Annotated in this window: 54 protein-coding genes, 1 tRNA gene and 2 pseudogenes (2 of these 57 cut by a window edge); 51 read left to right on the forward strand and 6 right to left on the reverse strand. The window is 39.9% G+C overall.

From position 1 onward, the window contains the following. From DWY37_RS10765 to DWY37_RS10855, 18 genes and pseudogenes are all read left to right on the forward strand, one after another. Window positions 1-292: the final stretch of a HEPN domain-containing protein gene (locus DWY37_RS10765; RefSeq protein WP_118544508.1), read on the forward strand. The gene continues 1,118 nt to the left of window position 1, outside the view; 292 of the gene's 1,410 nt are visible here — the last part of the coding sequence; the start codon falls outside the window, past its left edge; its stop codon occupies window positions 290-292. Between the two features lie 294 nt (window positions 293-586). Continuing rightward, window positions 587-1,609 carry a hypothetical protein gene (locus DWY37_RS10770; protein WP_242986217.1) on the forward strand — a complete coding sequence of 341 codons (1,023 nt, stop codon included), beginning with the start codon at window positions 587-589 and terminating at the stop codon, window positions 1,607-1,609. A 94-nt stretch (window positions 1,610-1,703) separates the two neighbouring features. Next, window positions 1,704-1,922: pseudogene (locus DWY37_RS16410) on the forward strand (23S rRNA (uracil-5-)-methyltransferase RumA); the annotation flags it as partial. A gap of 52 nt (window positions 1,923-1,974) precedes the next feature. Then, on the forward strand, window positions 1,975-2,664 hold the full coding sequence (locus DWY37_RS10780; RefSeq protein WP_008120506.1) for a response regulator transcription factor: 690 nt from the start codon (window positions 1,975-1,977) through the stop codon (window positions 2,662-2,664). Continuing rightward, complete coding sequence (locus DWY37_RS10785) at window positions 2,640-3,905, forward strand: sensor histidine kinase (protein WP_118541770.1); 1,266 nt, start codon at window positions 2,640-2,642, stop codon at window positions 3,903-3,905. The genes DWY37_RS10780 and DWY37_RS10785 overlap by 25 nt, the downstream gene beginning before the upstream one ends. A gap of 176 nt (window positions 3,906-4,081) precedes the next feature. After that, complete coding sequence (locus DWY37_RS10790) at window positions 4,082-4,756, forward strand: ABC transporter ATP-binding protein (protein WP_015520995.1); 675 nt, start codon at window positions 4,082-4,084, stop codon at window positions 4,754-4,756. After that, window positions 4,753-7,197: an ABC transporter permease gene (locus DWY37_RS10795; RefSeq protein ID WP_118541772.1), complete on the forward strand. Its 2,445-nt coding sequence runs from the start codon at window positions 4,753-4,755 to the stop codon at window positions 7,195-7,197. The genes DWY37_RS10790 and DWY37_RS10795 overlap by 4 nt, the downstream gene beginning before the upstream one ends. Window positions 7,198-7,688: 491 nt before the next feature. After that, window positions 7,689-8,189: a replication initiator protein A gene (locus DWY37_RS10805; RefSeq protein WP_118057129.1), complete on the forward strand. Its 501-nt coding sequence runs from the start codon at window positions 7,689-7,691 to the stop codon at window positions 8,187-8,189. Between the two features lie 124 nt (window positions 8,190-8,313). Then, window positions 8,314-9,609, forward strand: a complete 1,296-nt coding sequence (locus DWY37_RS10810) for a ComEC/Rec2 family competence protein (RefSeq protein WP_118541774.1) — start codon at window positions 8,314-8,316, stop codon at window positions 9,607-9,609. A 588-nt stretch (window positions 9,610-10,197) separates the two neighbouring features. Then, window positions 10,198-11,268 (forward strand): carbamoyl phosphate synthase small subunit, encoded by a 1,071-nt coding sequence (locus tag DWY37_RS10815; RefSeq protein ID WP_022243003.1) that lies wholly within the window; start codon window positions 10,198-10,200, stop codon window positions 11,266-11,268. Further along, the gene (carB, locus tag DWY37_RS10820) at window positions 11,268-14,474 is read left to right on the forward strand and encodes a carbamoyl-phosphate synthase large subunit (RefSeq protein WP_118541776.1); all 3,207 of its coding nucleotides are present in this window, start codon (window positions 11,268-11,270) and stop codon (window positions 14,472-14,474) included. The genes DWY37_RS10815 and carB overlap by 1 nt, the downstream gene beginning before the upstream one ends. 347 nt (window positions 14,475-14,821) lie before the next feature. Continuing rightward, window positions 14,822-15,298 carry a hypothetical protein gene (locus DWY37_RS10825; protein ID WP_118544507.1) on the forward strand — a complete coding sequence of 159 codons (477 nt, stop codon included), beginning with the start codon at window positions 14,822-14,824 and terminating at the stop codon, window positions 15,296-15,298. Between the two features lie 2 nt (window positions 15,299-15,300). Further along, window positions 15,301-15,513, forward strand: a complete 213-nt coding sequence (locus DWY37_RS10830; RefSeq protein ID WP_022243000.1) for a hypothetical protein — start codon at window positions 15,301-15,303, stop codon at window positions 15,511-15,513. Window positions 15,514-15,653: 140 nt separating this feature from the next. Further along, the gene (locus DWY37_RS10835) at window positions 15,654-16,361 is read left to right on the forward strand and encodes a PoNi-like cognate immunity protein (protein ID WP_118544506.1); all 708 of its coding nucleotides are present in this window, start codon (window positions 15,654-15,656) and stop codon (window positions 16,359-16,361) included. 31 nt (window positions 16,362-16,392) lie between these two features. After that, entirely contained in the window at window positions 16,393-16,728 is a 336-nt protein-coding gene (locus tag DWY37_RS10840; protein ID WP_118544505.1) for a hypothetical protein, read from the forward strand. A 30-nt stretch (window positions 16,729-16,758) separates the two neighbouring features. After that, the gene (locus DWY37_RS10845; protein WP_118544504.1) at window positions 16,759-17,235 is read left to right on the forward strand and encodes a hypothetical protein; all 477 of its coding nucleotides are present in this window, start codon (window positions 16,759-16,761) and stop codon (window positions 17,233-17,235) included. 38 nt (window positions 17,236-17,273) lie between these two features. Further along, window positions 17,274-17,945 carry a PoNi-like cognate immunity protein gene (locus DWY37_RS10850; RefSeq protein ID WP_158575684.1) on the forward strand — a complete coding sequence of 224 codons (672 nt, stop codon included), beginning with the start codon at window positions 17,274-17,276 and terminating at the stop codon, window positions 17,943-17,945. Between the two features lie 21 nt (window positions 17,946-17,966). Further along, a complete protein-coding gene (locus DWY37_RS10855) occupies window positions 17,967-18,290 on the forward strand; it encodes a hypothetical protein (protein WP_117841798.1) in 324 nt (107 codons plus the stop codon). Between the two features lie 87 nt (window positions 18,291-18,377). On the opposite strand, the gene DWY37_RS10860 is transcribed toward DWY37_RS10855, so the two are convergent. Then, a complete protein-coding gene (locus DWY37_RS10860; RefSeq protein ID WP_117947692.1) occupies window positions 18,378-19,595 on the reverse strand; it encodes an HD-GYP domain-containing protein in 1,218 nt (405 codons plus the stop codon). A 191-nt stretch (window positions 19,596-19,786) separates the two neighbouring features. Here DWY37_RS10860 and DWY37_RS10865 point away from each other — a divergent pair, with 191 nt between their 5' ends. From DWY37_RS10865 to DWY37_RS10895, 7 genes are all read left to right on the forward strand, one after another. Continuing rightward, complete coding sequence (locus tag DWY37_RS10865; protein WP_118542362.1) at window positions 19,787-21,037, forward strand: cell wall hydrolase; 1,251 nt, start codon at window positions 19,787-19,789, stop codon at window positions 21,035-21,037. Between the two features lie 176 nt (window positions 21,038-21,213). Beyond that, window positions 21,214-22,398: an acetyl-CoA C-acetyltransferase gene (locus DWY37_RS10870; protein ID WP_117841801.1), complete on the forward strand. Its 1,185-nt coding sequence runs from the start codon at window positions 21,214-21,216 to the stop codon at window positions 22,396-22,398. A 132-nt stretch (window positions 22,399-22,530) separates the two neighbouring features. After that, complete coding sequence (locus tag DWY37_RS10875; RefSeq protein ID WP_022244335.1) at window positions 22,531-23,403, forward strand: 3-hydroxyacyl-CoA dehydrogenase family protein; 873 nt, start codon at window positions 22,531-22,533, stop codon at window positions 23,401-23,403. Between the two features lie 27 nt (window positions 23,404-23,430). Then, a complete protein-coding gene (locus DWY37_RS10880; protein ID WP_022244336.1) occupies window positions 23,431-24,585 on the forward strand; it encodes an acyl-CoA dehydrogenase in 1,155 nt (384 codons plus the stop codon). Window positions 24,586-24,666: 81 nt separating this feature from the next. Continuing rightward, window positions 24,667-25,449, forward strand: a complete 783-nt coding sequence (locus tag DWY37_RS10885) for an electron transfer flavoprotein subunit beta/FixA family protein (RefSeq protein WP_022244337.1) — start codon at window positions 24,667-24,669, stop codon at window positions 25,447-25,449. Window positions 25,450-25,476: 27 nt separating this feature from the next. After that, window positions 25,477-26,520 (forward strand): electron transfer flavoprotein subunit alpha/FixB family protein, encoded by a 1,044-nt coding sequence (locus DWY37_RS10890; RefSeq protein WP_117699200.1) that lies wholly within the window; start codon window positions 25,477-25,479, stop codon window positions 26,518-26,520. Window positions 26,521-26,811: 291 nt separating this feature from the next. Further along, window positions 26,812-27,408: an ECF transporter S component gene (locus DWY37_RS10895; RefSeq protein WP_118057245.1), complete on the forward strand. Its 597-nt coding sequence runs from the start codon at window positions 26,812-26,814 to the stop codon at window positions 27,406-27,408. A gap of 98 nt (window positions 27,409-27,506) precedes the next feature. Here the strand turns inward: DWY37_RS10895 and DWY37_RS10900 are convergent, their stop codons facing one another. After that, window positions 27,507-28,232: a GntR family transcriptional regulator gene (locus DWY37_RS10900; RefSeq protein ID WP_117699199.1), complete on the reverse strand. Its 726-nt coding sequence runs from the start codon at window positions 28,230-28,232 to the stop codon at window positions 27,507-27,509. A 245-nt stretch (window positions 28,233-28,477) separates the two neighbouring features. On the opposite strand from DWY37_RS10900, the gene DWY37_RS10905 reads away from it, so the two are divergent. The 12 genes from DWY37_RS10905 (at window position 28,478) to DWY37_RS10955 (ending at window position 41,257) form a co-directional block, all read left to right on the forward strand. Continuing rightward, complete coding sequence (locus tag DWY37_RS10905) at window positions 28,478-30,034, forward strand: amidohydrolase (RefSeq protein ID WP_117698961.1); 1,557 nt, start codon at window positions 28,478-28,480, stop codon at window positions 30,032-30,034. 13 nt (window positions 30,035-30,047) lie between these two features. Further along, window positions 30,048-31,292 (forward strand): MFS transporter, encoded by a 1,245-nt coding sequence (locus tag DWY37_RS10910; RefSeq protein ID WP_158561532.1) that lies wholly within the window; start codon window positions 30,048-30,050, stop codon window positions 31,290-31,292. A gap of 18 nt (window positions 31,293-31,310) precedes the next feature. Then, complete coding sequence (locus DWY37_RS10915) at window positions 31,311-32,294, forward strand: SIS domain-containing protein (RefSeq protein WP_227700321.1); 984 nt, start codon at window positions 31,311-31,313, stop codon at window positions 32,292-32,294. 17 nt (window positions 32,295-32,311) lie between these two features. Further along, the gene (locus DWY37_RS10920) at window positions 32,312-33,187 is read left to right on the forward strand and encodes a PfkB family carbohydrate kinase (RefSeq protein WP_117698959.1); all 876 of its coding nucleotides are present in this window, start codon (window positions 32,312-32,314) and stop codon (window positions 33,185-33,187) included. Window positions 33,188-33,251: 64 nt separating this feature from the next. After that, window positions 33,252-33,407 (forward strand): hypothetical protein, encoded by a 156-nt coding sequence (locus DWY37_RS15840; protein ID WP_156454679.1) that lies wholly within the window; start codon window positions 33,252-33,254, stop codon window positions 33,405-33,407. Beyond that, window positions 33,404-34,048: a stage V sporulation protein AA gene (locus tag DWY37_RS10925; RefSeq protein ID WP_117698958.1), complete on the forward strand. Its 645-nt coding sequence runs from the start codon at window positions 33,404-33,406 to the stop codon at window positions 34,046-34,048. The genes DWY37_RS15840 and DWY37_RS10925 overlap by 4 nt, the downstream gene beginning before the upstream one ends. Further along, entirely contained in the window at window positions 34,038-34,466 is a 429-nt protein-coding gene (locus DWY37_RS10930) for a stage V sporulation protein AB (protein WP_118177149.1), read from the forward strand. The genes DWY37_RS10925 and DWY37_RS10930 overlap by 11 nt, the downstream gene beginning before the upstream one ends. 138 nt (window positions 34,467-34,604) lie before the next feature. Beyond that, complete coding sequence (locus DWY37_RS10935) at window positions 34,605-34,922, forward strand: DUF3837 domain-containing protein (protein WP_117698956.1); 318 nt, start codon at window positions 34,605-34,607, stop codon at window positions 34,920-34,922. Between the two features lie 11 nt (window positions 34,923-34,933). Beyond that, entirely contained in the window at window positions 34,934-36,892 is a 1,959-nt protein-coding gene (locus DWY37_RS10940; protein WP_117698955.1) for a GGDEF domain-containing protein, read from the forward strand. A gap of 132 nt (window positions 36,893-37,024) precedes the next feature. Next, window positions 37,025-39,244: a methyl-accepting chemotaxis protein gene (locus DWY37_RS10945; RefSeq protein WP_118541619.1), complete on the forward strand. Its 2,220-nt coding sequence runs from the start codon at window positions 37,025-37,027 to the stop codon at window positions 39,242-39,244. A 315-nt stretch (window positions 39,245-39,559) separates the two neighbouring features. Next, complete coding sequence (locus DWY37_RS10950; protein ID WP_117841808.1) at window positions 39,560-40,621, forward strand: iron-containing alcohol dehydrogenase family protein; 1,062 nt, start codon at window positions 39,560-39,562, stop codon at window positions 40,619-40,621. Window positions 40,622-40,732: 111 nt separating this feature from the next. Continuing rightward, window positions 40,733-41,257 carry a SpoVA/SpoVAEb family sporulation membrane protein gene (locus tag DWY37_RS10955; RefSeq protein ID WP_117841809.1) on the forward strand — a complete coding sequence of 175 codons (525 nt, stop codon included), beginning with the start codon at window positions 40,733-40,735 and terminating at the stop codon, window positions 41,255-41,257. 352 nt (window positions 41,258-41,609) lie between these two features. Here the strand turns inward: DWY37_RS10955 and DWY37_RS10960 are convergent, their stop codons facing one another. Beyond that, window positions 41,610-42,503 (reverse strand): hypothetical protein, encoded by an 894-nt coding sequence (locus tag DWY37_RS10960; RefSeq protein ID WP_022244353.1) that lies wholly within the window; start codon window positions 42,501-42,503, stop codon window positions 41,610-41,612. Window positions 42,504-42,571: 68 nt separating this feature from the next. Between DWY37_RS10960 and spoVAD the strand changes: the two genes are divergently transcribed. The 3 genes from spoVAD to DWY37_RS10975 all read left to right on the forward strand — a co-directional run bounded on the left by spoVAD (window position 42,572) and on the right by DWY37_RS10975 (window position 44,472). After that, window positions 42,572-43,585 (forward strand): stage V sporulation protein AD, encoded by a 1,014-nt coding sequence (gene spoVAD, locus DWY37_RS10965; RefSeq protein ID WP_118541621.1) that lies wholly within the window; start codon window positions 42,572-42,574, stop codon window positions 43,583-43,585. 70 nt (window positions 43,586-43,655) lie between these two features. Then, window positions 43,656-44,012 carry a stage V sporulation protein AE gene (gene spoVAE / locus DWY37_RS10970; protein WP_117698951.1) on the forward strand — a complete coding sequence of 119 codons (357 nt, stop codon included), beginning with the start codon at window positions 43,656-43,658 and terminating at the stop codon, window positions 44,010-44,012. A gap of 79 nt (window positions 44,013-44,091) precedes the next feature. Then, on the forward strand, window positions 44,092-44,472 hold the full coding sequence (locus DWY37_RS10975) for a hypothetical protein (RefSeq protein WP_197420834.1): 381 nt from the start codon (window positions 44,092-44,094) through the stop codon (window positions 44,470-44,472). A gap of 125 nt (window positions 44,473-44,597) precedes the next feature. Here DWY37_RS10975 and guaB read toward each other — a convergent pair whose 3' ends face one another. Further along, entirely contained in the window at window positions 44,598-46,055 is a 1,458-nt protein-coding gene (gene guaB / locus DWY37_RS10980) for an IMP dehydrogenase (protein WP_117947682.1), read from the reverse strand. Window positions 46,056-46,257: 202 nt separating this feature from the next. Here guaB and hisA point away from each other — a divergent pair, with 202 nt between their 5' ends. The 5 genes and pseudogenes from hisA to DWY37_RS11005 all read left to right on the forward strand — a co-directional run. Beyond that, window positions 46,258-47,037 (forward strand): phosphoribosylformimino-5-aminoimidazole carboxamide ribotide isomerase, encoded by a 780-nt coding sequence (gene hisA, locus DWY37_RS10985; protein WP_022244358.1) that lies wholly within the window; start codon window positions 46,258-46,260, stop codon window positions 47,035-47,037. Window positions 47,038-47,056: 19 nt separating this feature from the next. After that, window positions 47,057-48,385 (forward strand): type I glutamate--ammonia ligase, encoded by a 1,329-nt coding sequence (gene glnA / locus DWY37_RS10990; RefSeq protein WP_118541623.1) that lies wholly within the window; start codon window positions 47,057-47,059, stop codon window positions 48,383-48,385. 33 nt (window positions 48,386-48,418) lie between these two features. Continuing rightward, on the forward strand, window positions 48,419-48,967 hold the full coding sequence (locus DWY37_RS10995) for an ANTAR domain-containing response regulator (protein ID WP_117698948.1): 549 nt from the start codon (window positions 48,419-48,421) through the stop codon (window positions 48,965-48,967). A 56-nt stretch (window positions 48,968-49,023) separates the two neighbouring features. Next, complete coding sequence (locus DWY37_RS11000) at window positions 49,024-50,238, forward strand: LL-diaminopimelate aminotransferase (protein WP_118541625.1); 1,215 nt, start codon at window positions 49,024-49,026, stop codon at window positions 50,236-50,238. A gap of 475 nt (window positions 50,239-50,713) precedes the next feature. Next, window positions 50,714-51,120, forward strand: a pseudogene (locus tag DWY37_RS11005) (GH36-type glycosyl hydrolase domain-containing protein); the annotation flags it as partial. A 313-nt stretch (window positions 51,121-51,433) separates the two neighbouring features. Here DWY37_RS11005 and DWY37_RS11010 read toward each other — a convergent pair. Then, window positions 51,434-51,506: transfer RNA gene (locus DWY37_RS11010), tRNA-Gly, on the reverse strand. Between the two features lie 111 nt (window positions 51,507-51,617). Between DWY37_RS11010 and DWY37_RS11015 the strand changes: the two genes are divergently transcribed. From DWY37_RS11015 to DWY37_RS11025, 3 genes are read left to right on the forward strand one after another with little or no spacing between them, the layout of a single operon-like run. After that, window positions 51,618-52,067: a hypothetical protein gene (locus DWY37_RS11015; protein WP_117947679.1), complete on the forward strand. Its 450-nt coding sequence runs from the start codon at window positions 51,618-51,620 to the stop codon at window positions 52,065-52,067. A gap of 56 nt (window positions 52,068-52,123) precedes the next feature. Beyond that, window positions 52,124-52,717, forward strand: coding sequence for a M48 family metallopeptidase (locus tag DWY37_RS11020; protein ID WP_117699161.1), 594 nt, complete (start codon window positions 52,124-52,126; stop codon window positions 52,715-52,717). Beyond that, window positions 52,701-53,030, forward strand: a complete 330-nt coding sequence (locus tag DWY37_RS11025) for a hypothetical protein (protein WP_158552128.1) — start codon at window positions 52,701-52,703, stop codon at window positions 53,028-53,030. The genes DWY37_RS11020 and DWY37_RS11025 overlap by 17 nt, the downstream gene beginning before the upstream one ends. A gap of 126 nt (window positions 53,031-53,156) precedes the next feature. On the opposite strand, the gene DWY37_RS11030 is transcribed toward DWY37_RS11025, so the two are convergent. After that, window positions 53,157-53,531 (reverse strand): DUF3783 domain-containing protein, encoded by a 375-nt coding sequence (locus DWY37_RS11030; protein WP_158552127.1) that lies wholly within the window; start codon window positions 53,529-53,531, stop codon window positions 53,157-53,159. 172 nt (window positions 53,532-53,703) lie between these two features. Here DWY37_RS11030 and DWY37_RS11035 point away from each other — a divergent pair, with 172 nt between their 5' ends. From DWY37_RS11035 to hemZ, 3 genes are all read left to right on the forward strand, one after another. Next, window positions 53,704-56,019 (forward strand): RelA/SpoT family protein, encoded by a 2,316-nt coding sequence (locus tag DWY37_RS11035; protein WP_117699158.1) that lies wholly within the window; start codon window positions 53,704-53,706, stop codon window positions 56,017-56,019. Window positions 56,020-56,094: 75 nt separating this feature from the next. Continuing rightward, complete coding sequence (locus DWY37_RS11040; protein WP_117699157.1) at window positions 56,095-56,727, forward strand: MBL fold metallo-hydrolase; 633 nt, start codon at window positions 56,095-56,097, stop codon at window positions 56,725-56,727. Window positions 56,728-56,736: 9 nt separating this feature from the next. Next, a protein-coding gene (hemZ, locus tag DWY37_RS11045) for a coproporphyrinogen dehydrogenase HemZ (RefSeq protein WP_117699156.1) crosses the window boundary here: on the forward strand, window positions 56,737-57,671 show its 5' portion. It continues 559 nt past the right edge of the window; 935 of the gene's 1,494 nt are visible here — the first part of the coding sequence; it begins with the start codon at window positions 56,737-56,739; its stop codon lies off the right edge, out of view.

Here is a 57,671-nt window from a genome sequence, read left to right on the forward strand (position 1 = left end):
TATAGTGGCTGGAAACACCGAGTATGTATATAAAGAATCGAATGCAGACAAATATTTTAGTGCAATCGTAAAAACAAGAAATTACTATTCACATTATAAGCCTGATCGTGATGGAGTGCTGACATTTGGACAAATGTGTAATAGTATAGATGTGTTAAAATGTTTGATTATAATGATTTTGTTTAGTCATATGGGAATGGACATCGATACTGCGAAGCAGATAATGATACACGATGATAAATTGTGGATGTATACTTCTTGTATGAAGAAGGATCAGGATATAGAGGGGTAAACACTATCCCCCTAAGTGGGGTATAAACCTTTTCGCAAAAGGTGACGGTTTCGCTATTTAGTATAAGAAGTAACTTTCACCGCATGTGGAGATGGTCTGCCTTCTGTCGAGAAAAGCCCAATAAATCAAAGGATTTCGCCATTTTGGGAATAAAATAGATGTGTGTTTCTGTTTCCATAGAGTGATGATATAACTGGAGTTTTACCCCAGGGGATAGGCTTTTGGGAATAAGAAATACACATTTTGGCGAAAGGATACTTTTTCGCAAAAGTGAAGACGTTGGGAGGAGAGCAAATGGAAAGCAACGGAACATGTTTTGTGTGTGGAGCTAAAGCATATATGCAACATTCCATGGACCCGGTCAAATATTTTTATTCATGTCCGATTTGTGGCAGATATGAGTATTATGTGCAATTTGCAGAATTAACAGAGTTCAATTTGAATCACTTGAGTTCATACCTACTGTACAATGGATTTAAGGAAAGCATGAAAGAATACAGATATTTTACTACCATGAGTAAAGAGCGCTGTGATGAGTACAAGAAAAATTTTGAACATGGAGATGTTACACACGGGCATCCAGTCAGATTGGAAAATGAAAACGTAGAAAACTGGTATCCAAAAACCTTTGCTGAAAAAGTGGATAATATTTTACTTCACTTGAATTCTCGTATTAGGCACATGGGTGAATATGTTAAACTACCAAAAGAGGAAATGATCAGTTGCCTTTTTGTTGATAGATACGATTATAAAGATGGTAATCATAAAAAGAGAACTGATGATGCAATACAGGCACAGATGAATTATATGATAAAGTTTTTAGTTGATAGGAATTACATCTTATCACCACAGTCATGGAATGGTGGAGAAAATGATCGACCTATCACATTATCACCAGAAGGTTATGCCAGAGTAGATGCTATTCAGAAGAATACTGCAAATGGTAAAAATGTTTTAGTTGCCATGAAATTTGGAGATGATACAAAAAAACTCAGAGAAATGATACGCCAAGGTATAATGTCAGCTGGCTATGTAGCAATTTTTATTGATGAAGTAGAACATAATGATTTTATAACTCCAGAGTTATTAAAATACATAAGAGATAGTAAATTTGTTGTGGTAGATTTGTCGCATCAAAATAATGGAGCGTACTTTGAAGAAGGATATGCGATGGGCTTAGGAAAGCCAGTGATCCAATTATGTAAAAAGGATGTGCGGCTACATTTTGACATAGCACAAAAGAATACAATCATTTGGGAAACAGAGGAAGAAATTCCGGAAAGATTAAAAAATCGAATAATAGCAACTATTGATTAGAAGGGGTAGTTATTTTACGGGGGTAAATCTTATACCCCACTTTGAAAATATATTGCATACTTTCGCTATGCAGTATAAAATCAAAGTTCAGGGGAATATTGAGACTGTGGTTCTTTTGTCCCAATTGTAACAAAAGCCGGATGATTATATTAATGTCACAATTGAACTTGATAATGTGGATATAACATCTGCAGAGACTAAGGCTACATATGATGAGATAAAGAAGTATGTGGCTGAACATAATGCCGGCATGAAGGTTTCCAATCTGTATATTTCGCAGGTAAAGAGAAAATGCGGAATTGAGGTTGGAAAAACTTTACGCGTTGCAACGAGGAGAATAGTTAATAAAGAGAGGCGCATATGCTATGCCAGGTATACTTGTGGTTGAAGATGATGAAAATTTAAATCGTGGAATTACATTTTCGCTGAAAAAATCCGGATATGAGGTTTTTTCAGCAGAATCAGTGAAAAAAGCGAAAAGAATTGCAAGTGATAATAATGTGGATGTTACCATTTGTGATGTGAATCTTCCGGATGGGAATGGACTGGAATTTGTAAGGTGGATGAGATGCAATTATAATACATACATTATTTGTCTTACAGCACTAGATCAGGAGATGGATCAGGTCATGGGATATGAAGCTGGGGCAGATGATTATATTACAAAGCCGTTTAGTCTTTCGGTACTTCTTTTGAAAATAGAAGCACATTTCCGTCGCAGACAGGAGAAAACGGAAGCCGGAAAGATGATTTCGGGAGATATCGTATTTATCGCAGGAGAAATGAAAGTCCTGATAAAGAGTCGTGAAATCAGTCTGACAAAAACGGAGTTGAAAATGCTGACTTTTTTTCTTCAGAATCCGAAACAGATTCTTTCAAAAACACAAATATTGGAAAATGTGTTTGATCTGGAAGGGGATTTTGTGGATGAAAATACAATCGCTGTCAATATCAGAAGACTCCGTGAGAAAATCGAAGACAATCCGGCTGCACCGGTCTATATAAAGAATATCAGAGGTCTTGGGTATATATGGAATCAGGAGGTAAGGCAGTGACAAAGAGATATCGCAAGAAGATTACAGTAGTGCTCTCCCTGGTATTACCTGTCATATTATTGTTTGCAATATTAAATTGCTTTACCACGTATGTGTTTTATGAAGATTATAAATATAAAATGAATCTTATGACAGAGATTGCTGCAAAGGAAGAATTTTCCGGGCTGGATGCTGTTTCGGAATTGCTTAAGGATAAGGATATTGAAACGAACGAACAGGGAAGGCGATTATTGGAGCAATATGGATACTGGGGGAATAAAGGGAATGCATTTTATTCGCAATTCCGGCATCAGGTTATGGTGACCGGTGCTGTAAGCACTGTGATATGCGTGCTCCTTTTGACTTTTTTACTTTATTGGAAGAAAAAAGAAGATGCGTGTCATCAGAAAATTTTAGACCGGTTGGAAGAAATTCTGATCAGATTCCGTGAAAATAAATTTGATGATTTACTGAAAACGGAAAATCATGCAGAACTGGAAAAATTGAATGACCAGCTTGAAGCAATCGGACATCATATTCAGTTGATAAAGGAAGAAGCAAGGGCAGAAAAGGAGAACACGAAAGAAATGGTTTCTGATATTTCTCACCAGTTAAAGACACCGGTTGCAGCTTTGGATACATGTTTTAGTGTGCTGATGCAGAATGACTTAAGTGCCACAGAACAGGAGGAGTTTCGTATCCGTTGTCGGAGTGCTCTGGATGGACTGGAGACATTATTGCAGTCGCTTCTTGAAATATCCAAGATGGAAACTGGACTGATTCAGATTAATAAGAAAAAACTTCCGCTTATGGATACTGTCATATCTGCTGTGAACCGCACTTATCCCAAAGCGGATGAGAAAGAGATTGAATTCGTTTTTGACTATGCAAAAGAGCTGGAAACATGCACGATTATGCAGGATAAAAGGTGGCTTGGTGAAGCTGTGATCAACGTTCTGGATAATGCAATCAAGTACAGTCCGTGTGGTTCAAAAATATTTATCCGGTTACAAAAAAGAAACGATCTTGTAAGAATGGAAATTGAGGATCAGGGAATTGGTATTCCGCAGAATGAGTATCACAAAATTTTTCAACGATTTTACCGAGGAAGTTCCAAGGAGGTCATGGAAAAGAGTGGTACAGGAATCGGACTTTTTCTATCGAGAGAAATTATCGAAAAACACGCAGGTACGATTACGGTAACCTCCGGCAAAAAGAAAAAAGGAAGCATGTTTGTGATTCAATTACCATATGTTGGTTAAATTTTAAGTGAGCAGAAATCTTACAATTCTGTAAGACTTCTGCTTGTTTTTTGAAAGTGAAATGAAAGATTATCCTGATACAATTTGGATGTAGGTTGAGAATGACCAAATATATAAACAGGCAAAGAAAGTGTGCTGAAAAGGTACACTTTACAGAATTGAAAAGGAGGCAACACATGAGTGTGATATTAGAAACCAAGCAGCTTTGTAAATTTTATGGCGCGGGTGAGAATCAGGTCAAAGCGGTCAATCAGGTGGACATTCAGATTGAGCAGGGAGAATTTGTCGCAATTGTTGGAAAGTCAGGTTCCGGTAAAAGTACATTACTTCATATGCTTGGAGGGCTTGATACTCCGACAAAAGGCAGTGTTACTTTAGCAGGGAAAGATTTATACAGGATGAAGGAAGATGCCCTTGCTGTTTTCCGCAGAAGAAAAATCGGATTTGTTTTTCAGGCATTTAATCTGGTTTCATCTGTTAATGTCTGGGAAAATATTGTACTGCCACTGGGGCTGGATGGAAGAAAAGTGGATGAAGCGTATGTAAATGATATTATTGCAACTCTGGGGATTGAAAAGAGGATTTACAATCTGCCAAATCAGTTATCCGGAGGACAGCAGCAGAGAGTGGCAATTGCAAGAGCACTGGTGAATCGTCCGGAAATTATATTTGCAGATGAGCCGACAGGAAATCTTGATTCCAAGACCAGTGATGAGGTAATCGCCCTGCTTAAGATGACAGCAAAAAAATATGGACAGACAATTGTAATGATTACCCATGATGACGAAATTGCACAGGTCGCTGATCGTATTCTGGTAATTGAGGACGGACAGGTGGTGGATTTCAGATGAAGACAATAAGCAGGATTGCATATAGCAATGACAAAAAGAACAAGACAAGAAGTATACTGATTATGATGTCCATATGTCTGACTACGATGCTGCTTGTGATTATCAGTACTGTGGGAAATGGAATGATCCGTTTACAGAAAAGTCAGGCGGCAGGCTCATATGGAAGCAATTATGGTTTGTTTGTTGCAGCAGATGCCTCGCAGTTAAAAGAAGTAAACCGCCGTGCGGAGATAGATGCTACAGGCACTATGTGCACCGAAGGTATCATAAAAGGCAACGAAAACGGTGGTTTTGTCTGCATGGATGAGACTGCAAGAAAAATGCTTCCCTATAATAAGGAATATGAGTTAAAGGAAGGAAAGTATCCGGGGGGAACGCAGGAAATTGCCGCAGGAAGAGCATTTTTTCGTTCAATGGGATATGATGATGTAAAGGTCGGAGATACGGTTACATTGGATTACCGCGCAGGGATGCAGTCAGAATATAAGCCGGAAGAATTTGTTGTCAGCGGAATCCTATATGACCGGGATGAGTATACCATCGAGGCATCTTATGTTGCTTTCGGGTCACAGGAGTTTTATGATGAGCACGTCGCAGAGAATGACAGACAGTATAATATTTATTTTACTTTAAATGATTCTGCAAATGTATCTATGAATAATATTGATTCGGTTATAAAGCAGATTGCAGCAGCTTGTGGGATCGAAGAAAAAAACGTTATAGTCAATGATCTCTATTTGCAATGGGTCTTGCAGCCGAGTTATGAAACGATTGCGGTATGCGGGGTTTTGATTCTTGCAATTGTACTTTTCTCTGTTGTGGTCATTTATAATATTTTTCAGGTCGGTATTGCCAACAAGATACAGGAGTATGGAAAAATCAAGGCTCTGGGAGCGACAAAAAAGCAGATGAAACAACTGATCTTCAGAGAGGGCATTTTTTTGACATTTTTTTCAATACCGGTTGGATTGCTTTTTGGCTTTCTGATTGCAAAATGCGGTTTTAACTGGCTGGTAGAACAGGGGAACCTTGTATCAACCGGAACTGGCTCTATGGGAGTTCAAAATCAGCAGGTGCCTCTGTTTTCCCTGCCTGTTATGCTTTTCTGTATTTTCGTATCATTTCTTACCGTTGCTTTGGCACTGCGTAAACCAATGAAAATTGTTTCACGGATTTCACCTATCGAAGCAACACGGTATTTAGAAAATGCAGAAACACAAAAAAAAGGAAAACGAAATGGCAGAAAAAATGTCACCGTGTTTTCTATGGCAATGGCAAATGTAACGGGTAATCCCAAAAGAACTATTGGTACTATCCTCACAATGGGTTTTTCTTGCGTATTGTTTGTGATTATCTCTAATTATGTGGGAAATATTGACACGAAGCATGAAGCACGTCTTTCCGTTAATCATGGACAATTTGAACTGCAGCTTGACTATTCTGCTGAGTATGATGAAAGATATCCAGAGAATAATCTGGATACGATTCTGACGGATGATCCATTGAATGATTCGCTGATTGAAGAAATCAAAAGCATTCCGGGAGTAACAGATGTCATGACGAGAGAGATTGTCTCTGTAAATCTGAACGGAACAAGATTTCCGGCTGCTATTGTGAGTAAAAATGATTTTGATTTTATGCGTCAGGACGGGGATATTGGATCTATGGACTATGATCAGGCGGTAAAGAATGGTGATATTTTCTTTGGCTGGTCAACGTGGATGGAACAAGATGGATATGCTCCGGGTGAATCCATTGCATTTGACTTTGAGAATGGAAGTGGAACCTATACCTATCAGGGAAAGATTGCAGGATCTTTTGTAAGTGCGGACACTTATCTTGTCATTCCGGAAGGTGTATATCGTTCCATGAATCTGAGAGGAACAGCCTATGGCTATTTGTGGGTGGACTGTGATAAAAAAGATGTGGCATCTGTAGAACAAAGTCTGAATACTTTGATTTCTAATACTTCGCATATAAAAATGGATACTTATCATGCACAGTTACAATCTGCCGAATTTGCAAGCAGCATGATGAAGCTTGGCTGTTATCTGTTTATGGCGGTTGTAGGACTCATCGGGTTTATGAATATGGCGAATACCATGATCATGAATATTACGACAAAAAAGCAGGAATATGGTATATTACAGGCTGTGGGTATGACAAATAAACAATTAAATTTATGCCTGCAGTTACAGGGACTGATTTTTACGGTTGGCACCATATGCGTAGCTTTGATCATTGGTCTGCCGCTCGGCTATACACTTTTTTCCTATGCAAAACATAATGGAATATTTGGAATGAATATCTACCATGTTCCAATCGTACCAATTTTTATTATGATTTTTTTGGTCGGTCTGTTGCAGATTGTACTTTCCTGCGTTTTAAGCAGTAATCTGAAAAAGGAAACGCTGGTTGAAAGAATAAGGTATCAGGGATAGCAAGTAATATGTAGTGAACTAGGTCTTAACGAAGAGGAGAAATAGATAACTTCCAATTTGTATGTATGGTAAATCTAAACTGTATTTTAGCAATATTTCCTGAGTGGGGGCAGAAAGCGCCCCCACACCCACGTGAAAATATAATTGCAGGCGATTACATTTTAGCAGATACGCAAGCGTTTCTGAGTAAGCGTCACAGACAACAAAATAAGAAAATTTTGATAAGGCATATCACTGGAATAAGTGAGTGTTTTTTTTGTTTTCAAATATTCAATTAACTGAAAAAGTAAAAAAGTTTTCCTCAGGGGCTGTAAAAATACCTTTCAGCGTTTCGTATTAATGAAAGGGTATTTTTTGCAGGAAAAATAAAAAATTTTCATCAAGAACCTGTGTTTATGCCCTTCATCTTTTATATATGTGTAAGAACATTTTTTAGCCGGCATAAAAATGATTTTTACAACAGTTAGAAACAGAAATGAGGCGAGAAAAGAATGAAATATGAATACATGAAGGAGTCAGAGCAGATGATTCAGTACTTCCGGTTCCCGAAGTTTTTGCTAAAACTGCGAATCTCTCAAACTGCAAAATTCCTTTATATGATTTTGTATGACCGGGCGCGGATATCGAGAAAGAATAGCTGGATAGACAAGTATGGAAACGTTTATCTGATATTTCCAATAGATGAATTGTCTGTTCAAATCGGCAAATGCAAATCTTCTGTAAAAACAACATTGAAGGAATTAGATGATGAGGGATTATTGGTTCGCAGATTCGGTGGATTTTCAAAACATAATCATTTATATGTAAAAATTCCATCTGATGAGATAGGTTTACAGCCAGTTGACAATAAGGCGGTTGAAAAGATGGCGATAACAGAGTCAGAAAAGCAACCATCATCTAGCCGAAAAAATGGCTGTGCAGGAGTCGGAAATGTGGCACCTAGTAAAGTAACTGAGAAATATAAAAGAAATAAATATTATGAAGTAAATTAAGGTAGTTTAATATGGAAGTGGGATGACGCTCTGGCTTAGGCTGGAGTGTTTTTTCTGTGGAAAAGACATAAAAAAAATATTATAATAGAAAAGAAAATTTAAGAAAAACGGAGGAGTTAGGAAAATGAAATCCAAATCTGGAAATAAGAAATTATGGATAGCAATTATTGTTTTCGTACTGATGATAGCCGGAGCAATCGGCAATCATTCGGATAATAAGAAAGAAAATCCTGGCAGGGAAAGTTCCGCTGCCACAGAATCGCAGGCTGCAACAGAAACTGAGACCAGTACCAATACAGAGCCGGACGGTGATACGGAGGATTTTGTTACCGAGGGAGTCATCAGTAATACCTATAAGACAGATAGCAGTTCCGCCGGACAGATGCAGGTGCATTTCATAGATGTAGGGCAGGGCGATGCTGCCTTGATAGCTTGTGATGGTCATTACATGCTGATAGATGCCGGAAATAATGACAAAGGCACAGCAGTGCAGTCTTATCTTATGAGTCAGGGTGTAGAGAAACTGGATTATGTCATAGGAACACATCCGGATGCAGACCATATTGGCGGACTGGATGTAGTAATTTATAAATTTGACTGCGATACAATTATCATGCCGGATGTGGCAAATGACACCAGAACTTATGATGATGTGGTGCAGGCAATGAAGTCCAAGGGCTATCAGACCACTTATCCGGTGGTAGGAGAGACCTATACCCTTGGAGGAGCAACCTTTACCATTGTGGCGCCAAATGCAGACTATGGAAATGACATGAACGACTGGTCGGTGGGTGTGCTGGTGCAGAATGGCAACAACCGTTTCCTCTTTACCGGAGATGCAGAAGAAAAAGCGGAAGAGGACATTTTAAGTAATGGAATTGATGTTTCCGCAGATGTCTATGCAGCGGCGCATCATGGAAGCAAAACAGCCACAAGTCAGGCATTTTTGGATAAGGTATCACCAACTTATGTGGTAATCAGTGCCGGTGAAGGCAATAAATACGGACATCCTCATGCAGAGGTGCTGAACTGTCTGCGGGCAGCCGGCATATCCGTGTTTCGTACCGATGAACAGGGTACGATTGTAGCCACGTCAGATGGAAATGATATCACCTGGAACTGCTCTCCATCAGAAAGCTGGAAAGCAGGAGAACCTACCGGAAGCAGTGATAGTACAGCAAATAATTCCACAGCAGACAGCACTACATCATCAGGCAGCAGTGATGCAGGTATAGTTGCAGATGCATCCGGCAGTTCAAATAGTGACAGCAGTTCCGTTATGGTACATATTACAGACACCGGTTCAAAATATCATTCGGCAGGCTGCTCGTATTTGAAAAAGAGTGACCATGAGGTGACTTTGTCAGAGGCGAAGAACATGGGTTTGACACCATGCTCAAGATGTAACCCGCCACAGTAATGAGAAAAACTAATCGCCAAGCCCCTTGCACTTTTTATAGGATTAGTATACAATGATTTGAGTTAGAAACAACTAACTTCGTGCGAATCATAGGGACTTCTTTAGAATATGGAGACGAAAATATCCGTATTCACCGGAAGAAATATTCTTCCGGGAGGCAGAGTCCTGTATTTGACAAAATATGAAGAGGAACTGCACCGAGCTTCAAAGTTATAAACTTCCAAAAGCTGGCACGGAATATACCGCAGAGCAGTTAATCGTACTCCTATAGATAAATGATATTCTTTAACAAACGTCAAAGAAGCTGCAGTACGGCAGCTTCTTTTGGCGTACCGGGAAAATGGAAGGGTGGTTATTATAGAGGGAAAAAGAAAAAATGCATAAAAAATGGATAAATATGCATCAAACTTAGTGACTATTTGTTTTGCGAAAAAGGTTGAAAAAACCTTCCCGATATGGTAGAATTTTTACAATTTAGGTAGCCTGTGCAGGTTTGGTGCATTTTTTATGCAAAAGGAAGGAAAAAGAGATGACTGACTCTTTTTTTTTGCGCAGGTATCGGAAGAATAGAAAGGACAGGGTGAACAAATGAAAGCTTTTCTTATATTGGAAGATGGCAATGTATTTACCGGAACCAGCATCGGTTCAACACGGGAAGTCATCAGTGAAATCGTATTTAATACGTCGATGACAGGGTATTTAGAGGTACTGACAGATCCATCTTATGCAGGACAGGCGGTAGTAATGACATATCCGTTAATTGGAAATTATGGAATTACACCGGATATGGAGTCAGGACGTCCATGGGTAGATGGATATATCGTAAGAGAATTATCCAGAATGCCAAGTAATTTCCGTTGTGAAGGAACCATTCAGGATTTTCTGAAAAAATACGATATACCGGGAATTGCAGGAATTGATACCAGAGCATTAACCAAGCTCTTACGTGAAAAGGGAACAATGAATGGAATGATTACAACAGATGAGAATTACAATCTGGATGAGATTATTCCAAAATTAAAGGCTTACACCACAGGAAATGTGGTAGATAAAGTAACCTGTGAAGAGAAAAGCGTATTGCCTGGAAAGGGCAAAAAAGTAGCACTGTTAGACCTTGGTGCTAAGAGAAACATCGCCCAGTCATTAAATAAAAGAGGCTGTGAAGTTACCGTTTATCCGGCACACACCACAGCAGAAGAAATTTTAAGCACCAATCCGGACGGAATCATGTTAAGTAATGGACCTGGAGACCCGAAGGAGTGCAAGGAGATTATTGCAGAGATTCGTAAATTATATGAATCCGACACACCGATTTTTGCAATCTGCTTGGGACATCAGCTGATGGCACTTGCAACCGGTGCAGACACATATCATTTGAAATATGGTCATCGTGGAGGAAATCATCCGGTTAAGGATTTAAAGACCAACCGTGTATACATTTCCAGCCAGAACCATGGTTATGCAGTAGATACCAATACCCTGGATGAGAAAATTGCAAAACCGGCATTTGTAAATGTAAACGATGGAACCAACGAAGGATTAGAGTATGTCGGAAAGAACATTTTTACCGTACAGTTCCATCCGGAAGCATGTCCGGGACCACAGGATTCTGCTTACCTTTTTGACCGTTTTATTGAGATGATGGGAGGAACGAAATAATGCCTAAGAATAAAGATATTAAAAAAGTATTAGTAATTGGTTCAGGTCCGATTGTCATTGGACAGGCTGCAGAGTTTGACTATGCAGGAACACAGGCATGTCGTTCTTTAAAAGAAGAAGGAATCGAAGTTGTTCTGGTAAACTCCAATCCTGCTACCATTATGACAGATAAGGATATTGCAGATGAAGTTTATATCGAGCCATTAACTGCAAAAGTATTAGAGCAGATTATCATAAAAGAAAAACCGGACAGCGTCCTTCCTACCTTAGGTGGACAGGCAGGCCTTAACCTTGGTATGGAGTTAGCAGAATCCGGATTCTTAGAGAAACATGGTGTCAAACTGATTGGTACAACTGCTGAGACAATTTTTAAGGCTGAGGATCGTCAGGCATTTAAAGATACCATGGAAAAAATCGGTGAGCCATGTGCACCATCCCAGGTAGTACACAATGTAGAAGATGGTATCAAATTTACCAATACCATCGGATATCCGGTTGTACTTCGTCCTGCTTATACCTTAGGAGGAAGCGGCGGCGGAATCGCACATAATGAGACAGAGCTTATCGACATCTTATCCAACGGACTTCGTCTGAGCCGTGTCGGAGAAGTACTGGTAGAACGTTGTATCGCAGGCTGGAAAGAAATCGAGTACGAAGTAATGCGTGATGCCAATGGAAACTGTATTACTGTATGTAATATGGAAAACATTGACCCGGTTGGTGTACATACCGGAGACTCTATCGTAGTAGCACCTTCCCAGACATTAGGTGATAAAGAGTACCAGATGCTGCGTACTTCTGCACTTAATATCATTTCCGAATTAAATATTACCGGTGGATGTAACGTACAGTACGCACTGCATCCGGAAACCTTCGAATATTGTGTTATCGAGGTTAATCCTCGTGTATCCCGTTCTTCTGCATTAGCATCCAAAGCAACCGGATATCCGATTGCAAAAGTTGCTGCAAAGATTGCACTGGGCTATACCTTAGATGAAATCAAGAATGCAATTACCGGAAAGACATATGCAAGTTTTGAGCCGATGTTAGACTACTGCGTAGTAAAAATCCCAAGACTTCCATTTGATAAATTCATCACTGCAAAACGTACGTTAACAACACAGATGAAAGCAACCGGAGAAGTTATGAGTATCTGCAATAACTTTGAAGGTGCCCTGATGAAAGCAATCCGTTCCTTAGAGCAGCATGTAGACAGTCTTTTATCCTATGACTTCAGCAAACTTTCTGATGAGGAATTACAGGAGCAGTTACATGTAGTAGATGACCGCAGAATCTGGGTTATTGCAGAAGCACTGCGCCGTGGCGTATCTTATGATAAAATTCATGAGATTACAAAGATTGATAAATGGTTTATTGACAAACTGGCTATCTTAGTTGAGATGGAGCAGGATTTAAAGACAAAACCACTTACCGTAGAGCTTTTAAAAGAAGCAAAACGTATGGAATTCCCGGATAAAGTCATTGCAGAACTTACCGGAAAGAGTGAAAAAGAAATTCATGACATGCGTTACGAAAATGGTATCGTAGCAGCCTTTAAGATGGTTGATACCTGTGCAGCAGAGTTTGAAGCATCCACTCCATATTACTATTCCGTATTTGGCAGTGAAAACGAAGCAGAAGAGACAACACCGAAGAAGAAAGTTCTGGTATTAGGTTCCGGTCCAATCCGTATCGGACAGGGTATCGAGTTCGACTACTGTTCTGTACACAGCACCTGGGCTTTTGCCAAGGAAGGCTGGGAGACAGTTATCGTAAATAACAACCCGGAGACCGTATCAACAGACTTTGATATTGCAGATAAACTGTATTTTGAGCCGCTGACACCGGAAGATGTTGAGGCAATTGTAAAATTAGAAAAACCGGACGGAGCTGTAGTTCAGTTCGGTGGACAGACCGCAATCAAGCTGACCGAAAGCTTAATGAAGATGGGTGTCAAGATTCTTGGAACCAAGGCAGAAGATGTAGATGCTGCCGAGGACAGAGAGCTCTTTGATGAAATCTTAGAGAAGACCGGAATCCCAAGAGCAGCAGGCGGAACTGTATTTACTGCAGAGGAAGCAAAAGAAGTTGCACACCGTCTGGGTTATCCGGTACTGGTTCGTCCTTCCTATGTATTGGGCGGACAGGGTATGAAGATTGCATACAATGATGAAGAGATTGAAGAATTTATCGGAATCATCAACCGTATTGCGCAGGATCACCCGATTCTGGTTGATAAATACCTGATGGGTAAGGAAATCGAAGTAGATGCCGTATGCGATGGTACAGATATTTTAATTCCAGGTATCATGGAGCATATCGAGCGTACCGGAGTACATTCCGGAGACAGTATTTCCGTATATCCGGCACCGACCATCAGTGATGAAGTAAGAGAAATGCTGGTAGAATATACCAAGCGTTTGGCTCAGGCATTACATGTAGTGGGACTGATTAATATCCAGTTTATCGTAATGGACGAGCAGGTATATGTTATCGAAGTAAATCCACGTTCCTCAAGAACGGTACCATATATCAGTAAAGTTACCGGTATCCCAATCGTAGACCTGGCAACCAAGGTTATCATTGGAAATACCATCAAAGGAATGGGCTACACACCGGGACTTGCACCAACCGCAGATTATATCGCAATCAAGATGCCGGTATTCTCCTTCGAGAAACTGCGTGGAGCAGAAATCAGCCTTGGACCGGAAATGAAGTCCACCGGAGAATGCTTAGGAATTGCCAAGACCTTTGATGAAGCTTTATATAAAGCTTTCTTAGGAGCAGGTGTTCAGCTTCCGAAATATAAGCAGATGATTATGACGGTAAAAGATGCGGACAAGCCGGAAGCAGTCGGTGTAGCAAAACGTTTTGCAGCCTTAGGCTACAAGATTTATGCAACCAGAAGTACTGCAAAATATTTACAGGAGCATGGTGTAGATGCACTGCGTGTCAATAAGATTACCCAGGAGTCACCAAATGTTATGGACTTAATCTTAGGCCATAAGATTGACCTTGTCATCGACACACCGACCCAGGGAAATGGTGATAAGAACCGTGACGGATTCCTGATTCGTCGTAATGCAATTGAGACCGGCGTATACTGTATCACAGCAATGGATACAGCCAATGCACTGGCAACCAGCTTGGAAAATGCCCAGTCAGAGCTTACTCTGGTAGATATTGCAACCGTGAAGAATATTTAAGAGAAAAAACAGCCTCATGTGTTTCGAGTGGAACACATGGGGCTGAAATTTTTGCTGTCAGGCATCTGTAAGAAGCTGCCGGTAGCAGGCACTACAGGCGCAGGCAGCGTTTATATAATATATACAAAAACGGAAACATAATTTGAATAAAAATGACAATTGACAAAGAAATGTAAAATGGTTAATCTGATAGTTAGTTGCTGAAGAATCAGCGGGAGTACTGAGCTATGGAAAATGATATGAAATAATCGGATAGGACAATTCATAGATACCGGAATTCTCCGGTGATAATCCCAAATGATATGAGGCAATAAAAATAGAATAGCAGGTCTCTAAGGAGGTATATTATGAAACCAATATATGCAGAAAATATTATAGTAGCAATAAAATCGTGCGGCTGTATAGAGTGGTATATTTTAGACAAAGATTATTGCTTTTTAGATTATCCTAAGTTAGAAGAAGCATATCGTAAGAAAGGCTATAATGATACTTTTGATGATGATTCCAGATTTGGCATAAAAGTAGTAAATGAATTGTCGAAAACACAATTTTGGGATCATATAAAAGAATATAAAATTACAGCCGAAGAATTAAAGAAAATGTTAATGAAGGAATCTGATTATAATGATAAATTAGCATATAATCCATCTATTTTAATAGATTTTGAAAATCGGGTATTTATATCGTATTATGCTGAACCGGAATCTTTTGAAGCGTTTGTTCCAGATGGCTGGATAGGAAAGTATCAGGATTTTACAGAAGAAATACCAGAAAAACAGAGATATTGGATGGATGAAAACGGTAAAAATTTGATAGGAGAATAGGAATGGATAATAATACAGTTACAATTTTAAATGAAGAATTTGAGAATGATAAAACAGGTGAGAAAGTACAGGGAATAACAATTATTGTAGATGGAAAACTTAAAGAAGTGCTTGATTTGCTTATGAAAAATAATCCTGATTACAAAAATTATACAGAAATTGTTCGGGATGCTTTTTTTGATGGCATTAATTCAATGATAAGAGAGCATAAATAATAGGCACAATGGAAGAAGCTGATTTTGATGTCTTTTTTAAAGAATTAGAAAGAAAACTGAAGTTAAGAATTCCGGATAAATTCTTAAAGGCGCATCGTTGGAGATAATATAAGAGAAGCACTACTAAGGAGAAACAGGCATTGCGTGATACAGTGATGAATGAACAATATTTTACGGAATATATTCTGGAAGAGACAGAGCGAATAAGAAAATTTCAAAATAAATTAGAAAATAATGAGGTAAGAGAAGATAGAATTTATTCGGTAAAAAGAAAGATTGATGCGATACAATTTGAATTACTTATTGCAAGATATTCTAGTGGTGAAGATATAGAAAAATTAGAAAATGATTTTATGCAGTTATTAAATGATATGCCATTGTATTGGAATGGTAATTCCAGCTATATTGATATGCTGTGGATGATGGCACTTGCAATTTTATTTGATGTAAGTAGAGAAAAGTTTGGTATATTGTCGGATTTGGTAACTCAATATAATCGGAAAGATGCTTTGCTGGAATTTTTTGTTAATTACAAAATGAATGGAAACATAGGACAACTGAAAGGAGACTATTCTTATGGCTTCCCATATGATAAGCTGACGGATATTGTTGCAAATAGAGAAAAAGCAGTTGAAAAATTAAAAGAATATTTAGAAAAATATTGGTATGTGGGACATAAAAATATGGGATGGTACGATATTCATAAAGCAAAAGAAAAATTGTATTACGGTTACTGGAGTTTTGAAGCAGGAGCTATTGCAAAAATATTAAATTTAGATGACAGCAATTTGAAAGATGTACCGTATTATCCATATGATTTGGTTCACTATAAAAGCAATAGTATCTAATCTGGATTAGAGGATATAAAAGGCGTTTTATATGTTGTGGGATAAATTAACGGAAGAGAATTATGTGGTATATGTAAACAGAGACATTGATTTAAAAATAAAAGTTTTTGAATTGATGGAGGATGATGAAGTATATATCAACTATAAGGGATTTAATTTGACAATACCTATGTTGATATGGGAGTTTGGAGAAGATTTAAAGATGGCATCAATAGAAGATGTTCGTATTGAAGGCAACGACCGATTTGATAAACATTTTGTTATAAAAAAAGAGGATAAAGAAAAGTTTTTAGATGAAATATATTTCTTTTTGGTTGATAATAATATGGATTCTGTTTTAAATGAAAAATATCGAGCAAATTGGTGATAAAGATAAAAAATATATTATAGGATGAATATGAAAATAAAAGTAAGAAGAGAAGCTGCTAAATGCACAAATTGTGGGAAAATTAATGAATTTTATTATTTGTCAGATTTTTCATATGGTGAGAGATTAGTGCTATTTCATAACGGTATGAGTTATGCATATATTAATTTGTTGGAAGATGATGTTTATAATGATTTTATTGATAAAGTGAAATCTATTTTAAATTTGCATCAAAAAGAATTTTCAGAAGAAAAATTACAAAATATAATTAAACATATATTTGGCATGACTTGTGACAGGATACAGGAAAGTGAGATTGAATTTGCAATGGACCATAAAAAATGCATCTATTGCGCCGCGGATGATTTTGAAGATTTAATGGCTGAGCCGGAAAAAATTATTTGTGTGGAGATGCCCAATGTGACACATCATGCGTGGAAAACTCTGGATGATGCGAAAAAGGTGCAGCGAATAGAAAAAGCATTGATGGAAAATAAAGTTATCTAATGATACAGTGGTGTATACCAAATGGAGAAAATCAGGGAATGAGAGATTATATTAAAAGTGAAAAATATTTCGACGAATTCATAGCAGAAGATACAGCTAGAATTTTAAAATTAACAAAAAAAGTAAATGGCGGAGAAGTTAGACCAGAAAGATTAGTGCCAGTAAAACAGGGAATTTTTCGTATTAAACTTGGAATTATAATAGCAAGGTATTCTAAGGGAGATAACATAGCTTGTTTAAGAAGTGATTTTATGGAAATATATGAAGAGTGGATAATGTCCTTCTTTTCACAGGTTGCATATAATGAGAATTTAAAGATGCTATCACTTGCAGTCCTATTTGAAATAGAGCAAAAACTGATTACATTAACAAAAAGAAAACTGAAAGAAAAAGAGGTAAAGGACTGGTTGTTGCTTTTTCTGATGGGGGAAAAACAACCAAATTTACCACTTTTATTTCCAGACAGATTTCAAATAATGAAAGAGTTAGTTAAAGAAAGAGATAAATCAGATTTATTGGAGAAATATTTGAAAGAGGACTGGTATAATAAAGAATACGAGTGTTATGAGGCTCATAAAAGTGACCAGAATATATATTATGGTTACTGGAGTTTTGAAGCAGGAGCTATTGCAAAAATATTAAATTTAGATGACAGTAATTTAAAGAATGTGCCATATTATCCATATGATTTGGTTCACTATAAAAGATAAAATTCCCGTGGAGAAAATGAAATGTGGAGAATCCAAAAGAAAGAAAAATTTGATATTTGGGAAAACGACTTATGTTCATTGAAAGTTCAATATGAAGAAAGTAAATGTAGAGTTTATGTTAATTATAAAGGGTATAATGTTGTTGTTCCGATGGGAATATGTGGATTTGAAGATGAAATTCAGGAAAGAAAGATAAAGTATGAGGTTGAGGGAGAAAAGGGAATTTTAAACTCTTTAAGTTATGTAGTCGAGAAAGATAATTTGAGACTGTTTTGCGATATGATATTCTTTTTTTTGACTGAACATAGCTTAGACAGAATGTTATATGAAGAATTTAAATATTAAATAATAGCTGTCCCATTTAAAAGAACCCCACATATGTTCAAGGTTTTCTTGGATTGAACATATGTGGGCTATTCTGTATTGATAATCCTACACCAGCTTCTTTCTTGCAGTCTTTTTCTTTGGTGCCGGCTGGGCAGCGGCTGCTGCGGCAGCCTGATTCTGGCGCTTGCGGAACCGGTCGGCTACATCTTTGATATATTTGTCTGAGGTAAAATGCTTTAAAGTATTTTCATCAATGGCAATCCGGTTATCCATGGTCTTCATAATATCCTGAATCTGGATAATGTCATAGATGTGCGGGTCACGCAAATCAAAGATTTCATTATTAGTAAACTGTAAGATAAGAGGTTTGGAATAATCCTCCGGGTTATCTTCAAGAATCATCGCCTTTTCGCCGTTGGATAAATCTACACAGGCACCTCTCGGAAGAATGTGGATGCAAAGAGAAAGTGCACGGACAATCTTTGTATCATATTTTTCCGGAAACTCCTGCAAATATTTCATGGCAACGATTTCGGAAATCGGCTCATTGGTTAGGCTCATGGCGGTCATCCGGTCAAAGGCATCTGCAACCTGTAAAAGCTTTGTGCCGCTGCTGCGGAAAATCTTGGATGGGTCAGCAGCCTCTTCCGGAGCGGAGAGTGTAATAAACTGGGTAATGATTCTTAAAGCATCCGGTGATAACTTTATACTGTGAGTCTGCGGATTCAGATAATCTAAGCTCTTGATACGGCAGGCAAGAATTTTCTTTTCGTCTTCTTCTGTTAAAGGATCCGTTTTTTCAGCAAGCTCGGTCGGAACTAAAAGCCAGCCAAAATCATAGAGCAGAGCAGCCGTTACACAGGTCTGCTGAAAATCATCCGGCATATTTAACTGGTGAGTCAGCATGGCGACCAGAATAGCAACGCTGATGGAATGCTTGTATACATAATCTGCAGAGCTTCTTAAATTCTGCGCAAAGTTCAGCTTGTGGTCAAGACGGCCATACTGGGACAGAATCGAAGAGACCAGCGTTGGAAGCTTGTCCGGCTGTCTGCCTTTACGAATCATATCCATGCAGTCGCGAAGCTGGAACATGGAAATGGTCTGGAACTGTTCGAAAGCAATATCCTCGTCGGATAATGGCGGAACCGGTTCGGCAGGCTCCAGAATATAAATACCAATCAGCTCGAAATTCCGGATACTTTCGATACCCTGCCGGGTCAGTCTGGTGTCGCGGTCATAAAGCATGACGCCCAATTTATTATAGATAGGTTTAGCAAGACGCATGCCGGGTTTTAAGTCATCTGTCCGTATAAATAGCATAGCGGTTACCTCCTTACAAAATATGTTTTTTCCGTTAAAATTCCTAGTTCAAATATAGCACAAGCAGAGAGGAAAAACAATCTTGGGATTGAAAAAGAAGTGTAGTTTTTCGTTGCATTTTCATAAGAAAGCCGTCTATAATAAAGGAAGAAAACAAGAGGCGTGATAAATCCATAAAAGAGGATAAAGATATGAAGAAAAACAGTAAACAACGTATGTTTTCCGCATTGCTGATACTGTTTCTGCTGATACAGATGACGGTGCAGGCAGACACCGGCACCAAGGAAAGAGTGGATCTGGCATCTAAGGACACCGGAAGCAGCGTGGAAGAACTGGAACGTCAGAGAGAGGAACAGCAGTCGCAGCTTGATTCCTTGAAAGAATATCAGATAAATCTTTCCGATGAACTGACGGAATTAAATAATGGATTGCAGGAAATCAGCAACGAACTGGCGGATACCCAGGATGAAATTGCGGCGAAAAATGTGGAGATTGAAGCAGCAGAAAGCCGGATTGCAGAGCTGACAACACGTTCTGAGAGCCAGTACGAAGCCATGAAGAAAAGAGTACAATATATGTACGAAAATGGTAATCAGTCTTACCTGGAGCTGCTGCTTGGATCAAGCTCCTTTTCGGATTTTTTAAACCGGATGGAATATGCCAAATCTATTTATGATTATGACAGGCAGGAGCTTTCTGATTATCAGGATACACTGGCTGAATTAAAACAGCAGAAGGAAGATTTAGAGACGGCAAAAGAAGAACTGCTTGCGGCAGAACAGACGAAGCAGGAGCAGAAGAGCAAGGCAGACAGTCTGGTGGCAGCCCAGCAGGAAAAAATAAGCGCAGCAAAGTCGGATGTTGCAGATGCAGAGACGGAAATAGCAGACACAGATGCGGAAATCGCAAGACAGAAAGCCTATGAGGAAGAATTAGAGGCACAGAAGGCGAAAGAAGATGCTGCCCGTCAGGAGGAGATTAAGCGTCAGGAAGAGGAACTTATTAACAGTCAGCAGCCAGATGCTTCAGATAATAATGTAAATCCGGATGGGACATCCACCGGGGATAATACCACAGGAAGCGATGCTTCCGGTGGGGGGACAGTGAATGCCAGTGATGTTGCCATGCTGGCAGCACTGATCCAGTGCGAAGCAGGCGGCGAAAGCTATGAAGGGAAGCTTGCCGTTGGAAGCGTGGTCATGAACCGTGTGGACAGCAGTTATTTCCCGGATACCGTGGTAGGTGTCATCTATCAGAGCGGGCAGTTCTCACCGGTAGCCAGCGGTCGTTTCGCAGTAGTGCTTTCATCCGGGGCAGATGCGTCCTGTGTGCAGGCTGCCACAGAAGTGTTAGCAGGCACAAGAACCTTAAACTGCTTATATTTCCGCAGAAACAACGGACTGATTAATGGAACTGTAATCGGAAACCATGTATTTTATTAAGGAAAGCTGAAAATCCGGCTCAATAAAGCAAGTTTCACTTGCAAAAATCCCCTTTCTATGATAACATCAGATTGTCGGGAAAGAGCCGGAAAGGCTTTCTTTTATTTTTTTTACAAAAGATTGTTAAAAAAATAACAATAGTAAAAGGCAAATTTAATTCAGAAGGAGACGAGAAAATGGCACAGAAAGTAGTTTTAGCAGGCGCATGTCGTACCGCAATCGGTAAAATGGGAGGAGCTTTAAGCAATACTCCAGCCGCAGATTTAGGCGCAATCGTAATCAAAGAAGCATTAAACAGAGCTGGTGTTAAACCAGAACAGGTTGATGAAGTAATGATGGGATGTGTAATCCAGGCAGCACAGGGACAGAACGTTGCACGTCAGGCTTCTATCAAAGCAGGTTTACCAATCGAGGTTCCTGCATTTACATTAAACGTAGTTTGTGGTTCTGGTTTGAAATGTGTAAACGAAGCTGCAAACATGATTATGGCTGGTCAGGCAGACATCGTTGTTGCAGGTGGTATGGAGAACATGTCTATGGCACCTTACGCTATGACAAAAGCTCGTTTTGGATATCGTATGAACAATGCAACAATTATCGATACCATGGTAAATGATGCATTAACAGACGCATTTAATCATTATCATATGATGATTACAGCAGAGAACGTATGTGACAAATACGGAATTACCCGTGAAGAGTTAGACGAGTTCTCAGCAAACAGCCAGCAGAAATGTGAAAAAGCAATTGCTGAAGGCAGATTCAAAGACGAAATCGTTCCTGTACCTGTTAAGGTTAAGAAAGAAACTGTTATGTTTGACACAGATGAGGGACCACGTCCAGGCACAACTGCTGAGTCATTAAGCAAATTAAGATGCTGCTCTGGTAAAGAGGGTGGACTTGTTACTGCAGGTAACGCTTCCGGTATCAACGATGGTGCAGCAGCAATCGTTGTTATGAGCGAAGAAAAAGCAAAAGAGCTTGGTGTTAAACCAATGGCTACATGGGTTGCAGGAGCACTTGGCGGAGTTGAGCCGGAAATCATGGGTGTTGGACCTGTTGCTTCTACAAAGAAAGTTCTTGCAAGAACCGGAATGTCTATCGATGACTTCGACTTAATCGAGGCAAACGAAGCATTCGCTGCTCAGTCAATCGCAGTTGCAAGAGATCTTGGATTCGATATGTCTAAGGTTAACGTAAATGGTGGTGCAATCGCACTTGGACATCCTGTTGGAGCATCTGGATGCCGTATCTTAGTTACATTGCTTCATGAGATGCAGAAGAGAGACGCTAAGAAGGGTCTTGCTACTCTGTGTATCGGTGGTGGAATGGGCTGCTCAACAATTGTTGAGAGAGACTAATTCACTCTTTCTGAATAAGTAAATATACCCGGGAAGTGTAAAACGCTTCTCGGGTCTTGCGTTGCAAGTTATAACCCAGAAGACTTTCGTTTTCGGGTAAATATAATACATATGTTTTTAAGGAGGACTAACATGAAAGTTGGCGTTATTGGTGCAGGTACCATGGGACAGGGCATTGCAAAAGCATTTGCTCAGGTAGAAGGATATGAAGTAGCTCTTTGTGACATCAAGCAGGAATGGGCTGATGGCGGAAAAGAGAAAATCGCAAAAGGATATGCAAGACTGGTAGAAAAAGGAAAAATGACACAGGAAACTGTTGACGGAATCCTTGCTAAAATCACACCAGGTTTAAAAGAGAATCTTTGCGCAGACTGCGATTTAATCGTAGAAGCAGCATTTGAAGATATGGGCGTTAAGAAGACAACATTCCAGGAGCTTGATAAGATTGCTAAACCAGAATGTATCTTTGCTTCTAATACATCCAGTCTTTCTATTACAGAAATCGGAAATGGTCTTACCCGTCCAATGGTAGGTATGCATTTCTTCAACCCGGCAGACAGAATGAAATTAATCGAAGTTATCGCTGGTGTAAATACTCCTGCTGAAACAGTAGAAGCTATTAAGAAAATCTCTGTAGAAATCGGAAAAACTCCGGTACAGGTAAATGAAGCTGCAGGTTTCGTAGTAAACCGTATCTTAATCCCAATGATTAACGAAGCTGCATTTATCAAAATGGAAGGTGTATCTGATATCGCAGGTATCGACGCAGCTATGAAGCTTGGCGCAAATCATCCAATGGGACCTCTTGAGTTAGGTGACTTCATTGGTCTTGACATCTGCCTTGCAATCATGGATGTACTTTACAACGAGACAGGCGACAGCAAATATCGTGCATGTCCATTAATCCGTAAAATGGTTCGTGGTGGTAACCTCGGCGCTAAGAGCGGAAAAGGATTCTATGTATACAACGCTGACCGTACAAAGACCCCGGTTGACGCTCAGTAAAATAAAATTTATGGAGGATTTCAGAACATGGATTTCAGTTTAGATAAGAAACATGAAATGGCGAGAACTCTGTTCAGAGATTTCGCAGAAAACGAAGTAAAACCTCTGGCTCAGGAAGTTGATGAGACAGAAGTATTCCCACAGGGAACAGTTGATAAAATGGCAAAATTTGGTTTCATGGGAATTCCGGTACCAAAGGAGTACGGCGGACAGGGATGTGACCCATTAACCTATGTTATGTGTGTAGAAGAGTTATCTAAAGTTTGTGGTACAACAGGTGTTATCGTATCTGCACATACTTCTCTTTGTATCGACCCAATTATGACTTACGGTACAGAAGAGCAGAAACAGAAATATGTAAAACCACTTGCAACAGGTGAGAAGCTTGGCGCATTCGCATTAACAGAGCCTGGTGCTGGTACAGATGCCCAGGGAGCACAGACCAAGGCTGTATTAGATGGTGATGAGTGGGTATTAAACGGATCTAAATGCTTTATTACAAACGGTAAAGTTGCAGACGTTTATATCGTAATCGCAATCACAAGTGTTACCGAAGATAAGAGAGGAAGAAAGAAGAAGAACTTCTCTGCATTCATCGTGGACAAGGGAGCTCCTGGATTCTCCTTCGGAACAAAAGAAAAGAAAATGGGTATCCGTGGATCATCTACATACGAGTTAATCTTCGAAGACTGCAGAATTCCAAAGGAAAATCTGTTAGGACCAGAAGGAAAAGGATTCCCAATCGCTATGCATACTCTGGATGGCGGACGTATCGGTATCGCAGCTCAGGCACTTGGTATTGCAGAAGGTGCATTAGACAGAGCAGTTGCATACACCAAAGAAAGAAAACAGTTTGGTCGTTCTATCGCTCAGCAGCAGAATACCCAGTTCAAGCTTGCTGATATGGCAACCAGAATTGAAGCAGCTCAGATGCTGGTTTACAAAGCTGCTATGGCTAAAGCAACACAGAAGGTATATTCTGTAGAAGCAGCAAAAGCAAAATTATTCGCAGCAGAAACCGCAATGGCAGTTACTACAGAAGTAGTTCAGTTATTCGGTGGATACGGATACATCAGAGAATACGATGTAGAGCGTATGATGCGTGATGCTAAGATTACAGAGATCTACGAAGGAACAAGCGAAGTTCAGAGAATGGTTATTTCTGGCGCATTATTAAAATAGTTTCTGACAGATCGGCGCAAAAGGATTTTAAACGAAAAATCATGGCGCACACAAATTAAAAATATAAGGAGTGAATATACCGTGAAAATAGTTGTATGTGTAAAACAGGTACCAGATACAAAAGGCGGAGTAAAATTTAATCCGGATGGTACTTTGGATAGAGCTGCAATGCTCACTATCATGAACCCAGATGACAAAGCAGGTCTGGAAGCAGCATTAAGATTAAAAGATCAGTACGGTGCAGAAGTTACTGTACTTACCATGGGACTTCCAAAGGCTGATGAAGTTCTTCGTGAAGCAATGGCAATGGGCGCTGACAAGGGAATCCTTGTAACAGACCGTGTATTAGGTGGTGCAGATACCTGGGCTACTTCTACTACAATCGCTGGTGCATTAAGAAACCTTGACTATGATTTAATTATCACAGGTCGTCAGGCTATCGATGGAGATACCGCACAGGTTGGTCCTCAGATCGCAGAGCATCTTGGACTTCCGGTTATTTCCTATGCACAGGATATCAAAGTAGAAGGTGACAGCGTAATCGTTGAGCGTCAGTTTGAAGATGGATATCATGTATTAAAAGCAAAAATGCCTTGCTTAGTGACAGCATTATCTGAATTAAACGAGCCGCGTTACATGACTCCAGGCGGAATCTTCGATGCATTTGACAAAGAAGTAACTGTATGGGGCAGAGCTGACCTTAAAGACGTAGATGATTCTAACCTTGGTCTGAAAGGTTCACCGACCAAAATCGCAAAAGCATCTGACAAAGTTCGTAAAGGTGCAGGCGAGAAGGTTGCTCTCGATACCGACGAAGCAGTATCTTACTTAATTGGCAAATTCAAAGAGAAACATATCATCTAATAAAAATAAGGAAAAGTGGTGAATAAAATGGGTTTAGAAGAGTATAAAGGAGTATTTGTCTTTGCACAGCAGGTAGACAACACATTAAATGGTGTTGCTTTTGAGTTACTTGGAAAGGGCAAAGAACTTGCAAAAGATTTAAATACAGAAGTAACTGCAGTATTAATTGGTTCTGATGTGAAAGGTCTTGCAGATCAGCTTGCTGAGTACGGCGCTGATAAAGTTATCGTAGTAGATGATCCGGAACTGAAGAACTACAGAACAGAGCCATATGCACATGCATTAGCATCTGTAATCAACGAATTCAAACCAGAAGTTATGTTAGTTGGTGCAACAGCAATCGGTCGTGACCTTGGTCCTACTGTATCTGCAAGAGTTGCAACAGGTCTGACAGCTGACTGTACTGTTCTTGAGATTGGTGATTTTCCAATCAATCCGGTTGGAAACCAGGAGCAGAAACACAATCAGTTACTGATGACCCGTCCTGCATTCGGTGGAAATACCATCGCAACAATTGCTTGTCCGGATAACCGTCCTCAGATGGCTACTGTACGTCCGGGCGTTATGCAGAAAATTGCTCCAATCAAAGGTGCAAAAGCAGAAGTTATCGAGTTCAATCCAGGATTTACACCAAACAACAGATATGTTGAAATCATGGATATCGTAAAAGAAGTTAAGAATACAGCAAACATCATGGACGCTAAGATCTTAGTATCCGGAGGTCGTGGAGTTGGTTCTAAAGAAAACTTCAAACTGTTAGAGGACTTAGCAGAAGTTCTTGGTGGAACAGTAAGCTGCTCCCGTGCAGTTGTAGAGAATGGATGGCTTCCAGTTGACTTACAGGTAGGTCAGACAGGAAAGACAGTTCGTCCTCAGATTTACTTTGCAATCGGTATTTCCGGAGCAATCCAGCACGTAGCTGGTATGGAAGATTCTGATCTCATCATCGCAATCAACAAAGACGAAGATGCTCCAATCTTCGACGTTGCAGATTACGGTTTAGTAGGAGACTTAAACAAGATCGTTCCAGCTCTTACAAAAGCTTTAAAAGAGGAAATGGCTGCAAAATAATCCGTTTACGGATGTAATATTTCATCTTGGATGAGTCTCATTTGAGATGTGTGATAAAAGGGTGTCATGCAAACCGGAAGATTTGTGTGATGCCCTTTTTATGTGCTTAGAGGGAAATTTGCAAAGTATGTTGCCTGTAGTTAAACCGCAGGTATTTTTTTGGGTACATACATTGTATACAGTGGAAAAAAGTGGTATTCTAAACAAGGTTTGCAGGAAACTGTTTTGGCAGTGTGGCAGACAAATAATATTGTGGCATCGGCAGACAGATGCAGAAAAGAGGAAGAGACTATGAATAGAAGTAGCAGAACAGTGAAACTCGTTGAGATGGCTCTGTTGGTTGCAATCATTCTGATTCTGGCTTTTACCCCACTTGGTTATATTAAGACACTTGGTCTGGAAATTACATTGATTGTAGTTCCAGTTACAATTGGTGCCATTATTTTAGGACCATTGGGTGGAGCAGTATTAGGAGCAGTATTTGGAATCACAAGCTTTATCCAGTGCTTTGGAATGAGTCCTTTTGGAGCAGTACTTCTTGGCATCAATCCATTCGGAACCTTCGTGGTATGTGTAGTATCAAGAATTCTGATGGGCTGGTTGACCGGACTTATCTATAAGGGATTATCCAAATTTCCGAAAATGAAGAACTGGAAGATTTTAATTGCCAACCTGGCAGGTCCAATCTTAAATACCTTTTTCTTCATGTCAACACTGGTAATCTTTTTCTTCAGCTCCGATTACATACAGTCACTGGCAGGCGGCTTAAATCCATTCCGTTTTGTCATTGCCTTTGTAGGTGTAAACGGACTGATTGAAGCAGCAGCCTGTTTCGTGGTAGGAAGTGCAATTACCAAGGCATTACAGGTTGCAATGAAAAATAAATAAAGAATATCTGCTTCAGATAAAAAGAGGAATGCTCTGTTTTCGTAATTAGAAAACAGAGCATTTTGTATGCTGGAAATTTGCTGAATATAAGAATGAAGTTATGAATTGTCATAACAAAAACGGTATTTACTGCCACAGATATATTCATATCCAACATGGATGAGCTCATTGTGAATATCATACATTTCTGTATGAAAAAGAAACAATGGGTCACCGGGTGAAATATGAAGAAGATTGGCTTGTTCCGTTGAGGCTTTTACTGCATCAATATAAGAATTCTGTGAACAACCAATGCAGATATCATATTTTTCACGAAATAGCTGATACAGAGAACTATCTAAAGGTTCTGTCAGCAAAAATGAAAATTTGTGACATGGATAATAATTGTTCTCAATCATAATAGGTGTTGCATCTGCATATCGAATACGTTGGATATAAACAATAGAATCGCCCTCAAAGAGTTCAGCATTATCAAGATGATACTGTTCATATGGTATGACTTCACGTTTGGTTACAATAGTAGATGCCTCCATTTGATTGGCTTTGCATGCATCGGAAAAACTGAGAGTATGTTCCAGTTTACGAAAAATTTTCCGCTCTTTTACAAAGGTTCCTTTTCCCTGTTTCTTAATTAAGACCCCTTCATTACATAATTCAGTAATTGCACGCCTTATGGTAATACGGCTCACATGATATAGTTCAGACAATTCAGTTTCTGTCGGGATTTGCTGACCGGAAATATAAATTCCTTTTTTTATTTGTTCGAGTAAATCATTTTTTAACTGTTCAAACAGTGGTATATCACTGGTTGTGTTCAATTTCATAATAATATCACCTCACAAACATTATAATAACATATAATGTTTTGCATAACAATATGAATTTAAAAAACATCATATTGAAAAGATTATGTGAAAAATTGTATAAAAAGTAATAAAAAGTAAAGGGAAAGTATAAAAAATAGATAATAAAATGTTGAGAATGCTGAAAGTGATTTGAGAAAAAGAAACAATATTGCAATATAACGTTATATGATGATATAATCAATTTAACAAAAGGAGGTGGAAAAATGCAAAAAGAAGCAGACAAGATATTTCAATCAACCTGTATTTTTGATTCTGTTTCAGAAGAGGCATATCCAGGATATGTGGCAATAAAAGGAAAACAGATTCTTGAAGTCGGATGTGGAGATATCCCAAATGAACTGGTAGGTGAATCTACTGAAGTTGTGGACTATGGAGAGGGAACCATTTGCCCGGGATTTGGTGATACCCATACATTTTTCACAGGATATGTAGTGGATTATCTTGGTGTGGATTTATCAGAAGCAGTTAATCTGAAACAAATAGTTGAACGGTTATCAGAAAATCTGGAAATGAATCCGGAGACGGTCGTTTTATTTGGAAATCATTTACAACCGGAGCTGGCAGAAAAAATAAATAAGGGAGGTGAATTGGAACAGGTTAAAAGACCGGTTATTTTATTTACTGCTGGACATGGGTATTGTGCTATGAACAAAGTTGCAGAAGAAGTGTTTGGGTTTACACCAGATACATGCGGAAGTTCAGAGGCAATTTATAAAATTATGAAAATTTATCTGAATGATAGAGATTTTATTATTCCACAGTTTAAGGCATATATGTCTATGTTAAACAGCCATGGGATAACATCTGTAAAAGAAATGGGATTTGATAATTTTTATGGATTTACAGATATATTGGCTGAATTGGAACAGAAAGCAGAATTGAGCCTTCGGATTTCCTTTATGTCACAACCAGTAGGAAAGAAAATGGATTTAGCATATGGAAAAGAAATGAAGAAGAAATATCATTCTGATTTTTTAAGGTTTTCCGGTTATAATCAGATGACAGATGGATTGATTGTCTCAGAAGAGGCAGATCTGATGGAGCCATATGAGGGAAAAGATTATTGTTGCCAAAAGAATATTGATTATGCATTATTAGAAGAAGATGTACTTACAGCAGACCGTGAAGGATTCAGATTTACATTGCATTCTGAAGGGGATGGTTCCTTCCATAAAATTCTTCAGATTTATGATAAATGTGAAAAGGAAAATGGAAGATTAAAGAATCGACATGGAATTACTGATTTGGAATTGACGGGTGCAGTGGACGAAGAAAAAATGGCACAGCTTGGAGTATTTGGTGAGATTTATACACAGGTTTATAAGTTGGATTCCTGTGAAAATTGGAAACAAGACTATGATGAAAAACTTGGTAGCAGGCGGAGCCGTTATATGAATTATCGTTCAATGGCAGATCATGGTGTGATTTTAAGTGGTGCAACGGATCTTCCGATGTTAATACCGGATATACCTGAGGCAATTTATTATGGATGCGGAACCTATGCCGCAGATGGAAAAGAACCGGTTCAGCCGGAAAATGGTCTGACAATACCGGAAATGTTAAAAACCTGGACAATTGGAAGCCAGTATGCCATGGAACAGGAACATATATTAGGAACGCTGGAAAGCGGTAAGCAGGCTGATATAGTAGTTTTTGACAGGAATCTTTTCAAAACAGATATTGAAGAAATTCGAAAGGCACATGTTTTAAGAACCATATGTGCTGGACAGGATGTTTATAAAGAAATGGAGAATAGGTAAAGGAGGTTTTGCGATGAGTGACAAAACAAAAGCACATTTGAGTGCAAAAACGTTATGGGTACTTTTTATTCTGGGACTTGTAAATGCAGTTATGTATTGTTTCCCTTATATCAGATATGTGTTTTATGATCAGCAGATTGCAGCTATGGGAATTACAAATACCCAGTCAGGAATTTTAATGACAATTTATGCGGCAGCAAATACGATTACATTGATTCCCGGTGGAATATTAGCTGATAAGTGGTCTGTGAAAAAATGTCTAGTAGGCTCTATTCTGGGTTCTGTAGTTATCGGAATTATTTATGCACTTACCATGAATTTTGCAGTAGCCTGCGTATTATGGGCTGGACTTGGTGTGTCTACAATTTTTGTATTCTGGGCAGCAATAACCAAAGCAGTAGGTCAGGTTGGCACAGCAGAAGAGCAGGGAATGTGTTATGGAATTTATTATGCTGCATCAGGTATTATTTCTGCAATTTTAAATGCAGTATGTTTACAGGTAAGCCGTTTATCAGATGACCCATCTACTTCCTTTAGTATTGCAGTATGGGCAATGGTAGCATTTACAGCAGTTGCTTTAATTCTGACAATGATATTTTTTAAAGAAAAAAGTATTACACAGACAAAATCTTCTGATGAAGAATTTAAAATTAAATATGTCGGTGAAGCGTTAAAGAATCCGATGACCTGGCTCTTTTCACTGATGGTATTATGTGCATATGGTCTGTATACAAGTGTATCCTATTTTTCACCATATCTGACGGATGTACTTGGTATACCGTTGGTACATTCATCTTTTATCAGTATTGTGAGAAGTAATCTTATGAACCTTTTATGTCCGATTGGTGGAATTATCGTAGATAAGATTTTTAAATCTTCTACAAAATGGTATATTACTGCATTTGGAATTACAATTGTGATTTATGGTGGAGTATTGATAATGCCATCCAACATCAGTCCGGTACTGGCAACAATTGTTTCTTTGTTACCAAGTGCAATTGGTATGATGCTTTACGGAGTAATCTGGTCGGGATTACAGGAATGTAAATTTAAACCGATATATGCAGGAACTGTAATTGGAATTGCATCTATTATCGGATATTTGCCAGATTCTTTTTACTATATAATTTTTGGAAAGTGGATGGATAAATTTGGAAATAATGCTTATCCAATGATTTTTGGCTTCCTGATGGGAACTGCTGTACTTGGTATGGCTATAACAATTTTAATGAGAAAACTGATTAAGAAAAATAACTAAGAAAGAAGGTATTTAAAAATGCATGCATCAGAATTTAACGTAGAAAAATTTGTTGATATAATTGAAAAGGAAAATGGAACAATCAGTGAAGTATATTTTGTGGCCTGTGGAGGCTCTCTGGTTGACCTTTATTCTTCATGTTACTTTATTAACCGAGAATCATCCACCATGACAGCAGAGTGGATTACCAGTAAAGAATTTGTTTTAACCCCTCCAAAGAAACTTGGAAAACACTCTGTTGTCATTATCTGTTCACATGGTGGAAATACAAAAGAAACGGTAGAAGCAGCAGAACTTGGTGTAAAGGAAGGTGCATTTGTAATTACATATACACATACACCGGGCAGTGCCTGCGACAGTGAAAAATTCCATGCAATTGTCTATGATTGGGAGCCGGAAACATTACAGAAGGATAGACCATTAGGATTAAATTACAGTATTATAAATGAGTTGATTCACAGACAGGAGCCGGAGTATAAACTTTATGAAGGAATGAAGGATGGAATCACTAAATGCGATGCAATTATCCGTAATGCAACAAAGAAGTTTCAGAATAAGGCATGGAATTTTGCAGAACATTATTATAATGCACCATTTTTATATATTATGGCATCCGGTTCTGCATATGCACAGGCATACGGATTTGCAATCTGTTCTCTTCAGGAGATGCAGTGGATGGACTGCTGTTATCTTGATTCCGCAGAATATTTCCATGGACCATTTGAGGTAACAGATAAAGACCATATTTATATCCTCTTAAAATCGGTAGGAAAAACAAGAATGATTGATGAAAGAGCAGAAGTATTTTTAAATAAATATGCGGAAAAATATGAGATTATTGATGCAGCAGATTGTGGAATGGATGCAATAGATGATTCCTGCGTAGATTATTTTAATGCTCCATTGTTCTATGAAATGAGCGTGTTATACCGTACTGCAATTCAGAATAAGAGCGGACACCCATTGGATATGCGCCGGTATATGGGAGTTGTAGAGTACTAGACGAAAGGAGAAACAGTATGAAATATGACGTAAGTGTGGTAGGCTTTGGGGATAACGTGGTAGATATTTATACTCACGAGAATGTACAGTATCCAGGTGGAAATTGTGTAAATCTTGCTGTGTATGCCAAAATGTTTGGTGCAAAAAGGTGTGCCTATATGGGCTATTTTGGTACTGATAAAAATGCAGATCATGTTATTTCTGCGTTGAGGGAAGAACAGATTGAACTGGTAAAGTGTAAGAAAATTGAGGGAGAAAATGGTTATTCCAGATGTACCTTAGAAGATGGTGACCGTGTATTCTTAGATTATAATGAAGGTGGAGTCCGGAGCAGACATATTTATGATCTGGATGAATTTGACTTGGAATATCTTGCAGAATTTGATCTGGTACACAGTGGAAATTACTGTTATATGGAGTCACAGCTTCCAAAGATTAAAGCAGCCGAACTTCCATTATCTTTTGATTTCTCGGATGATTCTGAACCGGAATATTATGAAAAAATAGCACCATTAGTAACATATGCATTTTGCTCCTTTGATGGAACGGATGATGAAGTAAAAAAACACCTTAAGAAAGTAGCCTCTTATGGACCGAAAATTGTGTGTGCATCCAGAGGCGCAAAAGGTTGTATGCTTTATGCAAATAATGAGTTTTTTGAGCAACCGGCATATCCGATTGAAAAAGCAATAGATACTATGGGTGCAGGAGACTCACTTATTACAACTTTTATGGTAGGTTATCTTGACCGTAAGAAAAAAGGTATAGATGATAATGTTTCAATCAAAGAGAGTATAAAAGAGGCTGCAAAGTTTGCAGCAAAAGTATGCCAAATGGAGGGTGCTTTTGGACATGGAAAGGAAGTTCAGATAGATGCTTTAAAAACAAAATAAAAGAATAAAAAACGAATCGTAACACATACTATTCCGGAAAATGCAGTAAGCAAGGAGGAATGGCATGAAATATAAAACGTATCGTATCTGCCTCCTTTCACTGGTGATTCTTGCAGTGATAGGAGGCATTCTTTATTATGCGAATGAGAATGGTGATAAAAGTGCAAAAGGAGAAGGAACATTTGTAACCAGATTTATAGAAAGGATGCCATTTTCATGAGCAGTCAGCAGACAAGTCTTTATATTAAAATCGAAAAGAATTCCGTGGTCAGAGACCGCAATGTCAGATTGTCGGATGTTGCAAAGATGACCGGAACAGATACCGCAATGATACGCCAGCTAAAGCAGATGAAGATTTATTCCTTTCCACAGAAGGCGAAAAAGACAGAATATGTTCAGGTGATGACTTCATTAAAAATAATTGAAATGATACAGGCACAGTATCCGAATGTAAATATTACCAATGAAGGAGAAGCGGATTTCGTCATAGAATATGAGCCCAAACTACAGCCGGGCAAAGCATCAGAGGTTATCAAAACCAGCATTTTATGTATCCTGATTTTCTTCGGGGCAGCATTTACGATTATGGCATTTAATAATGATATTTCAGTGACAGAGCTTTTCCAGAAACTCTATTATCAGGTGATGGGGAAGGAGTCATCGGGGATTACAGAACTGGAAATCTGCTACAGTATTGGTCTGCCGATTGGTGTTATCATTTTCTTTAATCACTTTGGCAACAGTAAAATAACCAATGATCCGACACCAATCCAGGTGGAGATGCGTAAGTACGAAAAAGATGTAGATGATACTTACATTGCCAACTGCGGACGGGGAGGCAAGACGATTGATGTGGATTAGACATGTTTTCCTAGGACTGGCAGGACTGACCGCCGGCGCTGCGGTGGCTGGAGGAACCTTTGCATTCCTGATCATGCTTAATATCATCCCGCGGATGATTGGTAAATCCAAGACGGCAGGAAGGATTTATCTATATGAAAATATGATCGTGCTGGGTGGAATCGGAGGCAATCTTTTGTCGGTCTTTCTTACAATGAGAATTCCATTGGGACATATTTTCTTAGGAGTATACGGTATCTGTGCCGGTTTCTTTGTGGGCTGTGTAGCAGTTGCACTGGCTGAAATATTAAAGACTTTTCCGGTTATATTCCGGCGGCTTAAGGTAAAGACCGGATTGTGGGTGATTCTTTTATTTATGGCATTTGGAAAAATGGCTGGGGCACTTTTCTATTTCATAAGACAGCTGTCGGATTCCTGAATCACAGGGCAGGCAATTCCTTAAACGATAGGGGAATCTACAGGAGAAGTCTGTAGGACAATATGCGGCTAGGGTTGATGTTTTTCGTGGAATGTTATAAAATGAAAATATAAAAATCCGTAAGGAAGAAGTGAAAAAATGATACAGTCAATTGCACGTCAGAGTGTTGTAATCAAATGTAATCTGCAGGCATCTATCATGATGGGAAACTATGAATTCTATTATGCGGCAGGTCTTGCATACAAACTGACCGGAAATATGGCAACAGAGATTTTACAACCACAGCAGTTAATTGAAGAGGTCAACCGGATGCTGGCAGACTATTTGACAGATGATGTGCGGGAGCAGCATCTGATTCGGATGTTAAAAGATTACGAACCGGATGATAAACTAGATGAACAAATGCGTGAATTATTTCAGGAGGGACAGACAGAACAGCGTTTGTGGCAGGAATAGGAAGCGATGTTATGGGGAAGAAATTTACAATTGGGGTATTGATTGGAAATGTGCATACAGCACATCCGAAGGACCTGATGAGGGGGATTCGGGCAGCAGCAAGCGGGATGGATGTTAATGTGATTTATTTTCTGGGAACGCAGAGTGTGCGTTTCAACCAGAAATTTGCACTGGAGGATTTTGACTATCAGTACAATACAGTCTACGATTATGCAAAATTAGCGAAAGTAGATGTATTGATTATTGCATATGGCTCTCTTTGCATTTTTCAGGAAAATGAAGATAAACAGGCATTTTTGGATAAATTTGCGGGAATACCATATGTACTGTTAGAAGATGCGACGGATGATCCACGGGGTATCTATGTCATGGTGGATAACTATGGTGGTATGCAAAAATGTGTGGAGCATCTTATTATAGAACATCATTTAAAGCATCTGGTTTATCTTGGGGGACCGGAAGACAATCAGGATGCCATAGAGCGGAAAGCAGCATTTTTAAATGTTATGGCAGAACATCATCTGCCAGTGACGCCGGAAATGATGGCGGTGGGAGATTATTCGGAATTCGTGGATAATCTTGTAGAACAGCTGCTAAGGGACAATCCGGATGCCGAAGCAATTATATCAGCTAATGATGAAATGACAGTGGCGTGTTATCGTGTATGCAAAGCCCATGGACTCCGGATAGGAAAAGACATTTTGATTACCGGTTTTGATGATGTGGAGAGGGCGCGTTATAGTAATCCACCATTGACGACTGTCTCCCAGGATGCTTATAAAATGGGGCAGATAGCGGTAGAAAAGGCAGTAGATATCTGTGCAGGCAGACCGGTGGAATCTGTCCGGTTGGATGCAGAACTTATAATCCGGGAATCCTGTGGCTGCAAAGTAACACGAAGAGCGAAAGAAAAGGCAGATGAGAAAACAGAGCTGCTTCATATTATTGATGAATTAAGGCTTTTTCAGCATAAATCGTGGCTTGGCCCATTTCTGATCCGGGACCTGATGCAGGAAGCAGAGAATGAGAAATCTTTCTACCGGAAAAGTGGAGAAGTATTTTATCATCTGGGTATACGCAGTTCCCTGCTTTATCTGTTGGAGCAGCCGGTTACCTACGAAAAGGGACAGAAATGGAAGATGCCCCAAAGGATGTATTTAACTATGCACCAATACAGGGAAAATATTCAGGTATTTGAGAAAAAGGAACGTCCATATATAGATGGAAGCTTTGGTGTACCGGATTGTTGCAGCTCCGGTGAAGATTATTTTTCTTATATCAGCTTTCTATTAATTGATGGAAAGCGGCAGTACGGACTATTGATGCTTGAGATTGAACCGGAAGAGATTTCTTTTTATTATATACTGGCATTGCAGCTTGGAACATCTCTCCGTTTTCTGGAAGCAAATATTAAACAGAAAAAATATCGTGACCGGCTGCGGGAAAAGAATGAAGTATTAAATTTTATTGCAATTTATGATGAACTGACAGGAATCTATAACCGCAGGGGACTGATGGAGAGTCTGGTCCGGTTTAATCAGGACAATTTAGGGAAAAAAGCCTGTCTTATGATAGCTGACCTTGACCATTTAAAGGAAATCAATGATAATTTTGGCCATGCAGAAGGAGACTGCGCAATTCGGACAGCAGCAGGAATTGTAAAAGAAGTCTTTGGACAGTATGGAGATGTGGGAAGATTCGGAGGGGACGAATTTGCAGGCATTGTAAGATATAGCGAGATGGAAGAGAAGGAACAGCTCATTTACAATATTCACCAGAAATGTGAACAGTACAATGAACATTCCATGAAACCGTATTATGTTGGAATTTCAGTTGGAGTAGTAGAATTTGTCTGTGAAAAGAAGATTGATTTTATTGAGATGTTTAAGCATGCTGATGAATATCTGTATGAGGAAAAAAGGAAACGGCGCAAGACAGTCTGCCGTAATGTAAATTTCGAGAATTCGTAATAAGCCGGTGTTGAAAAACAAACGAAAATATGCTAGAATAAAGCAAATCATATGGTAACGTTTCCATGCAAATGAAGACGTAAAGAGCGGGGAGAAAGATATGCTTACAATTGGAAAAACGGGGTAATACGGATGAAGACAAGAAAGCAGTTGGAAGTAAAGAAAGAGAAGCTTAAGAAAGTAAAGCCAAAAAAGGAAAAGTTAAAGAAAGAAAAGGTAAGAAAACCGAAGAAAGAACGGATTAAGAAGGAAAGACCGGCAAAACAGATGGAAAGAAAGCCACAGCCGAAGAAAACAGGCAACAGTAGAAAGGCTGCGAAGGATAAGGGAATGGGGCTTCGTGGCATTCAGGTGAAATTAATCGGGGCATTTATGATTCCGGTTATCCTGTTTGTTATCATTGGTTTTATGATTTATTCAAAGTGCAGTACTACCTTGAATAGTACATACGAGGCTTCTGCAAATACCAGTGTTGGTACATTGGAAGAGTATCTCGGACTTGGTTTTGAGAATATTGAACTGATGGCAACACGTCTTTCTATTAATTCTACAATTACAAGTTATTATACAGGTTCAGAGGTAAAGTCAGAGTCTATGCTGATGGATGCAAAAGTTGCATTGAGCAATGAATCTACTGCAGACAAATTCATCGATCACATTATAGTTTGTGCGAAGAGTGGAACAGCATGCAGTGAAAAGGGTGCAATCCGTGGAGATGTATATAATGCGTTTGTTGAGTCGGAAGAAGGAAAGAATGTAGAGTCTGAGATTGGCATGGGAAGTATGTGGATCAGCAGCCACCCAGCCATTGATGAAGTCACCGGATATGACAGTGATGAGTATGCATTATCTCTTGTTACCGTTCTTAAGAATAATAGCAATAAATCTGTTGGATATATCATCATTGATGTTAAGACAAGCTTTATCCAGGATATATTAGACAATGCACAGATTAGTGATAACAGCATCAAGGGCTTTGTATTAGAGGATGGAAGCCAGGTGTTAAGTGGAGATAGTGATATAAAATTTACAGATACGGACTTTTATCAGGAAGCATTAGCAGGAGAAAATCTGCAGGGTTCTAAAGAAGTGTCTTATGAGGGCGCAGATTATCTGTTTACATACAGCAGGATTGAAGGTACGAATATGCTGGTATGTGCCATGGTTCCGCAGAAAGAGATTATGGCAGGTGCACAGGCGATTCTCAGATATACGTTAATTGCCGTAGCAATATGTGCAGTTATTGCAATCGTGGTAGGTTCCGTTCTTGCAAGCGGAATTTCCAAAGCAATCCGTAAGGTTAACCGTGTCTTAAAGAAGACCTCCGATGGAGATTTGACCGGACAGATCAGCATGAAGCGTAAGGATGAGTTTAATGTGTTGTCATCCAGCATTACCAATATGATTGGCAGTATGAAGGATCTGATTCTCAAGATGACCAATGTCAGTGGTCATGTTTCTGATTCGGCAGTCCAGGTAGGAACCAACTCCGAAGTTTTATTGGAAGTAACAAAGGATATCACGGAAGCAGTGGATTATATCAACAGTGGTATTTCCCAGCAGGCACAGGATACGGAAAGCTGTCTGGAGCAGATGAATGGTCTGGCAGAAAGAATCAATGTTGTACATGAGAATACTGATGAAATCAGCGAAATTGCCCAGGAAGCCCAGGGAGCAATTGAAAATGGTATGGTTATCGTAGCAAACCTTGGTGAAAAAGTTCAGGGTACAACGGAAGTAACAGAGACCATCATCCGGGAAATCAGAGAACTGAACAAAGAATCTATTGCAATTAACAGCATCATCGGAACAATCAATGAGATTGCAGAACAGACTAATCTTTTGTCTTTAAATGCATCAATTGAGGCGGCGAGAGCCGGTGAAGCAGGAAGAGGATTTGCAGTAGTTTCTGAAGAAATCCGTAAACTGGCAGAACAGTCCGGAAATGCGGGTAATCAGATTGGTGAGATTATCAATCATATTCAGGAACGTCTGGCAGCTACCATCGAGACAGCTGGACTTGCAGGCGAGAGCGTTGCATTCCAGACAGAAGCATTGAATAATACCGTTGATGTATTTAAGAATATCAGTCAGCAGGTAAGCAAGCTGGCAGAGGATGTTGAGAAGATTACCCAGAGTGTGGGTGGCATCGAACAGGCAAAAGAAGATACCATGAATGCCATCGAAAGTATTTCAACGACCTCTAACCAGACAGAATCTGCATCTGAAGAACTTGCCCGTAGTACAGAGAAACAGTTACAGGCAGTAGAAGTATTAAATGATGCGGTAAAACGGCTTCAGATGGATGCAGAGGATCTGGATACATCAGTAAGTATCTTCAAGGTACAGTAAGGAATATAATTCGGCAGTCAGGTTTCTGGCTGCCGTTTTTTACTTTACAGGAAATTGCTTTCCTGTAAAGTAAAAAAACGCTCCGCGAGGATGCGCACTGCGGCGTATAAGGTAGATGTCGCAAGCGACCGCCGCAGGCGCGGGAATGTGCCAAGGCACATTCTTTGTTTCGTAAAGAATCCGTAAGAAGCTGTTAGTGACAGGTTCTGTAGGGCGAGCTTGATATTATGGCATAGAATACATATAATAAGAGTCAGAGTATTTCAAAAGTTTGAGAAATCTAAGAAGTTGAGATAGAAAAGAGGAGAAATAAATATGCAGACAGGAAAAGCAATTTCAGTTCCGGCAATTCTGAAAGTCGGAAATGGCACGTTAAATCAACTGGGAAGTTATTTAAAGGGAGAAGGTCTAAAGCAGGTAGTTATTTTCCTTGGAAATGGTTTGATTGATATGTTTGGTGAGACTGTAATGGAATCACTGAAAAAAGAAGAAATTACAGTATTGGAGTATAGCGAACTGGATACCGTTGATATTGATGATATTATAACGCTTGCATTTTCCATGCCGAATAAAACGCAGGCAGTTATTTCAATTGGTGGCGGAAAAGTAATCGATGCCGGAAAATATGCCGCATTTTTAAGAAATATTCCATTTATCAGCGTACCGACCTCCAGTTCCAGTGATGGATTTTCCAGTGCCAGTGCATCCCTTTTGGTGCATGGTAAGAGAACTTCGGTTCCGGCAAAACTGGCTTATGGCATTGTGGTGGATACGCAGATTATCCGCACGGCACCAGAGAAATTTATTTATTCCGGTATCGGAGATATGATTTCAAAAATCACAGCATTATATGACTGGATTTATGAGGAAAAATGTGGTTACTCTACGGTAAATGATTTTGCGGTTATGATAGCGAAGAAAGCGGTGAACAGTTTTGTCCGGACTCCATATCAGAGCATCAAGGATGAATTGTTTTTAAAAGAACTGGTGGATTCTCTAGCCATGAGCGGAATTGCCAATGAAATAGCCGGAAGCAGCGCACCGACCAGTGGAAGCGAGCACCTGATTTCGCATGCACTGGACAAATTATTGGAAGTGCCACAGTTACACGGTATTCAGGTCGGTATTGCAACCTATATCATGAGCAAGGTGCACAATCACAGATATGTGCGGGTACAGACCGTATTGGAAGAGACCGGATTTTTTGATTTTGCAGCAACACTTCAGATGAAAAAGAGCGATTTCCTTGCGGCAATTGATTTGGCACCGTCTATTAAGCCATTCCGTCACACTTACCTTCACGAAGAAAAATACCGGGAAGAAGCAAAGCGTCTGGTGAGAGAAGATGAAATCTTAAATCGTATATTGGTTGACTGACATTCATAAGGAACTGCCGGGCATCCGTAAGAAGCTGCCGGTGTATGTATAAAAGAAACAAGTTTTGCCATACTAAGAGAAAAATATTATATTATTTAGGAAGGTTTTAGCATGGCAAAAAGTGAATCAGAAAAAGATATGCGGCAAAAAAATGAAAATCTGAATAAAACAGTACAGGAGCAGGATGTTGCGGAAAGAAACCAGGCATATAACGAATATGTAAAGCAGGTAACACCAACGCATAATCTTGCCCTGAAAATGTTAAAAGCATTTGTGACCGGCGGAATTATTTGTTGTATTGGCCAGGTGATTTTAAATATTGCACAGAACGCAGGACTGGATAAAGATACTTCCGGCGGCTGGTGCAGTATGATCCTTGTCCTCATGAGCGTAATTCTTACCGGTCTTAATATTTATCCATCAATTGCAAAATTTGGCGGGGCAGGAGCCCTCGTTCCAATTACCGGATTTGCCAATTCAGTGGCGGCTCCTGCCATCGAATTCAAAAAGGAAGGTCAGGTCTTTGGTATTGGCTGCAAAATTTTTACCATTGCGGGTCCGGTAATCCTTTATGGAATCTTTACAAGCTGGCTACTTGGGGTCATATACTGGATATATCAGCTGATAGCGAGGTAGATGGGAAGGGTGTGAGCCACAGTCGAAAATCAGATACAGCAGTGAAACAAAGTTGTGGCAGCGACCCCAGCCGTGCCCGGAGGCAGATTGGGCAAAATCATTGTGAAACAAGAGAATTTTGCCCAAAAGGAGAAGAAAAGAGAGACTTCACCAAGGAAGAGGAGCCGTGTTCGGTGGTAGATTGGGCAAAATCATTGTGAAATAAGAGTGTTTTGCCCAAAAGAAGTAGAAAAGCAAGACTTTATCAAGGAAGAGGAGCCGTGTTCGGTGGTAGATTGGACAAAATCATTGTGAAACAAGAGAATTTTGCCCAAAAGGAGAAGAAAAACAAATTCACAAAGTCAGCTTCCCGCTAATCCCCAAAATAGTAATGAATTAATTGCTCGGCATAAGCAGAATCAAAGGGATGCTCACTTGTTTCATAAGTAGTAATTAATTGAATGGATGGGATAATGTTATGTGCGGTGTAAAGCTGAAGCTTGGAAAAGACATTCTTTCGATAAGAAGGAAAATCCATCAGACCAAAATGCTCCCAGTAATAAAATGCTCCTGTTTTAGGATGACGAAGCGTGAAATCAGGGTGCAGGGTAGTTTCGCCTAAACACAGTGCACATTCATAACGAAAAGGAATACGGTTATGTGAGAGCAGTGTTGCAATCAGTGCTTCTGATTTGGAACGGACCATCAGACCGGAAGCAGATTTGTGAATCCGTTGTTCCGGGTATTTGATATTGTATTCAAAATCAGCATTCATCCATTGATTTAATTCTGTGGAAATGGGTTGGAGGACAGTGTGAAATAATTCACAATAGGGAGAAGATTCTTGAAAAAGAGTTTCAATTTTAGAAGGATGTGAGGCAAGGGTGTCAATACAGGTGCGGATTGTCTGTCGCTCAAAAGAGAGGGACTGCAGTTTTAGTTCTAAATATTTTTTCCGGGCCATGACTTGAGCAAAATTTTTCTCTTTCTTGGGAATATAAAACTGTTGGGATAGAAGTTGATGATACCACTTGGTATAGTTGCCATTGTGGGTACAATAAAGAGTGCCGGGTGGCAGAGTGGAAAGTTCATCCTGAATGGCAGAGATTTGCTCCGTAAGATTCTTATAATGAGATAATAGTTTATTATAGATGTCAGTTTCTCCTTTCTCAAAAAGTTCAATGGAAATATTGAAAAATGTTGAAATTAATTGCTGCCATGGATTTATTACAGCATAACCGTAGATAGAAGTAAAGAAAAGAAACATGAAAAATTTCTGAAAAATACATAAAATGCCAGAACCTGGACATGCTAATCACAAAAAGGAGTGATGACATGTCTGAGGTAAAGGGAAAACAGAGTCTTCGCTTTGCGAAGACTCCTTTTATTTTAAATTCGGCATCAGTGGTCGGAAAGAAAGAAGGAGAAGGACCGCTGGGAGAGTATTTTGATGTGATTGGAAATGATGACAAATTTGGATGTGAGTCATGGGAGGAAGCAGAAAGTACCTTGCAGAAGGAAGCAGCAACCCTGGCATTGGGAAAATCTGGGCTTACGCCGGAAGAAATCCGTTATATTTTTGCAGGAGACCTGTTGGGTCAGACTATAGCAACATCCTTTGGACTTCTCGGCTTTGAAATTCCGCTGTTTGGTGTGTATGGAGCCTGCTCTACGGCAGGGGAATCCATGTCACTTGGAGCGATGTGTGTGGCGGCAGGATTTGCAGAAAATGTCCTGACGATTACATCCAGTCATTTTGCCAGCGCGGAGAAACAGTTCCGATTTCCGCTGGAATATGGGAATCAGCGTCCCATGTCGGCTACCTGGACGGTTACCGGAAGTGGTGCCTATGTATTGTCCACCCAACGGACTCATGTAAAAATCAGTGGAATCACCACCGGAAAAATTGTGGACTATGGAATTCATGATTCCTTAAATATGGGAGCAGCGATGGCTCCGGCAGCAGCAGATACCATAGCAGCACATTTTATGGATTTTGGAAGCAAGCCGGAAGAATATGACCGTATTATAACAGGGGATTTAGGAACTGTCGGACAGGAAATCCTATTTGATTTGCTAAAGAAAAAGGGCTATGACATCGAGAACAATCATTCAGATTGCGGAATCGAAATTTTTGATGCAAAAGAACAGGATACGGATGCTGGCGGAAGTGGCTGTGGCTGCAGTGCTTCTGTTTTATCTGCCTATTATCTTCCGAAGATTATTTCAGGGGAATGGAAAAAGGTGTTATTTGTGCCAACCGGAGCATTGCTTTCCACAGTAAGTTATAACGAAGGAAAAAATGTACCGGGAATTGCCCATGGAGTAATGCTTGAGTATGTGCCGTAACAAAAGCCTGGTAGATAATAAAAAGTAATAATAGTTTTGATAAGAATGATGGAAGAAAGGAAAAGAACACATGGATTATATGAATGCATTCTGGGTAGGAGGCCTGATATGTGCCCTCTGCCAGATTTTAATGGAAAAGACGAAAATGCAGCCGGGACGGATTATGGTGCTATTGGTATGTTCCGGAGCTGTTTTGGGAGCAATCGGTGTATATCCGCCTTTCGTGGAATTTGCAGGGGCGGGAGCATCGGTGCCATTGTTAGGCTTTGGCAATACGCTGTTTAAGGGAATTAAGGAAGCAGTTGATACCAATGGATTTATCGGAATCTTCATGGGTGGATTTACGGCAACGGCGGTAGGAATCTCTGCTGCATTGGTATTTGCCTATCTGGCATCCCTGATATTTGAACCAAAGATGAGAAAGTAGAAAATCCACACAGAAGATGCATAGAAAAGGATAGGTTGGAAACAATAAACTTGAAATCAATAAAAAGGAGATATTGAACATGAAGAAATTAAGAAAACTGGTGTTGACCATGATGGTAGTGTGCCTCTTTGGCAGTATGGCAGCCTGTGGTAATAGAAATGGAAATGAGGAAAATACCACGGAAAACGGAGCAGGAAGTAACAATACTACCAATAAGAATGACACAGACAATAAGAATAACACAAATGACAAGAATAATCGTGACAATACCACAAACAATGGAGATAATGGCGACGGTGTGGTAAATGATGTGACAGACGGAGTAGTAGATGGTGCAGAAGATATTGTAGATGGTGTGGATGATGCAGTAGATGATGCCGGAACCGGAATTAAAGATGCTGTGGATGATGCAACAACCGGAACCAATGGAAATGGTAATAATGCAAAAACAGCAAGATAGTTTTGAATAAAGATTTTTAAATGAAAAAAACAGGATTGAAAACTCAATGAAAAGTTTTCAATCCTGTTTTGTATAATATGAGTACCACGATGACTCATATAAAATTGTTTCTCTTGGTGAAAAACTTATTTGTCATCAATACTGTAGTTTGGTGCTTCTTTTGTAATGTGGATGTCATGTGGATGACTTTCTTTTAAGGAAGCTGCAGTAATCTTAACGAAACGGCCTCTTTCCTGTAATTCAGGAATCGTAGGACATCCGCAGTAACCCATACCGGAACGGATACCACCGATTAACTGGAATACGGTATCCTCAAGGCTTCCCTTGTAAGCTACACGTCCTTCAACACCTTCTGGAACAAGCTTCTTAGCACCTTCCTGGAAGTAACGGTCTTTGCTTCCGTTTTCCATAGCTGCAAGAGAACCCATACCACGGTAAACCTTGTATTTTCTTCCCTGATATAATTCGAAAGTTCCAGGAGCTTCGTCACATCCTGCGAACATACTTCCCATCATACATACATTACCACCGGCAGCTAAAGCCTTGGTCATGTCTCCGGAGTACTTGATACCACCATCGGCGATGATTGGAATACCATATTCTTTTGCAACTGCAAAGGCATCCATGACAGCAGTAATCTGAGGAACACCAATACCTGCAACCACACGGGTAGTACAGATAGAACCAGGTCCGATACCAACCTTAACAGCATCAGCACCAGCTTCGATTAAGGCTTTGGTTGCTTCGCCGGTTGCTACATTACCAGCGATAACCTGAAGATCAGGATAAGCAGCTTTGATTTTCTTAACTGCATTTAAGATATTTAAGGAATGTCCATGTGCGGAATCTACAACGATTACATCGACATGGGATTTTACCAGTGCATCGATACGGTCCATCATGTTAGCAGTAATACCAACAGCAGCACCACAAAGCAGTCTGCCCTGGTCATCCTTTGCGGATAATGGATATTTAATCTGTTTTTCAATATCTTTGATTGTGATAAGGCCTTTTAAGTGAAAATCTTTATCTACAATTGGAAGCTTTTCTTTTCTTGCCTTAGCGAGAATTTTTTTCGCTTCGTCTAATGTGATTCCTTCCGGAGCAGTAATAAGACCTTCGGAAGTCATGCTTTCTTTAATTTTCTTTGTATAATCTGTTTCGAATTTCAAATCACGATTGGTGATGATGCCGACTAATTTTCCGTTTTCTGTAATAGGAACTCCGGAAATGCGGAAGTTGTGCATTAAATCTTCTGCGTCAGCTAATGTATGATCTGGGGATAAGAAAAATGGGTCTGTGATAACTCCATTTTCGGAACGTTTTACCTTGTCCACTTCCTCCGCCTGAGCCTCGATAGACATATTTTTGTGGATGATTCCGATACCACCCTGTCTTGCCATAGCTATTGCCATGCGATGTTCAGTTACTGTGTCCATTCCAGCACTCATCATTGGAATGTTCAATTTGATTTTCTTAGTCAGGTAAGTGGTAAGATCAATCATATTAGGAGTAACTTCCGAATATGCAGGAACCAGCAAAACATCATCAAATGTAATTCCTTCACCGATAATTTTACCCATTTTCTCGTTTCCTCTCTTTCTTATTAAAAAGTGTGTAATATAATAAAGCCTTTAATTTCTCAATTCTAGCAAAAAAATAATATACTGTCAATTGTTAAAACAACTATTCCATTTTATACAAAAATATGTTATTCTTTTAGACGGACAACGGGGTCAACCAAGGGTGAACGTTGTCCTTTTTTCAAACAGAGGGGGAAAAAGGATGGAATTTCGACCGTGCATAGACATCCATAATGGCAAGGTCAAGCAGATTGTGGGCGGAAGCCTTAAAGATGAAGGAAATCAGGCAAAAGAGAATTTTGTGGCGGAACAGGATGCCGCTTATTTTGCAGAATTTTATAAAAAAGATAAGATTCGTGGCGGACATATCATTCTGCTGAATCCGTCAGACAGTTCCTATTATAAAGAAACGAAACGTCAGGCACTGCTTGCACTTCACACCTATCCGGGCGGTATGCAGGTTGGCGGCGGCATTCATGCAGAGAATGCCAAAGAATTTATTGAGGCAGGAGCCAGTCATGTAATTGTAACATCCTATGTATTTAAGGATGGAAAAGTAAATTATAATAATCTGGAGAAAATTCTTGCAGCAGTAGGAAAGGAGCATCTGGTTCTGGATTTGAGCTGCCGGAAAAAAGATGGTGACTACTATATAGTGACAGACCGCTGGCAGAAATTTACCGAAGAGAAAATCACGCCGGAGTTATTAGATAAATTAAAGGAATATGCGGATGAATTTTTAGTACATGCAGTAGATGTAGAGGGAAAAGCATCCGGCATTGAAGTCCCACTGGCAGAAATGTTAGGAGACTGGGGCAGAATTCCAATTACATATGCCGGAGGAGTCGGCAGTTTTGAAGATTTAAAGCAGTTAAAAGAACATGGAAAAGGCAGGCTTAATGTGACGATAGGCAGTGCATTAGACCTGTTTGGCGGCAGAATGGCATATAAAGAGGTTCTGCAGTATATAAATCAAGTATAAGGAAAAGGAGAGCGGCAGTATGAAGTATACAAAACAGGATATTATCCGTATGGCAGATGAAGAAGATGTGGAATTTATCCGGCTTCAGTTTACGGATATGTTTGGAACCTTAAAAAATGTGGCAATCACACGAAGTCAGTTAGAGAAGGCATTGAATAATCAGTGTATGTTTGACGGCTCATCCATAGAAGGCTTTGTCCGGATTGAGGAGTCCGATATGTATCTTTACCCGGATTTAGATACGTTTACTATTTTCCCATGGAGACCACAGCAGGGAAAAGTTGCAAGAATTATCTGTGATGTTTATTGTGCAGACGGAACACCTTTCGAAGGAGACCCAAGATATGTATTGCGGAAAGAGATTGCACATGCAGCAAAGATGGGCTATACCTTTGATGTAGGACCGGAGTGCGAATTCTTCTTATTCCATACCGATGACAATGGCCAGCCTACAACCATTTCCCATGAGAAAGCAGGATACTTTGACTTAGGACCGGTAGACTTAGGTGAAAATGCAAGACGTGATATGGTGCTGACCTTAGAGGATATGGGATTTGAAATCGAGGCATCCCATCATGAAGTAGCACCGGCACAGCATGAAATTGATTTCCGTTATGATGAAGCATTGGCAACAGCCGATAAGATTATGACTTTTAAACTGGCAGTTAAGACCATTGCAAAGCGTCATGGCTTATTTGCAAGCTTTATGCCAAAGCCAAAATATGGAATCAACGGTTCCGGCATGCATATTAATATGTCACTTTCCCGGAATGGAAAAAATATATTTGATGACCCATCCGGTGAACTTGGTTTGAGCAAAGAAGCATATTATTTCATTGGCGGAATAATGAAACATATGAAAGGTATGTCCGCTATCACCAACCCACTGATAAATTCTTATAAGAGACTGGTTCCGGGCTATGAAGCACCGATTTACATTGCATGGTCTGCAACGAACCGCAGTCCGCTGATTCGTATTCCGGCATCCAGAGGAGCAGGAACCAGGGTGGAATTAAGATGTCCGGATCCGGCAGCCAATCCATATCTGGCATTGGCAGTATGCCTTGCAGCAGGCTTAGATGGAATTGAAAATAAGATTATGCCGCCGGAAGAGGTAAGAGAAAATGTATTTGAAATGAGACTTTCCAGGAAAGTGGAAAAGGGTATTGAATCACTTCCGGGAGATTTAATGGAAGCAATCGAAGAGTTCGAACACGATGATTATATCAAAGGGGTTTTAGGACCACATATTACAGAGAAATATGCAGAAGCCAAGAAGGCTGAGTGGGCGGACTACAGAGCCCAGGTGACACAGTGGGAGATTGATGAGTATCTGTATAAGATTTAGTTGATGTAAGAAAATGCTACAGGAGATAAGAACTTGATTAATGTTATTGTTGCATTCCCTAAGATAGAAAACGCCAAAAGTATAAAAAATATACTTGTGCGCAGTGGATTTCATGTAGATGCAGCAGTCACAACAGGGGCTCAGGCATTGCAGTATGCGAATTCGTTAGATGGAGGTATATTGGTCTGCAGTCCAAGATTTGTGGACATGATGTATACTGAACTGCATGAATATATTCCTGCTACATTTCAGATGCTTCTCGTTGCTTCGCCGGATATCTGCAATGAGCACGAAGTTGCTGATATTATGTGCCTTTCCATGCCGCTTAAGGTGCACGAACTGATACAGACGGTAGAGACCATGTCTTATACTATTACCAGAATGCGTAAGAAACGGCGTATGGAACCGAAGGTACGGAGCGAGGAGGAAAAACGCATGTTACAGGATGCCAAAGAACTTCTGATGGTACGGAATAACATGAGTGAAGAAGAAGCACACCGGTATATCCAGAAACGGAGTATGGATAATGGAACCGGACTCATCGAGACGGCACAGATGATTTTGAGCCTTATGCATGCATAAGTATGAAAAATAGGTTAAATATAGTAGATTATTTAGAGAGAAGAAAAGGAGATATTATGTATCAGATTAATGAAAACTACCAGAAATTACCAGGAAGCTATTTATTCAGTACCATTGCCAAAAAGGTAAATGCATTTACCCAGGCAAATCCGGATAAGAACATCATTCGTCTTGGAATCGGGGATGTTACCCAGCCAATCGCTCCGGCAATTATTGAGGCTTTACATAAGGCAGTTGATGAGATGGCAGATTCTGCAACCTTCCATGGATATGCACCGGATTTGGGATATGATTTCCTGCGTAATGCTATTGTAAAAAATGATTATCAGGCAAGAGGATGTGCAATCGAAGCAGATGAAATTTTCGTATCCGATGGAGCAAAGAGTGATTCTGGAAATATTCAGGAATTATTCGGACCGGATGTAAGAATTGCTGTATGTGACCCGGTATACCCGGTATATGTGGATTCCAATGTTATGGCTGGAAGAACCGGTACATATAACCCGGATACCCAGATGTGGAGCAATGTAATTTATATGCCATGTACCAGAGAAAATAATTTCGTGCCGGAATTCCCGAAGGAGACACCAGATGTAATTTATCTGTGCCTGCCAAATAACCCGACAGGAACAACCATCACCAAAGCACAGTTACAGGAATGGGTTGATTATGCCAATAAAGAAGGCGCACTGATTATCTATGATGGTGCTTATGAAGCATACATTTCAGAAGCAGATGTGGCTCATACCATTTACGAATGTGAAGGAGCACAGACCTGTGCCATCGAGATTAAGAGCTTTTCAAAGAATGCAGGATTTACCGGAGTACGTCTTGGATATACTGTAGTACCAAAGGATTTGAAATGCAATGGCGTATCTTTACATGATATGTGGGCAAGACGTCACGGCACCAAATTCAACGGCGCACCTTATATCGTACAGCGTGCCGGTGAAGCAGTATATTCCGAAGCTGGAAAAGCACAGTTAAAAGAACAGGTTGCATATTACATGAAAAATGCAAGCGTAATTAAGAGCGGTCTGAAAGAAGCAGGCTTCGAAGTATTCGGTGGTGTAAATGCACCATATATCTGGTTAAAGACACCGGAGCAGATGACATCCTGGGATTTCTTTGATTACCTCTTAGAAAATGCCAATGTAGTAGGAACACCGGGATCCGGATTCGGACCAAGCGGAGAAGGATACTTCAGACTGACAGCATTTGGAACATATGAGAATTCAGTTGCAGCATTAGAGAGAATTAAGGCATTATAAGTCAGTATCATAAGGATATACGAAAATATAGAAGGGACAGCGATTTTAATTGCTGTCCCTTTTTGATATCCGATATAACAGGCAATTGGGAAGAAAAATATATTTATTTAAAAAAGTTTGGATATCGAAGGGCATCTGGATGATATGCACTGGAATGCCAGCAGTTCTTAAATATCGGTTTTGCCTGATGGTAAACTGTCTTTCCGTTGCTTTGACGGGGGCACTGCACTGTCCGTCAACTACGGATGCAACATAAAATCTGCAAGGGGCACTAAGAATTTCGTTATAAATAGTATCCATTCCGGCAACCGGCGCAAATTCACATCCATGTTCAAATGCGCCTCGCTGGCACTTCCCTGTGCCAGCGTTGCCGGATAACAGACGAAATTCTAAGTGCCCCTAACAGACCTTATCATGCATCCATAGTTGACGAACAATACAGTGCCTTTGTCAAACATTGGAAAGACAGTTTACCATCAAGCAATACGGACATTTTGACAATGAGAAAAGAGAATATGTAATTGACCGGGTGGATTTGCTGGCATCCTGGACAAACTACCTTGGCGTAAAAGATACCTGTGTGGTCGTAAATCATACAGCGGGGGCTATATGTTTTACAAGACACCGGAGTATCATCGTGTAACAAGATTCCGGGCGAATGGAGTTCCAATGGATCGTCCGGGACATTATGTATATATCCGCGATGAAGAAGACGGAGATTACTGGAGTGTTTCCTGGCAGCCGGTTGGCAAATCACTGGATGAAGCAAAATATACCTGCCGTCATGGAATGAGTTATTCCAAATACAGCTGTGATTACAAAGGAATTGCAGCAGAGCAGACCTTAGTTGTTAAGATAAAATTTTATCCGAAGATGTACGATTGGCACATGAAATGACAGAAAGGTTAAAAATTTTATCAAAGTATTCTTTTCCTAAAAAACCTTCTTACGGAAGTAATAAATGCGACAAATGGAAATATTATTTTAGCATCAAGCATATTTGGAAACACACAAAAGGTTGCAGAAAAGAATTATTATGTAGGAACAAATTTAGCGGTTGCAAAATAGGCATTAAATGAAAGACATTTTCTTAACCCTAAATAGCGAAAATCTGGTTAAGAAAGCAAGAATTTAAGAATTAGAAAAATGCTGTAAACCCGCATAAATCAAGGCTTACAGCATCTATAAAAAATAGAGCGATAGACGGGGCTCGAACCCGCGGTCTCGACCTTGGCAAGGTCGCGCGTTACCAACTACGCCACTATCGCATTTGTGCTGAGCACGAAATTTACTATACTATAAGAAAAAGGGTTTGTCAAGTGTAATATTAGAAAAGTTTTCACATAAAATACAATAAGCAGAAAAGCAGGAGGACTCCCTTGAGTGCAAAGACAAAGATTGTAGTGCTTCATATGAAGGAACTGATTTACACAGGAATTTTTGCGGTACTTGGAATATTACTGGTATTATTGTTGGTCTATATGTTTTCTCCGGATAAAGATGAGGAGAGCCGGGAGACCATGAAATATGTGGCAGGGGTATATACGTCTTCCATCATATTTAATGATAAAACCGTGGATGTGGAGGTTGTGGTGGATGAGAATAAAATCAATTCCATTTCGCTGGTAAATCTCGATGAAACTGTAACCGCAATGTATCCGTTGATGCAGCCGGCACTGGATAATTTGAAAGAACAGATATATGAAAATCAGTCAACGGATAATCTCAGCTATTCCGATGATAACCAGTATACGTCCATGGTGCTGATTCACGCCATTGATGATGCCCTGGGAAAAGCAGCGGCTGCCCCGGAGACAGAGGCGGAGTAACAGTATAAAATGATACGACAGAAATAGCAAAAGGAAAACAAGAAAAAGGCTTGTCAGTGCCTGCACCAGAAAGCTATAATAATGGAATGGAGAATACAATACAATATGAACTGACACCAAAAAAAGTAAAGAATATTATCATCCGGGTAAAAGCCAATGGCGTAGTGACAGTAACGATGCCCTATCGCATGAGCAAAAAGAAAGTGGATGCATTTGTGCAGAGCAAGGCGGAGTGGATCCGCATGATGCAAAAGAAGCTTGCAAATCAGCAGAGGATAGATGTGGATGCACTGGAGTGGAACCGGCAGAAAGAGCAGTATTTAAGAGATATACTGCTGAGGGAGTATGAATTGTTTCAGGCTTATCATATTTCTATGCCAACGGTCAGATTCCGCAGCATGACCAGCCGCTATGGGAGCTGCTGCAAGGCAAAGGCATCCATTACTTTGAATAAAGTACTGGCAGACCTTCCGTTAGAATGCGCAGAATATGTTGCTGCTCATGAACTGGCACACCTGGTAGAAGCAAATCACAGCAGACGATTTTATCAGGTGCTGGATACTGTGATGTCAGATCATAGAATACGAGAAAAAAGGTTGAGAGAATATGCGTTATTCCATGGAAAACGCGAGCATGAAGGTGGAAGTTGAGTCCCTTGGGGCAGAACTGAAATCTGTGCTTGGAAAGAAAAGTAACATTGAGTACATGTGGTGCAGCAATCCGGAGTATTACAAACGGAGTGCACCAAATCTGTTTCCGATTGTTGGAAGCTTAAAAGACGGAGTCTATCATTATCAGGGAAAGACTTATGAGATGGAATTAATCTATCATATGAATGGCAACAGACTGGAAATCACATGGAACATTAAGAATACCGGCAAGGAAAAATGTGTATTTCCCGGAAACTCCGTTATTTGGACTCTGGTCAGCAGAGAAGAAGAATGCACCATATGCAGCCATTGAACCTTGGTTTGGAAGATGCGATAAAGAGCATTTTAACGGAAGATTGGAAGAAAGGGAATGGGGACATGCGTTAGCGCAGGGTGCATGCTTTCAGGCAGCATACACCATAGAAATTGCAGGAGAAGATTAATTTTCATGCATTTTCTTATCTTCCGCTAAGAGTTCTTCATGAAGTGCAATGGAATCCCAGTTGATATTGTGCTCCGTGAGAACGGCTTTCAGACCGATTCTGGTAAGATGAAGCTTTTTAAATTCCACCAGGAAACGGTCTAAAAGAGCATTATCAAAGCCTTTGAATACCAGCATTTCGTCGGTGAAACCATCGCCGGTATAGACCTCTTCTTTCAAAGGGAAGCCATCAATCCCTGCGAGGGCACCTAAAGTCTGGTTATATTGTTCTTTGGTGATAATACGGATTTTTATTTTTAACCGGAGGCAGAGCATTTTTAATGTTCTGCCTTTGCTGTTTTCTAAATTGTAAAATAATAAAACTGGATGCATAAGGGAAAACTCCTTTCTTAAAGAGGTAGAAAAAATCTGCCATTCAGCCATAAAGTATAAGGTTTCCGGGGGAAAATGGCAAGTATAAAAGATTGCATTTTTATATATTTTTTATTATAATGAAAAATCATAGTTAAAAGTGGGATAAAACGCAAAAAAGTTGGTGTGAATTATGGCAGATATTACAACAGAAGAATTAGAAGAATTAGAAAATGAAGTGGTGTCTAAGGATGACAACATAAAGACTATGCAGGAATTCGTCAGTCCGGAGAGCTTGTATCAGGAGCTGATTGCCAGCGTGAAGAAATATCACCCGTCGACGGATATTTCTTTGATTGAAAAGGCATATAAGACAGCGGATACGGCACATAAGGGACAGGTACGAAAATCCGGTGAAGCATATATCATTCATCCGTTGTGTGTGGCAATTATTTTAGCGGAACTGGAGCTGGATAAAGAGACTATCGTAGCCGGACTGCTTCATGATGTCGTAGAGGATACCGTCATGACAGTAGAGGAAATTGCTTCGGAGTTTTCAGAAGAGATTGCCCTTCTGGTAGATGGCGTTACAAAGCTGGGTCAGTTATCTTATGATGCGGATAAAGTCGAGGTTCAGGCAGAGAACTTAAGAAAAATGTTCCTTGCCATGGCAAAGGATATCCGTGTTATCTTAATCAAGCTGGCAGACCGGCTGCACAATATGCGTACGTTAAAATATATGACGCCGGAGAAGCAGAAGGAAAAAGCAAGAGAGACCATGGACATCTATGCGCCGATTGCACAGCGTCTTGGTATTTCTAAAATTAAAATCGAATTAGATGACCTTTCCTTAAAGTATCTGGAGCCGGAAGCATATTATGATCTGGTAGAAAAGGTTGCACTTCGTAAGAGTGTCCGTGATGATTATGTGCAGAGCCTTGTAAAAGAAGTGAGTAAACATATTGAAAATGCAGGAATCAAGGCACAGATTGACGGAAGAGCAAAGCATTTCTTTTCCATTTATAAGAAAATGGTCAATCAGCATAAGACCTTAGACCAGATTTATGATTTATTTGCCATAAGAATTATCGTGGATAATGTCAAGGACTGCTATGCAGCACTGGGTGTCATCCATGAGATGTATAAACCAATCCCGGGACGTTTTAAAGATTATATCGCTATGCCAAAGCCGAATATGTATCAGTCCCTCCACACCACACTGATTGGACCGACCGGACAGCCGTTTGAGATTCAGATTCGTACCTTTGAGATGCATCGTACCGCAGAATATGGTATCGCTGCCCACTGGAAATATAAGGAAGCTGCCAATAACGGCGGCACAGTGGCTACCACCAAATCAGAGGAAGAGAAGTTAAGCTGGCTGCGCCAGATTTTGGAATGGCAGAAAGACATGTCAGATAATAAAGAGTTCATGAGCCTGTTAAAGAGTGATTTGAACCTCTTTTCCGATACCGTATTCTGCTTTACTCCGTCCGGAGATGTCAAGAATCTGCCAACGGGTTCCACACCGGTAGACTTTGCGTACAGTATCCACTCGGCAGTTGGAAATAAGATGATTGGAGCCAAGGTAAATGGTAAATTAGTTCCAATTGATTACGAGATTCAGAACGGTGACCGTATTGAGATTATCACGTCCCAGAATTCCAAGGGACCGAGCCGTGACTGGTTAAATATTGTTAAGAGTACACAGGCGAAAAATAAGATTAACCAGTGGTTCCGGAGTGAGTTAAAAGAAGAAAATATCGTGAAGGGCAAGGAACTGATTGCCCAGTATTGTAAGGCAAAATCCATTAATCTTACGGATATTAACAAACCGGAATATCAGAGTAAGGTTATGCGGAAATATGGATTCCATGACTGGGATTCCGCACTGGCAACCTTAGGACACGGCGGACTGAAAGAAGGCCAGGTCGTGAATAAGATGCTGGAGGAGTACCGGAAAGACCACCCAATCCAGCTTACCGATGAGGATGTATTGAACAATGTGTCTTCCGAGAATAAGGATAAGGCAGTTCCACAGAAATCCAAGAGTGGTATCATTGTAAAAGGACTTTATGATGTGGCAGTGCATTTTTCCAAATGCTGCAGCCCGGTGCCGGGAGATGAAATTGTAGGATTTGTCACAAGAGGCCGTGGTGTATCTATTCATCGTACCGATTGCATTAATATAATGAACCTTTCCGAGCTGGAAAAAGTGCGTCTGATTGATGCAGAGTGGCAGCAGGGTGCAGAGCATGGTGACAATGGACTTTATCTTGCTGAGATTAAAATATTTGGTAATAACCGTACCGGACTTTTAGTAGATATTACCAGAATTTTCACCGAACGGGAAATTGATATCAGTTCCATTAATTCCAAGACCAGCAAACAGGGTGTTGCGACCATTTCTATTTCCTTTAATACCAAAGGCAAAGAGGAATTGAGCAGCTTAATAGAAAAAATCCGTCAGGTAGAGAGCGTGATTGATATTGAACGTACTACCGGCTGATAGAGCATTAGCAAAATAAATTGCTGATTTATGAAAAAAAGTCAAAGTCAGTTATTATTATAGAAGAGGAAAATTATGACAGAACAGACAGAAGTATTACGATATATTGTGGGACCAGTCTGCACCAACTGCTATCTTCTGGTAAATCATAAGACAGGAGAACTTCTTGTGGTAGACCCGGGAGACCAGGCACAGTTGATTGAAAAGCAGATTGAGAAAACCGGAGCAAAACCGGTGGCAATCCTTCTGACCCATGGACATTTTGATCATGCAGGAGCAGCAGAAGCGCTTGCAGATAAATACCAGATTTCCATTTATGCCCATGAGGCAGAGAGGGAGACCTTGGAGGACCCGGGACTTAACCTTTGCGGGATGATAGGAGAGCATAAGGTCTATCATGCAGATATTTTCGTAAAAGACGAAGAAGTATTAAATCTTGCAGGATTTTCCATCCGTGTATTTTTTACACCGGGGCATACCATTGGCGGATGCTGCTATTATATTGCAGATGAGAAGATTCTTTTCAGCGGAGATACGCTGTTTCAGGAATCTGTGGGAAGAACTGATTTCCCAAGAGGAAGTGCATCGGATTTAATCCGGGCAATCAGAGAAAAACTGATGCCGCTGCCGGATGATGTGACCGTGTATACCGGACATGACGAAAGCACTTTAATAGGCTATGAGCGGATGCATAATCCGTATTTATAAGGACGAACCATGATAACAGTATTATTAGATAAAGCAGAATTTGAATATGATATCCATTCGCTGGTGAAGGCATTTTATCCAAAGGAAGAGGTATATGTTTCCACGAAGGATAAGGAGAAAAAAGAAGAGCCGGTACATTATCACATGGATGTACAGTTTGCACCGGAAGAAATCATTTTTTCCTGGAAACGGGTGGAGGCTTCGGAAGACAATGCGAATCAGACCGGAATTACAAAATGTGTAGCAGTAGATTATACAAACCGCAAGGAGACCAAGAACAGTTTAAAGCGGACACTGTATCGGTTATTGTCAGAATATACCGGAGTGGAGCTTCCTTGGGGAAATCTTACCGGTATCCGCCCGACCAAGATTCCGATGGCACTTTTAGAAGAGGGTAAGAGCGAGGAAGAAATTGCCCGCTATATGAAGGAAACGTATTTTACTTCCGATGAGAAGATAAAGCTCAGTATTGAAATTGCAGAGCGGGAGTTGGAACTTTTACACAAATTAGACTACGAAGAAGGCTACAGCCTTTATATTGGAATTCCATTCTGCCCGACGACCTGCCTTTACTGTTCCTTTACTTCTTATTCCATGTCAGCCTGGAAAAACCGCATGGATGACTACTTAAGTGCACTGGAAAAGGAACTGGATTATACAGCGGTCAAATTTGCACATAAGAAATTAAACAGCATTTATATCGGTGGTGGAACACCGACCACATTAAATCCACAACAGTTAGACAGATTGATTCGAAAAATTAAATGTAGTTTTGATTTATCTGATTTAGTGGAATTTACAGTGGAAGCCGGAAGACCGGACAGTATTACAAAAGAGAAGCTTATGGTGCTTCGCAATCATGATATCAGCAGAATTTCCATTAATCCACAGACCATGAAACAGGAGACACTGGATCTGATTGGACGGCATCATACCGTGCAGCA

The organism is Roseburia sp. AF25-13LB, from assembly GCF_003478915.1.
Taxonomy (GTDB): domain Bacteria; phylum Bacillota; class Clostridia; order Lachnospirales; family Lachnospiraceae; genus Roseburia_C; species Roseburia_C amylophila.

Excerpts from the sequence above, each read along its gene's own strand:
- DWY37_RS10875 (WP_022244335.1), top strand. The coding sequence starts at position 22,531 with ATGAAAGTTGGCGTTATTGGTGCAGGTACCATGGGACAGGGCATTGCA.
- DWY37_RS10810 (WP_118541774.1), top strand. The coding sequence starts at position 8,314 with ATGAAATCCAAATCTGGAAATAAGAAATTATGGATAGCAATTATTGTT.
- DWY37_RS10960 (WP_022244353.1), bottom strand. The coding sequence starts at position 42,503 with ATGTTTCTTTTCTTTACTTCTATCTACGGTTATGCTGTAATAAATCCA.
- guaB (WP_117947682.1), bottom strand. The coding sequence starts at position 46,055 with ATGGGTAAAATTATCGGTGAAGGAATTACATTTGATGATGTTTTGCTG.
- DWY37_RS10850 (WP_158575684.1), top strand. The coding sequence starts at position 17,274 with ATGAGAGATTATATTAAAAGTGAAAAATATTTCGACGAATTCATAGCA.
- DWY37_RS10915 (WP_227700321.1), top strand. The coding sequence starts at position 31,311 with ATGCATGCATCAGAATTTAACGTAGAAAAATTTGTTGATATAATTGAA.
- DWY37_RS10780 (WP_008120506.1), top strand. The coding sequence starts at position 1,975 with ATGCCAGGTATACTTGTGGTTGAAGATGATGAAAATTTAAATCGTGGA.
- DWY37_RS10880 (WP_022244336.1), top strand. The coding sequence starts at position 23,431 with ATGGATTTCAGTTTAGATAAGAAACATGAAATGGCGAGAACTCTGTTC.
- DWY37_RS10930 (WP_118177149.1), top strand. The coding sequence starts at position 34,038 with ATGTGGATTAGACATGTTTTCCTAGGACTGGCAGGACTGACCGCCGGC.
- DWY37_RS10815 (WP_022243003.1), top strand. The coding sequence starts at position 10,198 with ATGAAAGCTTTTCTTATATTGGAAGATGGCAATGTATTTACCGGAACC.
- DWY37_RS10935 (WP_117698956.1), top strand. The coding sequence starts at position 34,605 with ATGATACAGTCAATTGCACGTCAGAGTGTTGTAATCAAATGTAATCTG.
- DWY37_RS10890 (WP_117699200.1), top strand. The coding sequence starts at position 25,477 with ATGGGTTTAGAAGAGTATAAAGGAGTATTTGTCTTTGCACAGCAGGTA.
- DWY37_RS10845 (WP_118544504.1), top strand. The coding sequence starts at position 16,759 with ATGAAAATAAAAGTAAGAAGAGAAGCTGCTAAATGCACAAATTGTGGG.
- DWY37_RS10855 (WP_117841798.1), top strand. The coding sequence starts at position 17,967 with ATGTGGAGAATCCAAAAGAAAGAAAAATTTGATATTTGGGAAAACGAC.
- DWY37_RS10900 (WP_117699199.1), bottom strand. The coding sequence starts at position 28,232 with ATGAAATTGAACACAACCAGTGATATACCACTGTTTGAACAGTTAAAA.
- DWY37_RS10920 (WP_117698959.1), top strand. The coding sequence starts at position 32,312 with ATGAAATATGACGTAAGTGTGGTAGGCTTTGGGGATAACGTGGTAGAT.
- DWY37_RS10945 (WP_118541619.1), top strand. The coding sequence starts at position 37,025 with ATGAAGACAAGAAAGCAGTTGGAAGTAAAGAAAGAGAAGCTTAAGAAA.
- DWY37_RS11025 (WP_158552128.1), top strand. The coding sequence starts at position 52,701 with ATGAAGGTGGAAGTTGAGTCCCTTGGGGCAGAACTGAAATCTGTGCTT.
- DWY37_RS10805 (WP_118057129.1), top strand. The coding sequence starts at position 7,689 with ATGAAATATGAATACATGAAGGAGTCAGAGCAGATGATTCAGTACTTC.
- DWY37_RS10950 (WP_117841808.1), top strand. The coding sequence starts at position 39,560 with ATGCAGACAGGAAAAGCAATTTCAGTTCCGGCAATTCTGAAAGTCGGA.
- DWY37_RS10790 (WP_015520995.1), top strand. The coding sequence starts at position 4,082 with ATGAGTGTGATATTAGAAACCAAGCAGCTTTGTAAATTTTATGGCGCG.
- DWY37_RS10910 (WP_158561532.1), top strand. The coding sequence starts at position 30,048 with ATGAGTGACAAAACAAAAGCACATTTGAGTGCAAAAACGTTATGGGTA.
- DWY37_RS10870 (WP_117841801.1), top strand. The coding sequence starts at position 21,214 with ATGGCACAGAAAGTAGTTTTAGCAGGCGCATGTCGTACCGCAATCGGT.
- DWY37_RS11035 (WP_117699158.1), top strand. The coding sequence starts at position 53,704 with ATGGCAGATATTACAACAGAAGAATTAGAAGAATTAGAAAATGAAGTG.
- DWY37_RS10825 (WP_118544507.1), top strand. The coding sequence starts at position 14,822 with ATGAAACCAATATATGCAGAAAATATTATAGTAGCAATAAAATCGTGC.
- DWY37_RS11030 (WP_158552127.1), bottom strand. The coding sequence starts at position 53,531 with ATGCATCCAGTTTTATTATTTTACAATTTAGAAAACAGCAAAGGCAGA.
- DWY37_RS10795 (WP_118541772.1), top strand. The coding sequence starts at position 4,753 with ATGAAGACAATAAGCAGGATTGCATATAGCAATGACAAAAAGAACAAG.
- spoVAE (WP_117698951.1), top strand. The coding sequence starts at position 43,656 with ATGGATTATATGAATGCATTCTGGGTAGGAGGCCTGATATGTGCCCTC.
- DWY37_RS10940 (WP_117698955.1), top strand. The coding sequence starts at position 34,934 with ATGGGGAAGAAATTTACAATTGGGGTATTGATTGGAAATGTGCATACA.
- carB (WP_118541776.1), top strand. The coding sequence starts at position 11,268 with ATGCCTAAGAATAAAGATATTAAAAAAGTATTAGTAATTGGTTCAGGT.
- glnA (WP_118541623.1), top strand. The coding sequence starts at position 47,057 with ATGAAGTATACAAAACAGGATATTATCCGTATGGCAGATGAAGAAGAT.
- DWY37_RS10925 (WP_117698958.1), top strand. The coding sequence starts at position 33,404 with ATGAGCAGTCAGCAGACAAGTCTTTATATTAAAATCGAAAAGAATTCC.
- spoVAD (WP_118541621.1), top strand. The coding sequence starts at position 42,572 with ATGTCTGAGGTAAAGGGAAAACAGAGTCTTCGCTTTGCGAAGACTCCT.
- DWY37_RS10905 (WP_117698961.1), top strand. The coding sequence starts at position 28,478 with ATGCAAAAAGAAGCAGACAAGATATTTCAATCAACCTGTATTTTTGAT.
- DWY37_RS10975 (WP_197420834.1), top strand. The coding sequence starts at position 44,092 with ATGAAGAAATTAAGAAAACTGGTGTTGACCATGATGGTAGTGTGCCTC.
- DWY37_RS10785 (WP_118541770.1), top strand. The coding sequence starts at position 2,640 with ATGGAATCAGGAGGTAAGGCAGTGACAAAGAGATATCGCAAGAAGATT.
- DWY37_RS10860 (WP_117947692.1), bottom strand. The coding sequence starts at position 19,595 with ATGCTATTTATACGGACAGATGACTTAAAACCCGGCATGCGTCTTGCT.
- DWY37_RS15840 (WP_156454679.1), top strand. The coding sequence starts at position 33,252 with ATGAAATATAAAACGTATCGTATCTGCCTCCTTTCACTGGTGATTCTT.
- DWY37_RS10840 (WP_118544505.1), top strand. The coding sequence starts at position 16,393 with ATGTTGTGGGATAAATTAACGGAAGAGAATTATGTGGTATATGTAAAC.
- DWY37_RS10955 (WP_117841809.1), top strand. The coding sequence starts at position 40,733 with ATGGCAAAAAGTGAATCAGAAAAAGATATGCGGCAAAAAAATGAAAAT.
- DWY37_RS10770 (WP_242986217.1), top strand. The coding sequence starts at position 587 with ATGGAAAGCAACGGAACATGTTTTGTGTGTGGAGCTAAAGCATATATG.
- hisA (WP_022244358.1), top strand. The coding sequence starts at position 46,258 with ATGGAATTTCGACCGTGCATAGACATCCATAATGGCAAGGTCAAGCAG.
- DWY37_RS11000 (WP_118541625.1), top strand. The coding sequence starts at position 49,024 with ATGTATCAGATTAATGAAAACTACCAGAAATTACCAGGAAGCTATTTA.
- DWY37_RS10865 (WP_118542362.1), top strand. The coding sequence starts at position 19,787 with ATGAAGAAAAACAGTAAACAACGTATGTTTTCCGCATTGCTGATACTG.
- DWY37_RS11040 (WP_117699157.1), top strand. The coding sequence starts at position 56,095 with ATGACAGAACAGACAGAAGTATTACGATATATTGTGGGACCAGTCTGC.
- DWY37_RS10830 (WP_022243000.1), top strand. The coding sequence starts at position 15,301 with ATGGATAATAATACAGTTACAATTTTAAATGAAGAATTTGAGAATGAT.
- DWY37_RS10895 (WP_118057245.1), top strand. The coding sequence starts at position 26,812 with ATGAATAGAAGTAGCAGAACAGTGAAACTCGTTGAGATGGCTCTGTTG.